Genomic DNA, 57671 nt, shown 5'->3' on the forward strand with positions numbered 1-57671 from the left:
TTGTTGATAAAATCGGCCATCCGGCGAGGTATAAACTCGGAATTTTTCTTTTTATTTTTCTTATCATCAAAAACGACAATACCTTTAGCATTGCAGATATCCTTATTGATATGCCCTCTGATATCACCCAAATATCCGATCGTTTTTAATTTGTCAGCATGTTGGAGTTGCTCATCACTGATATCGATATTGTCCCCCAATAGAAGCATCCCTACATCTTTCACATACTTTTCTTCGAAGGTATCTTTTGTGCGGATAGAAAAACCGTCTCTTTTTAAGATATGAGCCGCTATTTCTGGTACATCACCCACGATCAAACAAAGGATACGGTTTTTAGGATAGGATATTGCACGGGGCAGATCATTTACATATAAGAACTCATCAAAACTAGGTGTGATGAAGTCTGCTTTCTCAGTGACACTTTTACGTTGGATATTCTCTGTAAATGCAAAGAATTTTTCAATTAATCCCGATTCTTTCAGTTGAAAATCTGAATAACCGTCACCAATGCCAAATAGTCTTCCTTCAATATTTAACTGTTTTAATAATTGCACTTTTCCACCTTCATTTGATAATGGATTCTCTTCATCAAAACCGATGATATTACCTTCTTCATCAAATCTGAATGTATTGGCATAGATATTTTCAGTCTTGATATGATATGGTGTAACAACAGGAGTAATAAACTCCTTAAAACCTCCTGAAACAATCCATGCGGTGTCGGCGTGTTTCTTGAAAAATTCACGATTTCGGGAAAAAGAGGTTGAAACCTTTTTCTTAAGATGTGAAACAAGTTTATCCAGATGAGATTTGTTGGCATTTAAAAGTTTGACGCGACCAGCCAAAGCCTCACGGAAAGATAGTTTACCCTCCATGGCAAGATTGGTGTACCGCTCAATTTCGTGATAGATAGATTCGCGATCCGGATGGTTCTCAAGGGAGATCCGTGCAAGTTCATCAAGTGCCTCTACTTGCGTAAATGTACTATCGAAATCAATGATGTAATAGTTTTTCATCTTGTTATTTTTTTATGAAACGATCGTGAGCAATAGCGCTGAATGCAGATCTCCGATATCGGTAGGTTTCCGACGGTTTCAAGGTTTGGTTGTTTGTTATGTTATAGTTTTACTGTTTGTTATATAAATCTGCAATTTCCTTTAGCGTTTGTTCCAAAGGTCGATAACTGTGGTTTAGAAGTTCCTGGATTTTAGCGTTGGAATACTGCAATTTGGCACTTGACGCTGCCGCTGTTTCCTTTGTCAATGTCGTATCCGATTTTTTAAATACGGAAAGCATGCTGGAAACAGTAGAGGCAATTTGGAGTAAGGTTTCAGAAACTTCGATTGTCGGTTCAGGCCTATTCATTAATACACTTGCCACGCTCAGCAGATCCTTGTTGCTTATATTGAGATGATTGATGATATAGCGCTCAGCCGTGATATCATCTCTTCCCATTAATTGAATCATGATTGCAGCAACATCTTCAACGTCAACAACGCCGACACTTCCTTTCGGATAAAATCGTAGACCTTTATTGATCATCGAAAAAATAGCGCCAGAGCCTTTCTCGTTTGCCGAAGCACCTAAAATTACTGAGGGGTTGACAATAACTGCACTTAAACCTTCGGTAATGCCACGCCAGACCTCCATCTCCGCCTGATATTTTGATAACGAATAGTTCGATGTCAATGAATTGTGTTCCCAATGGTCTTTCTCGGATACCGGAAGGTTGTCTCGATTTGTCCCTAAAGCTGCGATCGAGCTGACATGAAGTAGGCGAATACCCTTTTCAAGGCAAAGATTGACCAGATTTGTCGTTCCTTCCACGTTCACTTTAAAGAGTGCCTTAGCGTCTTTCTTTTGGTAGGAAACCAATGCTGCACAATGGAATACTTTAGTAACCCCATCAAGAGCATCTTCTAATTCAAAATAATTGTTGATATCAGCGTCGATCCATTGGACCAACGAAGACGATAACAACGAGGCCGGAATAGTCGATTGAGCTCTTTTGATGGCAATGACGTCAATTCCTTGGTCTATCAACTGTCTGATTAGTGTAGACCCTAAAAAACCTGTTCCTCCAGTTATTAATATCACTTGATAAAGATACTGTTAAAAATAATGTTTTCAAAAGTTAGTTAATAAATGGATATTTGTGTGAATTGCATCCTGAAAACCTTCATGCTTTCGCGGGTATCAAACGCCATGAAAGCCAAGGTAGATTCTTTCAGTCCAATTAAAACAGTCGTTTTCAGAACAAATAGGAAATTTTACAAATTATAGCTTATGTCATCACTGTCCGTATTCTTTAGCCCGATTTCAATTACAGGTTTTGCTCCTGAGCATGGGTTCTTGAGTTCTCAACTAGGGAACATTATTCAAGCCTATGAAATAGATTTTCCGAGCTGGGAAGTGGATAAACAGCCTCAATTGGCTATTGTCGGTGTGGAGGAAGACCGTGCATCCATGAATAATAACGGAACGGATAAGGCGCCGGATGCAGTACGAAAACATCTCTATGCGCTATATCAGGGCGATTATAAGATGAATATCGTTGATTTGGGAAATATCAAAGCCGGTAATACAATTCAAGATACCTATATCGCTTTAAAATCTGTCGTAGAAGAACTGGTCAAAGAAAATATTCTTCCGATTATCATTGGTGGTGGACAGGACCTTACCTATGCACAATATTTGGGGTATCAAAACTTAGAGCGAAAGATAGAGCTGGCAATTATAGATGCTCGTTTTGACCTTGATGAGGAAAATGCTGAAAATGTAAGCCTGAATTCCCGATCTTATGTGAACCATATTATCTTGCACCAGCCGGACTATTTATTCAATTTAAATGCCATAGCCTATCAAACCTATCTCGTAAGTAAAGAGTCTATCAATATGTATGATAAACTATTTTTTAATGCAACACGAGTCGGTATGATTGCCGGTAAAATGGACCAATCAGAGCCTTTGATCCGAGCAGCGGATTTAATTAGTTTTGACATAGGAGCCATTCGGGCCTCTGAAGCACCTGGAAATGCCAATGCAATGCCCAATGGCTTATTTGGCGATGAAGCTTGTCAACTCGCCCGCTATGCCGGGATGTCGGATAAATGTTCTTCCATCGGTTTTTATGAATTCAATCCAACATTTGATCCAATGGAGCAGACGGCTATGTTGGTCTCCCAAATGATCTGGTGCTTTATTGATGGTTACTATAACCGCAAACAAGATACGCCACTGTACCCCAAATCATCTTATATCATTTATCGCACGACACTGGAAAATGAAGAGCATGAATTGGTCTTTGTGAAAAGTAAAAAATCAGACCGCTGGTGGATTCAAGTGCCTTATTTTGGATCTAAATCAGTCAATGAACGCTATTACCTCGTGCCTTGCCGTTATGAAGACTACCAATTGGCTGTTTCAGGTGAAATGCCCGATCTATGGTGGAAAACACACCAAAAGTTACAATAATGTACCACTAAGTGGGGCATTGGTATTACGCCTTACCATAGAGAAGTGTGTAATACATCGTGCAAACTGATAACAGATTGGAGTTATCTGTTTTTTAGTCGTGCCGATTCATTAAGATTGAGACGTTATAGGTTTAGTTAAATGCAGTGATGGCAAAATAGACCTGCTCAGGTAAGCATACACCATCTTCAGAAAATACAAATCATGGAAATATTTTTCTTTGCGGGAATCGTATTGTTATTGGTCATTTTGATCGTATTGGTACTAAAAAAGAATACCGATACCAGTACCGGTCCCGCGTACAATAAAGAGGTTGAAACACTAAAAATTGAACTTGCTAGATCGCAACAGCGGGAACAAAGTTTGCTGGAAGAACGTCTTATGCTAAAAAATGAATTGGATAAGGAACGGGAGAATCTTCTGGTCGCAGAGCGGTCTTTAGAGAGTACACGTTCTTTTTATGAGGCGCAGCTCGATAAATTTCAGGAACAGAAGAATGAAATCGCAGAGATTAAACGACAATTCAACAATGAGTTTCAGGTTATTGCCAATAAAATATTGGAAGAGAAGACACAAAAGTTTACAGAGACCAATCATCGTTCCCTGGGCTTGATCTTGGATCCATTGAAGGAAAAAATCAAATTGTTTGAAGAGAAAGTCGATAAAAATTACAATCAAGAGGCCGCGGAAAGAAATTCTTTAAAGGGAGTTGTCCTTCAGCTGGTCGAACAGAGTCTTAAAATTAAAGACGAAGCCAATAGCTTAACCAAGGCATTAAAAGGGGATACCAAAAAGCAGGGCAATTGGGGCGAGGTAATTTTAGAGCGGGTTTTGGAGCGTTCGGGACTTATGCGCGATCGCGAATTTAGATTACAGGTCTCTCTGATGGATGCCGAAGGAAGAAGAATGCAACCCGACGCGATTATCGACCTTCCTGAAGATAAACATCTGATTGTAGATTCAAAAGTTTCGCTGATTGCCTACGAACGTTGGGTCAATGCTGAGACGGATGAGGACCGCGCAATTTTCGCAAAACAACATGTACAGTCTGTGGAAAATCACGTGAAAGAACTTTCCGCAAAAAACTATCACGAGTTATATGGTATAGAATCGCCAGAATTTGTATTGCTGTTTATGCCGATCGAATCTGCATTGAGTATGTCCGTCGCTGAAAAACCGGATCTATTCAGCGATGCTTGGGATCGTAAGGTTGTCATCGTTAGCCCTTCGACATTGTTGGCGACATTGCGTACTATCGCTAGTATCTGGAAGCAGGAACGTCAGACCAGGAATGTAATTGAAATAGCGAAAGAAGCGGGGAGCCTTTACGATAAGTTTGTGAGCTTTCTGAACGATATGGAACAGGTGCAAAATCAATTGGAGCGCGCATTAAAAAGCCATGAAGATGCAACTAAAAAGCTCTCTACAGGCGCTGGGAACGTGATCGGAAAAGTGGAGAAATTAAAACGTTTAGGAGCCAAAGCAAATAAACAGATCGATTCCAAATTTTTAGATGCGGAAGATTAACAAAAACGGGCTTGCCGAAAGGTAAGCCCGTTTATAATTTTTAACCGTGCAAAGCAAAGCCTGTTCTACTAACTTATGCTAGAGGTTCTACTAAAGCTCTTTCATCCGTTTATTGATGGAAACATCCACATACGTATCCTTTAAACGATCTACAGCCTCTTTTTGAACAGTGACATTGCTGTCTGATTCGTAATCATGAATAGTCCTTTGGTTTTGGACTTCGTTGTCATAAGGATCCTTTCCTGCCAAGAGCTTGACGATTACCGGAAGACATTCGAGGAAGACAAAAAGCAGCGCAATAAAAAACACAGCATTTGCATTGGATTCGTTGACCTTTCCATTGGCATCGTACCTTAGATTGCCCAGCGCAGAGTTGCGGTCTGCAAAACCAGCGACATTGACAGCGCTGTCCAACGAAGCGTTGGATAAGACTTTTTGGTCCAATATCCCTTCAAATTTCTGTTTCTGACGTATTGCGTTTTGTTGGGTCGTTATCTTGTTCCGTAAAGTGTCCAAATAGCCCTCTTTTTTCTTCAGCTCTTCTTCTTTCATTTTGGCATAAGGGCCATACCCCATGACACCGGATGTTTCAGTTGTTTTGTTCCCGAATATCTCGTAATTCAATTTTGTACGATCATTTTTAATACTGGCTTCTAATGAATCACGTTCGACCGTAATCGCTTTTAAAAGCGAAACTTCATTGGCATATTTCTTATTGAACGTACTGTTGAGCGTGTCGATTTTAGCGCGTTGATCTGCGAGAAAACGTACACGGAGGTTTTCTCGAATCTCTTTATCGAAGATTTTTAACTCCAACGGCCTAGAGATAACCAAACCAATCAAAATTGCCAATAAAATTCGAGGAAGAGCCTGCAGAAGCTGCATAAGGCCACTTTTTGATTTATTTATACTGAGTACAATATAGCGATCCATATTGAATATCGCTAAACCCCAAATGATGCCAAATACAATGGCCAAAAGCCAGTCAAATGCCCCACCACTAAATACGAAATACATGGCATAGCCACCCGAAAGACTGGCAAACAATCCCGTAAAAAAAATAGTAGCACCTATGGCTGTGTACTTACTATGCTCTTCCGGATATTTTTCAAGAGTTTCTTGATGTACCCCCGCACATCTCCAAAAGAAACGGTTAATATCGCTCATTAAAATATTTTTATCCAAATTGACAGATTATTTTTAACAAGGTTTATGAATAAGTTTTTGTTTTACAATACGATGACTGTTTTCATGTTCCTCTGCAACCCCTCTCCAACAAGGCCGACCATTTGCCTAATTTTATTATCTTTGAAAAAAAAATCAGGAATAATCAGATAATATGAAGAAAAGACAACTTTTGCCATTTTTTGCGATAGTGGCAACTGCATTTGTTGGTTGTGAGGAAAAAAAAGTGATGACAGATAATCCTCTTTTATTGGCTTACGAAACCCCATTTAATGTACCGCCTTTTGACAAGATCAAAACAGAGCATTTTAGGCCAGCTTTTGATGAAGCGATAAAAGTACACAATTTGGAAATTGACACGATAGTCAACAATTCGGATAAAGCAACATTTCAAAATACGATAGTCGCTCTAGAAAATGCAGGTGGATTATTGAATAATGTATCTACTGTATTTTATAATCTAAATAGTGCCAATACAAATGACAGTATTCAGGCGATAGCAAAAGATTTGGCTCCCATCTTATCGAGTCATTCTGATGAAATTTCGATGAATACCAAACTATTTGACCGTATCAAAACAGTTTGGAGCAGTCGAAATACACTTGGATTAGACGAACAGGACAATAAACTGTTGGAGGAAACCTATAAGAGTTTTGTACGTTCCGGAGCGAATTTAAAGGATGCTGATAAGGAAAAAATGAAAAAAATTAATGCTGAGCTTTCAACATTAACAACGCAATTCGGACAAAATTTGCTTGCTGAAACCAATGCTTATACACTGGTCGTTGATTCTGCGAGCCAATTGGAAGGCTTGCCTGAATCGTTGAAAACGGCAGCAGCTGAAGAAGCCGTAGCAAAAGGAAAGAAGGATAAGTGGGTGTTTACTTTACAGAATCCTTCCATTATGCCCTTTCTTCAATATGCAAAAAATCGTGAACTGAGAAAGCAACTTTGGGAGGCTTATCAGCTACGCGGTAATCAAGATAACACCAACGATAACAAGGCGATCATTCAAAAAATTGTAAACCTTCGCCTTCAAAAAGCAAAATTATTAGGTTATTCTTCACATGCGGCCTATGTCCTAGAGGAATCAATGGCGAAGAATCCGACCAATGTCTATGCACTGTTAAATAAACTTTGGACTCCAGCTCTCGCTAAAGCAAAAGGTGAAGAAGCAGATATAGCAAAGGAAATAAAGGCTGAAGGAGGTAATTTTGCTGTGGCCCCTTACGATTGGAGATATTATACAGAAATTATTCGCAAAAAACGTTTCGCATTGAATGAGGACGAAATTAAACCTTATTTGAGTCTTCCTGCAGTTCGTGAAGGTGCGTTTGCTGTAGCTAATAAATTATATGGTTTGACGTTCGTAGCCTTAAACAATGTACCAACTTACCATAAAGATGTGGAAGTGTATGAAGTTAAAGACAAAGACGGTTCTCATTTAGGTCTGCTATATGCCGATTTCTTCCCTCGAGAGTCAAAACGAGGGGGAGCCTGGATGACTTCTTACCGTAACCAGTCGACAAAAGATGGCAAACGTGTTGCTCCAGTAATTTCCATTGTATGCAATTTCACAAAACCAGTGGGAAAAAATCCTGCCTTGTTGACATTTGATGAAGCGACTACTTTGTTCCATGAGTTTGGACATGCTCTGCATGGTCTTCTTTCCAATGTGAGATACCGCTCTATGGCCGGAACTTCTGTACCACGTGACTTTGTTGAACTACCTTCACAAGTGATGGAAAATTGGGCAGCAGATCCAGAGGTGTTAAGAACATATGCTAAGCATTATAAGACCAAAGAAGCAATGCCAGATTCATTGATTCAAAAAATGGAAAAGGCCGGTACCTTTGATCAAGGATTTGCAACGGTTGAATACCTTTCTGCCGCGTTGTTAGACATGGATTATCATGCTACCACAAAAGAAATTTCAAAAGACATTAATGGCTTTGAAAAAACAGCAATGAAAAAAATAGGTATTATTGATGCTATTATTCCGCGCTATAGAAGTACATATTTTCAACATATCTTCGCTGGTGGATATTCTGCAGGTTATTATGCCTATATCTGGTCAGAAGTATTGGATTCAGATGCCTTCGCAGCTTTCAAGGAAAAATCATTGTACGATCAAGTAACAGCGGATTCTTTCCGAAAAAATATCCTTGAAAAAGGAGGTACTGATGATCCTGCTAAAATGTACCGTACGTTTAGAGGTGCAGATCCAGATCCAAAATATCTATTGAAAAAGAGAGGTTTAAATTAATGCTCTCTAATTAAAAAAAGGCGATATAGAAATATATCGCCTTTTTTTTGTTCAGGTACTTGTTATTCTAAAAACTATTCTTACATTTGAATATTATTTATAATGAGTCTAAATAAATGTAGATAGTATGTGTGACACAAAAATTCTAAGCCAAAGAGGAGATACCCATATTAGTGTTTGCCATAAGTGTCAAACATATTATATCTGGCAACAAAGTTTTGTACTGACATTTACGAGGAATAAATTCTTCGATTTCTTGAATATTACGAAAAGTAATGGTGATGAGCTCTTTTTTAGCACATTCCCAGATGGTGAATTTCGGTTGATTATGAAAACACCTTATCCAGATATCGTATTTTCATTTGATGAAGAACAATGGCAGAATTTCAGGGATGCACTCCAAGAATCTTATTACATGAATGAGTTTTATGGAATGCTGAATAATTAAGATAAAAAGTCCTGTTGCATCGCTTGTGTTTCATCTCTCTTTCCTTACGCGTTGACAACAGGCACAAACAAAACCCTCAGTTATAGTCGTATACACTTATGCGACTATATGCTGAGGGTTCTTTTTATCTATATATTGATTACTCGCCTATCGCGTAATATTTAAAATCAAGGTCTTCAAGTTCCTTACGGTTCAATAGTTTACGGCCATCGAACACAAATGCAGGTTTTTTCATATGCTCCTTAATTTTGGCCCAATCATAATGCTTAAATTCATCCCATTCAGTCAATACTGCAATTGCATGTGCATCATTGCAAGCCTCATAGGCGGTATTGACAACCTTTACCAAAGCTCGGTTTTCTTCCGAAGAGCGCGTATTCAGATAATCTAGGTCGGCATAGATGCGTTCAGCAGACACTTTGGGGTCATAGACCGTGATTTCAGCTTGTTCACTCAATAGATAATCTGCAACATAAATCGCTGCAGATTCACGCGTATCATTGGTGTCTTTTTTGAATGCCCAGCCTAAAAATGCAATCTTTTTGCCCGATACAGTATTATACAATGTTTGGATAATGTTATCTGCAAATCGCTGTTTTTGATAATCATTCATCAAAATCACTTGATCCCAATACTCGGCGACCTCTGTGAGACCGTAGCTTCGTGCGATATAAACCAGATTGAGGATATCTTTTTGAAAACAAGAGCCACCAAAACCTACAGAAGCTTTCAGAAATTTGGATCCAATCCTAGAGTCCATACCAATCGCCTTGGAAACTTCATCTACGTTTGCCCCTGTTTTCTCGCATAGTGCTGAGATGGAGTTAATGGAGGAGACACGTTGTGCTAAAAAGGCATTTGCTGTTAGTTTTGAAAGTTCAGATGACCAAAGGTTTGTTGTGAGAATCTTGTCGCGACTTACCCAATGGGCATAGATGTCGACCAATGCGGCGATAGCTTCATCATTCTCTCCGCCTATAAGCACACGGTCTGGATTGATTAAATCCTGTATTGCTGTGCCTTCAGCCAAAAATTCAGGATTGGAAAGAATATGGAAATTAACACCATTACCCGTGTTATCAAGGATACTTTTTAAAGCTGCCGCAGTGCGAACGGGTAAAGTCGATTTTTCAACAACAATTTTGTCGTTTTTGGCAACCGCTGCGATCTGCCGTGCACAAAGTTCAATATACTTTAAGTCTGCAGCCATTCCCTTGCCTTTTCCGTAATTCTTAGTCGGTGTATTGACCGAAATAAAAATCATGTCGGCCTCGTCGATAGCTTTTTCGATATCGGTTGAGAAAAACAAATTACGATTACGCGCTTCTGCAACAATCTCTTGTAAGCCTGGTTCGTATACAGGAAGGTTGTCTAGATTCTCATCATTCCAAGCCGCGATACGGGCGGCATTGACGTCGACGATCGTAATCTCAATATGTGGACATTGCTTTGCAACAACTGACATGGTAGGTCCACCGACATAACCAGCACCGATACAGCATATTTTCTTGATTGTTTTGCTCATTTTGATTATCTTAATCAGCTATAAATTGAAGAACAAACTTAGATAAATTGCTTTTGATATGCAATACAAAGCACAGCATATCAAAACAATTTATTTAGGCGAACTGGCTCATCCATTGTTTTTCCTTCTATTTGTTTCATTGCCCTTCTGCAATGCCATTAAAGAAGCCATTTCGTAGTGGAGATGCAAAAGATTTATTCTAATTTTACATTAAAAAAGAAACGGTTTGATAAAGCAGGAAGTTATTGATAAAGTACTGGAAACAGCACGGATAGAAGAGGTGGTGGGGGACTTCGTTGATTTAAAGAAACGGGGAACTTCTCTGATTGGAAATTGTCCTTTTCACCATGAAAAGACGCCTTCCTTCCACGTTTCAGTTGCAAAGGGTATTTATAAGTGTTTTGGTTGTGGTGTTGGTGGAGATTCCCTTAAATTCGTCATGGAACTGGAAAAGTTCTCTTACCCGGAAGCGATCCGTTATTTAGCCGATAAATATTCGATTCAAATTGAAGAAATCGAGCGTTCTCCTGCCCAGCTTGCTGCGCAGGATAAACGGGAAAGTCTATATGTCCTAAGTGCTTGGGCCAGTAAATTCTTTGCCGAACAACTCTGGAAAACTGAAATGGGTCAGGTCATCGGACTCAACTATTTCAAGGAGCGTGGCTACCGAGAAGATATCATCAAAAAATTTGAATTGGGCTATTCGCCTGAAGAATGGACTGCATTGGTCGATAAAGCACAGGTAGCTGGTTTTCACCCAGATTATTTGGCTGCAAGTGGTTTGGCTATTGAACGTGATGATAAATCTTTATATGATCGTTTCCGTGGCCGGGTCATGTTTCCGATTCATAACCTGACAGGGCGTGTAATTGGCTTTGGTGGTCGGACACTAAAGACGGATAAAAAGGTCGCCAAATATGTAAACTCTCCCGAAAGCGAAATCTACCATAAATCCGATGTGCTGTATGGATTGAATTTTGCCAAAAAAGCAATTATGGAAGAGGATAATTGCTACTTGGTAGAGGGCTATGCCGATGTTCTTTCGGTACATCAAGCTGGAGTCGAAAATGTTGTTTCCTCCTCGGGAACGTCTTTGACAACAGGTCAGATCAAGCTTATTTCCAGATTCACAAAGAATGTGACCATACTTTATGATGGGGATGAAGCAGGGATCAAAGCCTCCCTACGCGGTACAGATATGCTGCTCGAAGAAGGCTTAAACGTTAAAGTGCTGCTTTTTCCCGACGGTAATGACCCCGACTCTTATGTTCAAAAGTTTGGTGCCACGGCTTTTAAAGATTATGTCAAATCCAATCAGCAGGACTTTATTTTCTACAAAACGAATATTCTGCTTCGCGATGCCAATAACGATCCAATAAAAAGGGCTTCGGTAATCCGTGATGTCGTCGAGAGTATTGCATTGATTCCCGATGAAATTAAGGTTTCTGTTTTTATCCGGGAATGTAGCAGCCTTTTGGATATAGAAGAACGCATTTTATTGGCAGAACTCAACAAGATTAGGCTCAATAGGGCAAAGAAGGCGGATAAGGATGCTGCTCGTAAACCTCAGAGCCCACCGCCTAATGCAGGGATGCCACCTTTTGGGATGGATGGTCCACCTCCGGATTTCTTCATGACAGATGATGAAAGAGGGGGAGTAGCTCCTATGGCGAATGTCGAACAACCGGTACAACTGACTTCGGAAATTCTTCAGGAACGAGAGATTGTCCGTATTCTAATCAACTATGGGGATTATCTGGCAACCTGGGAAGGTGATGGGGATATTCCCGTTGCAGGACTGCTACTGGGAAATATCAGCGACATAGAATTTAAGGATAAAGCTGCGGCCTATATTTTAAAAGTCTATAGAGATGCTGCAGAAAACTACGAAATTCCAGATGCCAAGCAATTTTATTCGAATTCGGATACAACCATATCCGATTTGGCGATTAATAGTGTTGCCAGCAAATATTCACTCAGCGAAAATTGGAATGACGATAAGCGTAAAATTTATGTAACGCAAGAATATGAGCATTTAAAACAACTTGTTGTTACAGCGATCTATCGGATTAAGAAACGTAAGATTGAGGCGGAAATGCATCATATTCGTGAAGAAATGAAACATGAACAAGATGTGGCAAACCTAGACGTCCTTATTTTTAAATATCAGAAACTTAAAGAAGCCGAACGGCTCTTGGGAGGCTTTCTGGGAAATACGATTGTTAAGTAATACTTGATATGGCCAAGCATCTTGAAACGGGCGAATGGGGTGAGCAAATGGCCATGGAATACCTCGTGGAGCAAGGCTATAAAATAGTGTTAAGAAATTGGCGATTTAAGAATTTAGAAGTAGATTTGATTGTCGTGGACAGGGATACCTTGGTATTCGTTGAAGTAAAAACACGGTCGGGAACGGATTTCGGCGAACCCTACGAATTTGTAGATCGCAAAAAACAGCGACTACTGATTCGTGCAGCACAGGCTTATATCCTTAAAACAGGTTATGTCGGTGAAGTCAGATTTGATGTTGTCGCAATAACAAGATCCCCCAAAACAGTACTCAACCATATCAAAGATGCGTTTTGGGATAGCTAAGGATACGTACTTATAAATAATTATACATAGATGAGAAAAATCACTTATTTTATGGCAATTGCAGCGCTAGCTTTTGCTTCTTGTAAGTCAAAAAAATCAAGTTTGGAATTTGCTTCCCCTGGAGCAAATCAAGCTGTTTTAAAAGGTGCTCAAGTCCAGTTGAAATTGAAATTTGAATCAGTATCAATGGACTCTGTCGCTTATTTTGTCGATGATAAACATGTGGGGTCATCAACTGATACTACGGCAATTACGGTAGATACCAAAGACATGGCCTATGGTACACGTAATATTTCCGCCTTGGTATACAATGCTGGAAAACCCGATTCTGTTTCAAGTACATTTTATGTTGTACCTGAAAATGCGAAGAACTATGGTTTTGAGGTTGTCAACAAATACCCGCACGATACGACAGCTTTTACACAAGGGCTACAGTTTGCTGATGGTATTCTCTACGAATCTAATGGCCGTTATGGTGAGTCAAACTTGAGAAAGGTCGACCTAAAAACAGGTAAAGTACTCAAGGAAATCAAATTTGATGAAAAGACTTTTGCCGAAGGAATGACATTGGTAGGTAATAAGTTATTTATGTTAACGTGGCAACAAGGAGAAGGATATGTCTTTGATAAAAACTCTTTTGTAAAAGAAAGTTCCTTTAAATATGAAAATAGTAAAGAAGGTTGGGGCTTGACCTACGACGGGCAGCATTTGATAAAATCTGATGGATCCAATAAATTGTTCTTTTTAGATGCAACGACCGGTAAGGAGCTAAATGCTATCGGAGTTTACGATGAAGCTGGACCAGTGGATGAACTTAATGAACTGGAATATATAGACGGCAAAGTCTACGCAAATGTCTATCAAAAAGATGTTATTGTTATAATCAATCCGCAAACGGGAGCGGTCGAAGGACGGATTAATCTTGTGGGTATCTATGAGCATACCTCCGCTTATGACAATGAATTGAATGGAATTGCTTACGACCAAGCTGGAAAGCGTCTCTTTATAACAGGGAAGTTATGGAATACATTATTCGAGATCAAGACAGTTGAAAAATAAACGAACTTCAGATCTTGATCCTTCTTTGTGAGGGCGACAGTATTGCACATTCGAATAAAATGGAAACCTTGTCAGAATTATCTGACAAGGTTTTTTATTGCGCCCCATTCTTCTTTGAAGTATGGATGTTATTGTATGAAGTTTTCAATTCCATCTTTTTTATAATGGCGGCCCGGGGCTGAGACAGATCGCTTTTAAAACTGTATCGGAAGCTTTTAAAACTGCATGGAGAGAAACATTATGACGAGCAGATCTCTCGTCAGGTGCGCCTCAATTAATGAAGAACAAGAGAGTTGCCCTATATTAGTAAATAGTAGCTGAATGTATGCTATTATTGATGACTGATTTCGCTATAGCGGACAGCCATAAAAGGGAGCTAGAAATCTTTTTTAACCAATAGAAACAAAATATTTGAAGCAAAAAAAAGGAATGAAGTTTGAAACTTCATTCCTTTCTTTATATTGATTTTATTTCGATTAATAAATCGGAGTAAACATCCAAGTATCGTCAAAACGAGATGAACCATTAAGTCCAGTAGTGATGTAACCGTTGTTTCCTACAGCGAAACCAACAGCATCTTGGCGTGCTGAACCAGCGAAAGCGCCGTTGTCATTTGTCCAGTAGTCACCAGAAATATTATATTTCCATGTGCTGTTGATTACTGCATTTTTGTAACCACCAACAACGAATGGAGTACCATTGATTGCGAAAGCAGAAGCATTTGAACGAGTCAAATCGTAAGTATATGAATCATCTGCTCTATTTAGATCGTTCAATTTAGTCCATTTGCTACCATCAAATTTATAGAAATCTTTTGGGTAAGAACCATTAGAGATACCACCACCTACATAGGCTACATTATTGACAACAAAAGAGAAAGCTGCTTTTCTTTTCGCTGAAAATGGAGCATCACTGATTGCTTGCCAAGTATTAGCAGCTGGATCATATTTGTAGAACTCATTTGTATTTGTTGTTCCACCATTAACTACAGTTTCACCTGTTCCAACATAAGCCGCACCGTTTAAAGTGAAAGCTACTGCATTAGACAAAGCGATAGGAAGTGGAGCAATGCTTGACCAAGCACCTTTTCCGCTGTTAGCTGTAGGATCAAATTTGTAGAAATCTGTTAGGTTGTTTGTTCCGTCATTTCCACCACCAACATAACCGATATTACCAATGGAAAAACCGATGGCACCGTTTCTCTCAACACCTGTGAAAGGCGCTTTTTCAGCCCAAGTATCTGATGCTGCATCATACGCATACGTGTCTTTCACACGGAAAGGCTTACCACCAGCATTACTTGCTAGACCAGTAGTGACATATGCAACATTATTTATCAAAAAGCTAGCAGCAGATGAAGTTTGTGGGCCTTTAAAAGCAGCTTTTGCAAACCATTCGTCTGATTTGGTTGAGCTGTCGTCACTTTTTTTACAAGAAGAGAAAGTTGTAACTGTAAATACAAAAGCTAATAAAACGAGTAGCCAATTTTTCTTGTTCATAAATTATTGAAATTTAGTATAAAGGATGTTTAATTTAATTTTCGGATCATTCTCATTATCTTTTGCCAATATTAACCTATTTCCAGTTGAAAACAAACCCGATGTCGGTAAAGATAGATATAATGAAGTATTATTGTATGCTGTTGTTTTAATTTTTGTTAAATATTCAATCAGATTGAATGTATATGTTCCATTCGAACCAAAATCATTTCCACGCACTAATGTTGCTTGTTGTGTTGTTGTCGAATAAGGTGAAGTTACCAAACTAATCGGATTTCCATTATTACTTGCCACCATTAAGACCAAACTCTGAGGCTGATCAAAAATCGAGGAAGCTCCGTTAGGGACTTCAATGACAAGTTCAGCCTTATTAATCGCAATTGATGGATTATTAACCAATTCTAATAACGTTGGGAATTCAATTTTTGCTACAACACCCGTTGAGCCTTCTAAAAACACATTTCCATCAGTTTGTTGACTCGCAATTTGAGGATTTTTTAAGCTCATAGGCGCAAACTTTGTTGCAGAGCGATCCGCTTCAATCTGATTGTACTGATAGGCCTTGTTATCAATGGAAAAATATTGCTTACCAACAGATTTCGTTCCTTCATTATTCAGGAATGAATAGTGAACTTGTAGAAATACGGTGTCTTTAAAACCGATCAAAGCCGTGTTTCCGTTGTCAGGAACAAGTGCCAATCCTTTGAAATACTCCTGAAAGCTTGTGCTGTTCTGAATCCGGTTGTCATTATTTTTGATCATCGTAAACAGCTCATTGCTAATGGTACTGTTGAATCTAAAGAATAATGAATCTGCTGATTGTATACGTGGTTTAAAGGATAGTTCTGCCAGTGGCGTATTTTCATAGGCAAACTTTTGCTTACTGAAGATTGCCGCTGAAGTGACAAAAACAGGACGTTCATCAACTGGTTTGGTTAAATCAATCTGTGTTTGCGTAATTTCTTCCGTAACACGGTGTACCGATATCTTTTGTACTTTCGTTGTGTCACCGTAAGAGTATTTGTTAGGTGTTAATACCAAGGTCACAGAATCCAAGGTAGCGTCATCTGGAATAGAAGCATTACTTATCGTTCCTACTCCAAGGCGCATATAAGCGGTAGACTTCATACTACCCGTAACAGCATCGCTGTTCTTTCCAACGAGCATTGTTCCAGTAGAGGAAGTCGGAATATCGTCCAATTGATAAGTCGAAACTTTGGCGGAAACCGTATCAATTGGTACTAAACCGATTGTTTCATCTCTTGAACTATCCAATGAGAGCGAAATGTCTTTATTACAACCAACAAAAGCGGCCAATGTAAAAAGTGGAAGTAAAAGTTGAATACTACGTCTCTTAAAGTCTTTAATCATATTAATTTTTGAATAGTGCAAAAGTAATCAATGCGAACTGTTAATCAGTGTTATATTTTGTTAAATATGGTTAATTACCACAGCGATTGCAAATCTAGTAATTTAAATTTGTTTTAGTTATGGGTAGAAGATTTAAATTACTGATCAGTTTGATCGTTTTAATAGGGGCAGGAATTACTGTTGTACTGGGGATTTGGCTTTATGGAAGTTATACAAATCGTCGCGACCTGTTTCTTTCTACCGCTGAGCGTTCGCTCTTCAATGCGGTCCAGGAGGCATACCAAGCGCGAAATGGTGATCGGCAGTTAGATGGGCCAGAAGCGGACCGGAATCGCCTCCTCCAAGATGTAAAACGGGAGCTCTCGGCTTTAGTGCCCGCTGCTGAATTGGATAAGGCTTTACAACGTGTAAATACCGAACGGCCTAAAACAGAGCGATTTGATCGCGAGATCCACAACAGACGGGAGAAAATGTTTCCCAAAGACCGGGAAGGGCAAGGCGCAATTATACCGCCCTTTCTGTTCCGCGACTTTGAGATGAACAAAGCCAACCTGGAGTTAATTGAAAGAAAGTTTAAAGAATCCCTGAACAATAAGAGCATTTCAGTACCATTTGAAATGGCTATTGTCACGATTCCACACGATCAAATCAAAGATGCGCGCCGCAAGTACCGCGAAGCAAATCTTGCTTGGACGAGACCCATGATGGTTAACCCATTAAAAAATGAATTTCTTGTGATCAAGTTTCAGGAGGATTGGAAGTATCTGCTGTATAGCTTAAGCTGGCAGCTGCTCATCTCACTGCTCTTGATTGGACTGCTGCTCGGGACGTTCTTCTATTTGATGAAAACCATTCTCAACCAAAATAAGATGGCCGAGCTGCGTAAGAACTTCGTTGATAACATGACACATGAACTCAAAACACCGGTATCTACAGTCATGGCAGCCATAGAAGCGATACAGTTGTATGGTGTACAGGATGATAGGGAAAAGATGAATCGCTATCTGAATATCTCCAAAAAAGAACTGGAACATCTATCCAATATGATTGAAAAAGTGCTTCAAATGGATATCGATGCAACAAGGGGCATTGTTTTGCAACGTACTGACTTCGATCTTGTCGCCATGGTGAAGGGAGCCATTGAAGTTGCTCAGCTGAATAAAATTAAGCGAGTGGACTTTAAGCTTATTGCTGTTCCAAGTGAAATAAGGATCAATGGTGATGAAGCCCATCTAAAGAATGTGATCAATAATTTGTTGGAAAATGCGATAAAATACGCTGGACAGCAGGTTTATATTGAAGTGGAAGTAAAGGAAATGAAAGAAAATGTCCATATTCGTATTACAGATAATGGTAAGGGAATTCCTTCAGAATACCATAATCAGATTTTTGATATGTTCTTTCGGGTTCCTTCGGGTAATCTGCACGATGTAAAGGGCTTTGGTTTGGGGCTTGCTTATGTCAAGCAGGTGGTAAAGAGGCACGATGGCAAGATTACCGTCGATAGTGAACTGGAAAAAGGAAGTACCTTTAATATCCGATTACCGTACGAATAAACAGCATTGTTTATTTTTCTGAGCGGAAATAGGGCTTTTTATAGCGCAGTAAATAGGCTGATTTATCCGAAAGATGTCTTTGAAACAAGGCCGAAATATATTTTGATTGAATGACAACCCTATGATTGAAATTTTATATGTAGAAGACGAGCCAAGTCTCGGAATGATCGTTGCCGATAGCCTGGAAGCTAATGGATTTCATGTTACCCATTGCAGTAATGGTCACGAAGCTTTGGAAGCATTTACAGCGGCTCGGCCAGATATTTTGGTCGTCGATGTCATGATGCCCGTCATGGATGGCTTTACATTGGCAACAAAAATACGCGAATCAGATACGCAGGTGCCCATTATCTTCTTGACAGCCAAAGTGCAGACAGAGGATGTTGTGAGGGGATTTCGTTTGGGCGGGGACGATTATGTCAAAAAGCCGTTTAAGATTGAAGAGCTCGTTGTGCGGATAGAATCCTTGTTGAAAAATAGTCCTAAGATGTTATTCGGCCAAAAGCTGATGATAGGAGACTATAGCCTCGATAGCTTAAAACATCAGTTGACTTATCAGGGTGAGGTACTTAAGCTGTCTTTCCGCGAAAGTGAACTGCTGCGGAAACTGTATGAACAAAAAGATAAAGTCATACCGCGGGAGGATATCATGCGAGCCTATTGGAGCCATGATAAGTATTTCACGGGACGGAGTCTGGATGTGTTCATCAGCCGTATCCGGAAATACCTCAGTCAGGATGATCGCATCAAGATTATCAATGTCAGAGGAGTGGGCTACATGCTTACCGTCGATTGAGAGGTGTTCCACGTGGATTGGCGATGATGGTGCATATTAACGACGGGTTTTCATTTCTCCTTTTCCGCCAAGTCCCCGGATATGGTAGGTAAAACTTAATATGGCATAGCGCGTTATGGCGTTGGATTGCGAAACTCGTACCCAAAGATCATTGACCTGCTGATTAATGTTTTTATTGTCATTAAATAGATCAAATACCGTGAGATTGATTTCGGCATTCCTACGCTTGAACAATTTCTTGCCTATAGAGACGTTCCATAACAAACTTGTTGTACTTGGTGAATTCAGAATGCTGCCATTGTAAAGGTAGTTGAATGTTGAATTGAGCGTCCATGTTTTTAACAAGGTCAATGCAATGGAATTGCCAATGGTATGTTTATAGACCGAATAATTCGATTTCTCGCTTGCGGAGTTCTTGGAAAAGGCGATGTTTCCATTGTAATCCAATCCGATGATGATATCCTTGCTAAATGCCGTGTTTACACCGACCCGTTGACTTAGGCCGTAGGTTTGCGCATTGACCTTTTCGAGATTCAATAAGGTGTAATTCTGGTTGAAATAGAGGTTATTGTTTAGGTTGAAATTAAGTTTCAATGGTTCAAAGCGGTATCCAAGGCTATTTTGCCATTTCAGGTTATAGACACCATTGAAATTTTCAGGCCTGATGTATTGCCCCCCCGGCCCGAGTATAACATCCGCTGTGATCGTAAAGGCTGAATCTGTGGTGAAAATGGTATTGGAGATTTTATGCTCAATAAAATCTACTGTAAAGTCTGAGGTAAAACTTCTGCCCGAACCTTTATTGATTGATCTAAATTGTACCACAAGGTTGTGGTCATATTCTTGCTTTAGATCCGGATTCCCCGAGCTAATGCGTAGTGGATTTTGATTGTCTATAAAATCCTGTAATTGATCGATAGAAGGAGTGTTCGTCTTTGCATTATACCGAAACTCAACCCGCGTGTCTTTATTGAAATTATACTGGAAGTTTAGATTGGGCAGCAAACTATTGAAGTGGCTTTTTGTGGTCAGTGTATTGGGAAACAATTTATCATTGACCTGGGAAGCCGTCTGATAATCTAAGCCAATCTGAAATCTTATACTGTCTTTTTTGTTAAATAAGTAGGATACTCCACCGCTATGGTAAACAAAATCATTACGAAATTCATTGGAAAGACGGTTTTTTAATTCACCTAGCTGACCTGTTTCGACCAGAAATTCATAGGTCTTGCGGTCCGAGTAGCGCGCCGTATTCCGAAAAGTATAATTCCCTTGCAGCCGTGAATACGTACCGAACATCTCGGTATAAGCTATCTTTGAGCGAAAACCATTATTATCACCAATGGAGTAATTCCTGTTGTTGACGGTATCGACCCGGTTAAATAGCCCGTCTTTATAATAGGAATTCAGTGCAAAATTTTCAGCATGGCTCTTGTTGCTGTTAAATGAACCATTGAAATTAAAACTGATCGTGCGCCCCGGTTTGTTGAGTCTCCGCATGTAAGTGAGGTCTCCTCCCCAGTTGAAATTTTCTCCAAAACTGTTGTTCCTACGATCAGAGCTATTAAGTATTTCTGTAAGATTTAATAACGTATTGCCTGTAGAACTTGTATTCCTGTCATTATTCTGATAGGAAAAATTAGGTTGAAAGTCAAGTTTCTGAATAGAATCTATCTTCCAGTTTGCGCGGATAGAGAGTGCATGATTGTTGCTGTAAGTGCTGTTTAATTGATCCTGATTGTTGATTTGGTTGGCCCGGTTGCCTGCCGTATATTCTGTTTTACTTTGGCTAAGGATATTATTTTCCGTGTAGTTGTACGTGTAATTCGCATTGAAATCCATTCGGTCATCGAAAAAACGATCCAAATAGTTGAACCCGGCGTTGAAGCGAGTTGTCACTCCCTGTCCGGTACGTCCTCTTGTGTTTCCACGTGGAGCAAAGCCGTTGGGCTGATTGACATTGTTGGTATTGATGTCGATAGCATACTGACGTTTGGGATTCATTTTGGTCACCTGGGTATTTATAGCATATTTCTGGTCGGGACCCACTCCACCAGAGAGCTTGCCAAAATATGATTTTCTTTTCTCGGGCTTGGTGACGATATTGATCACTTTCATACGTTTTCCATCGTCAAAACCACTAAATTTGGCCTGCTCAGTTTTGTCATCGATAATCTGGATCTTAGCAATCACATCGGCCGGAAGGTTTTTTAAGGCAACCTTCGGATCGGTGCTAAAAAACTCCCTACCGTCAATAATAATCTTATTGACAGGTTCTCCCTGTGCTTTTACATTGCCATCGTCATCAATTTCAACACCGGGAATCTGTTTGACCAATTCGTCAGCATCTGCAAAATCCTGTGTGACATATTTCTTGGTGTCAAATTCAAGTGTATCCCCTTTAACCTGTATACTGCTCGAAGAAATGTTAATTTCATCCAGTACAATTTCGGCATTAGTGAGTTTAAACGTTAGATCGATCGTTTGGCCGATTAGTTTTACACGCCGAAGATCCATGCTGTAGCCCATCGGCTGTGTGCTGACCAGATAATCTCCATTGGGAAGTGTGCTACTGCTGAACCTGCCCAAAATATCTGTAGGAACCTGTACTTTACTGGAATCTTTTACCGCGATAATGGTGATGCTTGCACCTCTGATAGGCTGCGAAGTCGTATTATCGAGCAACTTGCCCGTAATATACTGTTGGGCTTGCCCGTTTGTACCCAATAATAAGCAGATAGAAAAGATCAAAATGGTCCAAAGTTTGGTCTTCATCGGTCGAGGTACAAATGTGTTTTAATGTATTGTTGACGGTTATATAATTTTATTTCCCAAAAATATGGCACTATTTGTTACGAATTATTATCATTTTAGTTACAATAACCCCAAGTGAATGGAAAGATTAGATATATTTGCAGTAGAATTATAAAATCAACTGAACAAATCTGTATAACGATCTAGTGATATACGGATATAGATTAAAAAAATAAAAGATGAAAGAAAGTGTTTTGAGTAGAAAAGAGCGTATTATGAAAGAAGCATTGTTGCTTTTTTCAGATCAAGGCTATACGAATACCTCTACCAAAACGATTGCCCAAAATGCAGGAGTCTCCGAAGCATTAATCTTTAAACATTTTGGGAATAAAGACGCACTGTTGGTTTATTTGATTAAATCAGGTTATCGTAAGGTCCTTACACATCACCGTGGTATGATGACCTATCGTGAACCAAAGGAATTTCTGCGCACGATGATAAACCTCCCGGGCAAGTTGGTCAGTGCAGAACCCATATTCTGGAGATTGCAGGAGCGTTTGTCTCATCACCCGTTTTCCAAACAGCAGCATGAACAATTTATGAAACCTGTTCAGCCTATTATTCATCGTGCTTTTAAAGAGCTGGGCTATGAGAGTCCTGAGTTTGAGACAGAATTCTTATTGCTGATCATAGATACCCTATGGAAAAAAGAGGCCATTGGAGAACTCGAAAATACCATGGAGTTGACACTCTTTCTCGAGAAAAAGTATCATCTGATTTAGAGTTCATGCTTAAATTATTCTATTTCCTGCAACCTGTTTCGGTCTTAATGTATCGCTGCTCATGAAAATAAATGTGGCCTGGTAGACACGTTATAGGTCGCAAAATAATCTGTTCATAGTGGATACCAACTTCGGCGATAAGACGTTATTTCTGCGAAGATAAAACGGTACTTAGTCGTATTTTCTTCGGTTGCAACCGAAGCAGCACCGAAGGAGCTCCGAACAAGTACCGAAGAAGCACCGAACAAACATTGAAAGAGTCCCTGGCTTGCTACCCCGGTTTACCTCGTGTCTTATACTGAAATAGGTTTACATTTACCGAACAGATTACTATATAGATTTTACATCCTATTTTTTCTACTGGATTTGGTTGTCATTGTCCGTTTTCTGACTGTTATCGGTTGTCCTTTCCCTAACCACAGTTTCCCTAGTTTTGCTGCGGAACTTTTTTGACTCAGCGTTACGTCTTTGAAACATTTTGGGAACTTTTTGGTTCTGCAATTGCTGATGTGCCTGCTGGGGAGACATCATATTGCAGGACATATGTGGCCTAAAATGATTGTATATATTGACTGCCTTGACCAGCTGTGCAAGTGCCGTTTTGTAGTCTGGAAAGGTCTCAGCCATGCGATATTCGCTTTTTAGGATGCCATTTAGCCTTTCTGCCACGGCATTGTCGTACGGGCTTCCGGATTGTGTCATGCTTATTGTAATCCTATTTTCCTGCAATATAGTGACATAATTTGTACTGCAATACTGGATGCCGCGATCGGAGTGGTGGGTCAGATCGCTCTGTGGATACATTCTATGTGATATTGCCATCCTGAGCGCTGATATACAGGCCTGTGCTGTTGGCCTGTGCGTAAGTTTGTAGCCCACGATCTTTCGGGAATAGGCATCTGTGACCAGGCACAGGTAGATCCATTTGTCCCGGATGCGGATGTAGGTGATGTCACTTACCCATATCTGTTCGGGACGCAGGGCCTGCCTGCGCTGCACAATGTCGGGCCACTTTTTGAAACGGTGGTCGGACTGGGTGGTGATGGCATACCTGCGTTTGCATTTGACCAAAAGGTCATTTTCGCGCAACAGTCTGAAGAAAGCGTCCCTTCCCAGTCCAACCATCGCACTACCCATTTCTTTGACCAATATGCTGCGGAGTTTAAGGGTACCCATGCGATGGGAGTCCTTCCGAATTTCACGTACCCGCGCCAGCACAAGCCCGCTGCGAACGGAATATTCCTGCTCTCTGCCCATATATTTATAGTAGGATTGCCTTGTTCTGCCAAATAGTCCACAAAGTCTGGAGACCGAAACATTCTGGTAACACGACTTCATTTCTTGGACGATTTGGCCCCAGACTTTTTTACAAAATCAGCCCCATGGAGCTCCTCCGCTTTTTTGATCAACATCTCCAGGGCAGTAATTTTGAGGTTCGCCTGGAAGAGTTCATCCCTGAGATCCTGCTCATTTTTCACCCCAGTGTCTTCTGGCTCAACAGTCTGGGAAACTTCCAGCTCCAGATTGTTTTCCCACTGCTGGTACCATTTCATAAAATACCGCGGAGTGGCTTCCCCCGGAAGATTGTACTTCTGGGCAAGTTGCGAATAACTCAGCTTGCCGGCAAGGTATTCTCTGGAAACGAGGATCTTGAAGCTATCACTGTAAACTTGCTGTCCCCCTGATTTACGTTTTGTCATACGCTTTTTCATAATATTAAATTTAAGATTTTAATATTCGGTTTTTGTAAACCTTTTTCAGGAATGGACATCGCTTGATGTAAAACAATAGATCTCTCGGGTCTCAAGTTTATTTTCTCAAATATACAAGTCTTCAGTACCCCTTGTGCGTTGTATTGAAATGCTGTTTTGTGCATGTTTATATGAAATTGTTGCAAAAACAATTTCATATTGTCCAAAATAATAACGTTCTTAGTAGTTCTATTTTAAATACATTATACAAACTAATTTATGTTCAAAAAACTCGGTCTGGGAATATTGGCATTAGTCGGCACAATTTCTTTTTTGAAAGCTCAGGACAAAAAAGATTTTGTGAAATACATCAACTCGCAGCATGAATGGGTCGATGCGGTATTCAATACCTTGACGCCAAAAGAAAAAGTCGCTCAGTTATTTTTGGTTAGAGCACACACCAATCTAGGGCAGAAGTATATTGACTCGGTAGCTCAGGTGATACAGGACGAACATTTGGGTGGTCTAGTTGTTTTTCAGGGCGGTCCCGTACGTCATGTCGATATGTTCAATCGCTATCAATCCCTGTCCAAAGTACCTTTGATGATGACTTTTGATGGCGAGTGGGGATTAGGTATGCGTATGCCGGATTCAACATTGTCCTTTCCTTATCAGATGACTTTAGGAGCCGTCCAAGATAATCAGTTGATCTATCGCATGGGACGTGAGGTTGCCTTAGATTTCCAACGTATAGGTATGCATTTCAATTTTGCACCCGATGTGGATATCAACAATAACCCTAAAAATCCGGTTATTGGTATCCGCTCCTTTGGTGATAATAAATATAATGTAACCCAGAAAGCAAAAGCGTATATGGACGGTATGGTGGATGGCGGTATATTAGCTTCCATTAAACACTTTCCGGGTCATGGAGATACAGATGTGGATTCTCATTATGATTTGCCACAACTTCCTTTTGACAAAAAACGCTTAGATACCCTGGAAATGTATCCGTTCAAAGAACTTATCAAAGCTGGAGCACCTGCTGTTATGGTGGCGCACATGAATATCCCGAGTTTGGACGATACACCTAATATGCCATCTTCCATCTCTAAAAAGGTCGTTACGGACCTTTTACGTAACGAACTTGGCTTTAAAGGGCTAGCAGTCACCGATGCAATGGATATGAAAGGCGTAAAGAAGTTTTTCCCAAATGGAGAAGCCGACGTACAGGCGATTATCGCAGGACATGACTTACTTGAAGTATCGGAGAATAGCAAACGTGCGATCGACTTGATCCTAAAAGCCATTGAAGAGGGACGCATAGCACAGGCAGATATTGATGCGCGTGTTAAAAGAGTGCTGGCCGCCAAATTATGGCTTGGTTTAGATAAATATCAGGCCACAGCACAACAGAATCTATACAATGATTTACATCGTGCCTCAGCGGTTCAGCTCATTGACGAACTGTCAAATGCAGCGATCACAGCATTAAATTCTACCGAAAAAATAAAATCATTCAAAAAGGATTTACCTACCGCTATTATCAATATCGGAATTACGGCTAATCAGACTTTCCAGAATGAATTAGCGAGTGCGCTGACCAATGAAACACAGTATTTCGTCACAGACAGCATGAGTAAGGATGATATTAAACGTATTACCAAAGAAATCAAGAAAAATAAACAATTTATTATCGCCGTGCATGACACGAGACTTCGTCCACGTCCGACCATGGTATTGAATAAAGATGTTCAGAGCTTGATGAAGAAATTTGCGAAAAAATCGATCTTGACCTTATTTACCAATGCCTATGCTTTGGATGGTTTTGAGGCGACGAAAAAAGCAAAGACAATTTTGCTGGCTTATCAAAATGATGCCTTCATGCAGAAAGCAGCAGTAAAAACGATTTTGGGGCAAAATACGCCGAAAGGAAAACTTCCGGTTACGATCAACAAAAAATTTAAATACGGACAGGGGAAATAACGTATTATAAAATCACACAAACAGGATGCCTCTTCCGAAAATGGTCCCATTGCATTAGCAAAGCCATTTAGGAAGAGGCATTTTTTTGTCAAATTCTAAATTTCTTCGTTAGCACTCCTGCTATCTGATGGCTTACTTTCATTTTTCATGCGATCAATAGCTGTAACGACATATTTGTACTGTTGATGCTGCTTGATATCGTCATCCGTATATTGAAGCTTATCGCCATCAAAGATGATAAAGATGATTTTTCCAGGATCCTTAATGTTCACTTTTTCATCGAGATTGAACCGATAGACCACGTAGCCATAAGCAGACTCCCCATCAGTGGCCAAATCTGGTTTTTGCCAAAATAAGGTGTTCATTTTACCATTGGCCGAATTTTTAACCAGAAGACCGAAAGGTGCATTGGGTGGGATACTATCTAACCACGGCATTGTAGGGGGTAAAGCTGGTGTACGATACAGGTCATTTCGCATGGAATCCTGCAGTCCAACAAGATTGTCCGTGAGTGATTTGGAACTGAAATAAATACTTCCTTCCACGTCGTGCTCCTCTCTTAAGTGGCGTACCTGTCTGGGAATTTGGCTGCGGTCTGTCCAGCCTATTTTATTTTCTGTAACACGATAAGCCCCATGCCCCACATAAAAGTGACGGCCATAGGTGTGTTTCTGCCACCAGTCAACTAAGATCTCATATGCTGCAGCACGATTTTTGAAAGGAAAGTAGATCTGGGGATTGATGTAGTCTATCCAGCCTTCCTGCATCCATTTTACACCATCAGCATATAGTTCACGGTAAGCACTCAGCCCACGGGTATCTGAGCCAGCAGAATTATTTTCTTTGTTGTCCCATACGCCACAGGGGCTAATGCCATATTTTACATAAGGTTTTATCTTTTTGATGGCAACACCAAGATCGTGTACCAGTACGTTGACATTGTTGCGTCGCCAGTCGTCAATTTTCTCGATCCCGTTGTTATATTGACCAAAGGTAATCTGATCCGGTACCGGTGTATTTCTGCTATCAGGATAGGGGTAAAAGTAATCATCGAAATGAATACCATCTACATCGTAGTTTTTGACTACATCCATAATCACATCAATGATATATTTACGCACTTCCGGAATACCTGGGTTGAAAAGCTTCTTGCCAGCATAGGTGAAGAACCATTCTGGGTGGCGCTTGGTAATATGGTCATCCGAAAAATGGGCCGGATTTAATGTTGTTGATGCGCGATACGGATTGAACCAGGCATGTAGCTCCATCCCTCTTTTGTGGGCCTCGGTGATCGCAAATTCCAGGGGGTCATAAAATGGTGACGGAGGCAGGCCTTGTTTTCCGGTCAGGTATCTACTCCAGGGTTCTCTGCCCTTTGCATAGAAAGCATCGGCAGCAGGACGCACCTGCAAAATAATCGCATTCAGCCCCGCGCTGCGGTGTTGGTCCAGTAAATCAATAAACTCCTGTTTTTGCAGTGCGACATTATTGCCCGCTTTGACAGAGGGCCAGTCTATATTACCTATGGTTGCAACCCACACTCCACGAAACTCCCGCTTAGGTAGTTGTTGGGAATACGTTCTAATCGAAAATAAACAGATAACAATGGTAAAAAAAGAATATAAATATGTTTTTCCCGTCATTCTATAAATTATAGCCAACAAAGATAGGGAAGCATTTCTTACTTTTTCCCTAAAAAATGTAAGATGTTTGTTGGATACTTGTTAAAAGAACCTGAGCTTGGTTTTCAAATTGATAATAATGCAAATACAGGTAACATTGTACTTTATTTGTACTAATTTAGTTGCGGTTTTCACAAAAGCAATAGCTTGATCAGCTAACCGCAATAAAAAAGATTATGAGCAAAGAACAAATATCCGTTTTTGACATGTTTAAGATTGGTATCGGCCCCTCGAGTTCGCATACCTTAGGACCTTGGCGTGCAGCCCAGCAATTTACCGCTGTGCTCAAGTCAAAAGGCCTATTGCATGAAGTCGAACAAGTCAAAATTCTGCTATATGGTTCTTTGGCGAAAACCGGTGCCGGGCACGGTACTGATATTGCTGTTCTACTGGGGCTAAGTGGAGATGATCCGGTTACCTTTGATGTCAATAGAGTGACACCCAAAGTCGAACATATCAAGGCGGTCGGTGAACTGGAAGTCGCTGGCGAACGGACGATTCCTTTTTCTTACCAGGAAGACCTCCTGTTTCTATATGCCGAAAGCTTACCTTTTCATCCCAATGCCGTTACCTTTCAGGCCTTCCTATCCAGTGGTAGGGCGATTACCGAAACTTATTATTCTATAGGTGGCGGTTTTGTGGTCCAAGAAAATGATACGGAAAGCGTCCTGTCTGAAGTAGATCTTCCATTCCCTGTGGATACTGCACACGAACTCTTGCATTGGACGATGAAAACAGGGCTGAAAATCTCTGAGCTGGTCCTTGAAAATGAATGTGCATGGCGTGAAGAAAGTGAAACCGTAGCAGGCGTATTGAATATTTATAAAACAATACACGAATGTATCTACCGGGGCTGTCATACAGGCGGAACATTACCTGGGGGCTTAAATGTTGAACGTAGAGCAGCCAAACTAAATAAGAAATTAATGCAGGGACGCAGTTATCAAGATTACGAGTCCTGGATAGCGGCCATTCGTGAGGGCGGCCAAAACTTCCAATATATTCTTGATTGGGTAAGTTGTTTTGCACTTGCCGTAAATGAAGAAAACGCCTCTTTCGGACGCGTGGTTACAGCGCCTACCAATGGAGCTTCGGGCGTTATCCCGGCTGTATTGCAATATTATATTACTTTCCACGACGGAATGCGTGAGAACAAAATTATCCAATTTATTCTTACAGCATCTGAAATCGGTTCGATCTTTAAGAAAAATGCAACGATCTCTGCTGCAATGGGTGGCTGTCAAGCGGAGATTGGCGTTTCCTCAGCGATGGCTGCCGGAGCGCTGACAGAAGTGTTGGGTGGATCGCAGCGTCAGGTTCTGATGGCTGCCGAGATTGCGATGGAACATCATCTTGGATTAACATGTGATCCAATTGGTGGATTGGTTCAGATTCCATGTATTGAGCGTAATACTATGGGAGCCATTAAGGCAATTACTGCTGCGCAGTTAGCACTGCAATCGAACCCAGATAAGGCAAAAGTGAGCCTGGATACTGTGGTTAAGACGATGTGGGAGACCGCTTTGGATATGAATGCTAAATATAAAGAAACAGCAGACGGTGGACTTGCCGTCAATATTCCATTGAGTTTGCCAGAATGTTAATGACTGTCTGAGTTTTCTCGTTTTTCGTATCTTTGACGCGGTAAAATAGATATATTCTTATAAATAGCGTAAACGAATGAAATATTGTGCAATCGCCTCCGGAAGTAATGGAAACTGTTATTATGTGGCTAAAGATGATTCTGCTATTTTGATAGATGCTGGAATCAACAGCAAACATATACACCTTCGGATGTACAATCTGGGGCTTTTACCGACTCAGATCAAAGCAATTTTCATTACCCATGAACATTCTGATCATATCAGAGGCCTATCAGTATTTGCCAAAAAATATAATCTACCGGTTTATATCACCAAGGGGAGTTACGATGGTACCCGATTGCATCTTCCATCCCATTTGGTCCATATAATCTCTCCGGACGAAGTCGTTGAAATTGGAGGTCTCAAGGTGTATGGTATTCCCAAATATCACGATGCCAAAGAACCCTGTAGTTTCCTTGTTTCAGATGGAACATACAATATCGGGGTATTGACGGATATAGGACGGCCTTGTGAAAATGTACAGCATGTTATTCAGCATTCGGATGTATTGCTTCTGGAATCAAATTATGATGAGGAAATGTTGCGTACAGGACGCTATTCGTATTTTCTGAAAAACCGGATCAGCAGTGGTTGGGGACATCTTTCAAATCGTGTTGCCGTCGAACTGTTTAACGCTTATAAAACCGATCGCCTTAAACATCTTATCTTAACTCACCTCTCCGGTGAGAATAATACGGTCGATCTGGTGCAGCAAACTTTCGAACCACACTGCGAACGTATCCAGCTTCATGTAGCAACACGCTATCAGGAAACAGAATTATTCGACCTGAAAGTTGTGCTAGAGAATCATGTAACAGCTTTTTCAATTCCTTCTGCACTCTCTTCCTAGTTTAAAATGCTCTTTTTGTTCGTTTTATGTCTTCAACTAAAGCGTAAGAATACTGTAAAATAAAAAAATTAGTTGATTTAAAAAGATTTCCTATTATATTTGCTTTGTTTTTAATCAGTCTAAATAACTCATAGTATGCTTACTTGGACAAAGAGAAACAAAAACACCATGTAATAGACGGCAATCTATCACATGGCGTAAATCTACATACAGCGGCAACTGAATGTAGGTGACTGAAACAGCACGCTGTGTCAGTTACTCCCGATATACGATATGGAAGAACTTGCAAGATAACGAATTTTATTGTTTTATTCGTTGTAGAGCTCGCTTAAACCAGCAAATTCTCCCATAATAAGTTGAAGAAAACTAAACATCAATCAACATATTATGAAAATTTTAATTTCATTTTTTACATTTCTTGCGGTATTACTGTGTAGTCATACCAGTCATGCACATGCCCTTTGGATTGAATCATCTTCTTATGGGACGTTAAACCAATCCCATGAAGTCAAGGTATATTACGGTGAGTTTGCAACGAATGAAAGAGATCAGATCGACAAATGGTACTCCGACGTGAAGGACTTCTCATTAATGTTGCATGCCCCTGGAAAGGAGCCTGTCAAGATTCAGTTGACGAATAAAGGTGATCACTTTAGCGGTTCATTTCAACCTACAGCAGCAGGAACCTATTTCCTGTCAATAGTTAAAGCACCTAAAGATCTCGGCGGCAAAACGAAGTATGAATTTTCTTCCTTAGTACCTGTTGTCGTAGGAAAGTCTACAACACTTGATTATACGGCCGTAAAAAGCCCATTGCAGATTGAGTTGCTTGGTGCGGCTAACGCAAAAAAAGGACAAAGCGTACAAGCAAAGATCACCAGCTTTGGCAAAGTTGTGCCTCAGGCCAAAGTTTCTGTTTTTTCGGCTACTGGTTGGGGAAAAGAGTTTGTTGCGGACGAGAATGGTATCCTGACATTTGATGCAATTTGGTCGGGGCCATACGTTTTGGAAGCAAGTACGTTTGCTGAGACAGCAGGTGAACATGAAGGAAAACCCTATGCTTCGGCATGGCAGGGAAGTACAACTTTTATTACCATCAAATAACTGCAGATACAGCGCAGACAAAATAGTAAAGGGTCCATCTGAAACGATGGAAACACCAATGGATCCTTGCAAAAAAAGAATATCTACTATAAAAAACATCTACCACACTACATTCATGAATAAAACTTTATCCTTTCTGGCTATTCCTATGATTAGTTCGGTTTTCTCTGTTGCACAGGCACAGACGAACAAAATAATTGAGGGAATTCTTATCAATGAAAAATCTGAACCGATCACAGGGGCGACAGTAAAATTAACCAATACGGGTACGACCACCAGTACCGATAATGAGGGGCATTTCGCTTTTCATAAGCTTTCATCCAAAACTTATCATATCGAGATTAAAGCGATTGGTTATAGTAAGCATACAATGGAGGTGAATGCAAAAGATGAGGTGACAAACCTTGGGCCCATCATCGTAAAAGACCAATCGCAGGCCATCGACGAAGTTGCGGTTTATGGTAAATACTATGAGCATTATAAGTTTGACAGTATCTCCGGATCGTTACGTCTTAAAACACCAATCTTAGAGTTACCTCAAAATATACAGGTTATTTCTGCTGATTTAATGGCCGATCAGCAAGTTTTTGATATTGTGGATGGTATTACGCGTAATATTAGCGGGGCTACACGTCAAGGCCATTGGGACAACCAATATGCCAATATACGTATGCGTGGCTCTAAGATCCCAGCATTCCGTAACGGGATGAATATCGAAGCTTCTTGGGGACCTACAGCCGAAGATGCGAGTATGATCGAGCGGATCGAGTTTGTAAAGGGGCCTGCGGGTTTTATGCTTGCAAACGGTGAACCTGGCGGGTTTTATAATGTCGTAACTAAAAAACCGACAGGAAATACCAAGGGATCTGTGACGCTGAATACAGGTAGTTTTAGTACGTATCGTGCTGCTCTTGATTTAGATGGTAAATTGCGGAAAGATGGAAAGCTACTCTATCGTTTGAATGTGGCTGGCCAACAAAAAGACTTTTTTACAAAATATAATTACAGTAACCGGCTTGTCATAGCACCGGTTGTGACCTACAAAGTGGATTCTTTGACGAGTTTAACATTTGAATATACCTACCAAGGATCTTCGTACCTGGCAAATGGTAATTATACTTTTTCACCAAAAGGTTTTGCCGATCCAGGTATTGCCAATGATTTCTTCTATGCAGATCCTTCCATGGAACCTGGTAAGCTAAGAGACCATAGTGCTTATATCTACTTGGACCACAGGCTGAATGAAAACTGGAAATTGCATGCTCAGATGGCTTATTTTAATTTTGATATGCAAGCGACGAGTACCTGGTTGAATTATATGAAAGCCAATGGCGATATGCCACGTTATTATAGTATCGGTGATGAGCATGGCGAAAATAGTTTCGGTCAGATTTCTTTAAATGGGGAAGAATATACTGGAAGCGTTCGTCATAGAATTTTAGTGGGGGCAGATTATGGTAATAAGAAATTTTGGGGTGATTTTAGAACAATCTTAGATTCTATTCCTTCGGCTCCGCTTAATGTCTATGATCCTAAATATGGTATCCCAGGAAGTGTATTCCCTACATTGGATCGTTCACAGAGTGTAAAGGTGCGTGCAGGAGGAAGCAACTATGTGACTTCGACAAACTACATGTCATTCTATGCACATGATGAGTTGGCATTCTTGGACGAGAAATTGCGTTTGTCTCTTGGCTTACGATATACAATTAACGAGACGATAGGTAAAACGGCAGCCGCAGACAGAACTGATAAAGCATTTACTCCGCGGGTAGGGTTGAGTTATTCTATCGACAAGTCCATGAGTGTGTATGGATTATTTGATCAATCGTTTGTTCCTGTCGCTGGTACGGATTGGGAAGGAAATACGTTCAAACCGATCCGTGGAAATGATTTGGAAGCCGGAATTAAGAAGGAGTGGATGGGTGGAAAATGGATATCCACATTAAGTGCATATACCATTGCACGTAAAAATGCGCTGGTAGCTGACCCCGATCCTAGCCATGTCGTTAACGGTGTATCTTTCCAGACCCAATTGGGAGAGACTAGAAGTAAAGGTATCGAATTCGATGTCACTGGTGAAATAATTAGGGGCTTGAATGTTAATGCAAATTATGCATTGACAGATTCTAAGATCTCAAAAGATACGAAAGAAGAAAATATAGGTAATATCACGCCTAATACTGCAAAACATACTGCTAACGCATTTGTTTCTTATCGTATTCAGGATGGAAAGGCTCGTGGGCTTGGCTTTATGGGGAGTGTTCAAGGGATGTTTGACCGTGCCGTAGGAACAACGAAAGAGAGTAATTTTAAGAATTATTTACGTACGGACGCGGGTATTAGTTTTCAAAAAGGAAAGTATAACATCTCTGTTGTGATCAATAATGTTTTGGACAATCGGAAATTGTTAACTGCTGGATCGATCTCCAAAGCGAGTGCAGCTGTTCAGAAGTTAGGAGGTGTGGATTATTATTCCTATATCGTAGAAGCTAGACGTAATTTCCGTATGGGAATTACCTATAAATTTTAACGGCCCGATATAGATAAATTATAGAATCGATGTATAGTACACTACTAGTCGTTATACTCTTTGGAGCATACCTTTTTTACAACACGAGCAAAAAGGTGAAATTTGGCCCTAGGCCACAATGGCTGGAAAAACTGTGCGCACAAACTAAGTTTGTGCGCACTTTGAGTATATTACTACTACTCTTTCCATTTGGCACTGTTCTCTATATGCAAGGATTTGGCGCGGGCTTTTTTGCATTTTTCGCCTATTTCATGTGCATGATGTGTCTTGTTGTCCTATTGAATCCTTATCGCTATATCAAATTATACCCAATTGTGGGATTGTATGTATTTAGCCTTTGTGTTGAATTATTGATTTCCTAACCGATAAAATATGCCTGCTAATAAAAAATACCTCAGTACGCCCTTTCAGCGCTTCTTGAAAATTACAGCCGGATTTATCGGTGGTTATGTTGTCATGATCTCTTTCCACGTCTTGGTCACACATGTTTTTGAGAAAAAGGATGTTGTTGTCACGGCTTGCTTCACGGGCTATCTCCTATGGGCAGTACTGCTCTTGTTGGCCTTCCTTGCAAAGAACGGATGGAAAATATGGGGACTATATTTACTCTTGGCTGCAGTTTTTTCGCTGCCTTATTTTTTCAACATGTAATTGGCCATGAATAACCGAAATTATAATATCTATTTCAATACGCATACCATTAGTGGCATTATTATTTGCGCCATCCTGTATGTAATATTTTTTGCGGGATCATTTGCATTTTTTAGGGATGAAATTGCTGCCTGGCAGAATAATACATCCTATAAGACCTATCGCGAAGATCATCAAAACTTTGATCGTTTGCTCGATTCACTCCAAGGACAAACAAATTTGCATGGACGCGATATCACTTTTTATATGCACCGGGAAGGGACCTCAGCCTATGTGGGCTTGAGTGCATCTAACGATAGCATCCTCAACAAAGAAAATCTAGCAAAGGTAACGCCTGAACAGAAAGCAGCAAAACAGAAGGGCCGCAGAAGAGGTGGCGATGATGATTCAAAGAACTTTACCTATAATTTTGCAAATAAGAAGTCAGGTGATTATACGCAGAATTACGATATGGGCGAATTTCTGTTTCGCTTACACTTCATGGCTCAGCTCAATCAGGTGCCAATTCGCGTAGGTATAGCCCCCTTTGGTTATCTTATTGCTGGAATTACCGCTTTTATTTTCCTATTTGCTCTTATTACAGGATTATTGTTGCATTGGGACAAGATCGTCTCAAATTTCTTCGTGTTCCGACCCTTCAGTAAATGGAAAACGGTATGGACCGACATGCATACGGCATTGGGTGTTATTGGTTTTCCGTTTCAATTTATCTTTGCGGTAACAGGTACGTTTTTGATCATTAATTCTGTCCTGGCTTTGCCGCTGAGTAAGTTGTTGTATGATGGTGATCAACAAAAAATGTATCAGGAGATGGGGGTTAGTGCCGAGACCGATTTTCCTTATACCTACAAACCTTTAAAAGCAGACATTAAGATCGCTCCATTTTTGGATCTGGCAAAATATAAATGGCCTGAATCCGATTTTCAGCGCATTACGATCAAAAACTATGCAGATTCCAATATGCATGTTGTCATGGAGCTGGAGCCGCAGTTTAATAAGAGCTTTGCTGGATCGGGTATATTGTCTGTGAGAGCGGCCGACAATAAGGTGGTTGCCGAAAAATCCCCGATCAGTGAAGCTACTTATGCCGATGGTGTCCGCAGCCTTTTATATCGCCTGCATTATGGAGATTATGGCGGTTATCCGCTTAAGATGGTATACTTTATTTTAGGTGTTATGGGCTGTTTAGTCATTATCTCTGGTATATTAATCTGGCTGGTAGCACGTGACAAAAACAACGTAATTCCACGAAAGCGAAAATTCAATTTCTGGGCGGCCAATATCTTCACGGCAATATGTCTGACGATGCTGCCTGTCACAGCATTGACTTTTATTGCCATTAAATTGAGCCCAGAGGTTAATCAGGATTTTATTTACCGTGTGTATTTCTATAGTTGGCTTGTACTTTCACTGTATTATATTATACGGAGAAGCATTCGACGCACCAATCGCGAAACATTGCTGGTTGGAAGCATATTGGCATTTTTTATTCCACTAGTCAATGGTTTTATAACTGGTAACTGGATCTGGGATACATTTCGCAATGGACAGCGTGATATTTTTGTGGTAGACTTTTTATGGCTTATGATCGGTATCATCGGTATAATCGCCTATAACAAGACTAAAAAATTCTTTGAGACTATTCGTTAACAAAGATTCTTTTCTCTCTGCGAAGTAAGTACACTTCGTTTTTTAATTCCAAGGGCGCTCACAAGGTGCCCTTGGAACGTTTATAGGGTAAGGCTTGGGAAAAATCTTTGATGCCATGTTGATCCTTGATGGAAAAGTGGTAATTTTTCCAAAGAAGGTCCCAATGATATTCCTCCTTTCGTTCAGGCCGATGATGTTGATGAAATAGACTGGGATTGATTTACTTGGAGTATGGCTTTCTTAGCGTACAGCTTTGAAAAATCGCCCAAGGCGCATCAGATCCTGTGCAGTCTTTTCGTTCCAGTCCACGGCATAGTTGAGCCGAATACAGTTCTTAAACTGATCATGCTGCGTAAACATCCTTCCTGGAGCAAAACTCAACTTTTGCCTAAGGGCATAATCGTAGAGCAGGGTCGAGTCTATTTTAGGGTCCATCTCTAGCCAAAGTACAAACCCACCCTCAGGCTGTGACATTTTTGTGTTTTCCGGAAAATGGGCCTCAATGCTGTTTCTGAAATTGATATAATTGCTGTACAGTTTTTTTCTGAAGCTATTGAGGTGATGGTCGTACCTGCCGATCTGTAAGAATTTGGAAACCGCCTCTTGATAAATTGCAGGCTGCGAAATCGTCTGTATGAGTTTTTGTTTTAGGATTTTATCCTTGTATTGCCCGGGCTCAACCCATCCGAGCCGAAAACTTGGCGCCAATACTTTGGTAAATGATCCACACCACATCACCAGTCCCTCTTCATCAAAATATTTGCATGGCTTGGGCCGTGACGAACCGAAATAGATGTTTCCATACAGATCGTCTTCAATCAATGGGATATGGTGATGGGCGAGCAGTTTGACCAGCTCCTTTTTATGCTCATCGGGCATGAGCGCGCCCAGTGGATTGCTAAAGTTGGTAACGAAGCAACAGACATCAATTTTATGAATAACTTTTTTCAGGGCATCTAATTCAATTCCCGTAATAGGATGGGTCGGAATCTCGATGGTTCTGAGTCCCAGTAGTTGAAAGGCCTGAATAAAACCAAAATAAAGGGGGCTTTCCACCGCGATGGTGTCGCCGGGTTTAGTGACAGCCCGAAGGCAGCTGTAGATCGCATTCATGGCACCCGATGTGATAATAAGATCCTCGTCACTTATTTTTCCTTCAAGTACCAATGACCATTTGGCAATTTCTTTCCGCAAGCTTGGACTTCCCTGTACCTGTCCGTATTGATCACCGTAATCATGCAGTTCATGAACCGACTCTATAATGCATCTATTGAGTTTCTGAATCGGAAGTAATGATGCGCTGGGTAAACCCAGTGAAAAGCGTGTAATTTCCTTGTCTTCCAGGGAGTGAAAAACTTTATCGATCAATGCTGCAGGATCTTGTTTCTTTTCGTCGATTTTAAACGTGGAAATAGAAGGAATAGCCATCCGACGAAGCCCCGACCGACTAACGAAATAGCCTGATTTTGGTCGTGACTCAATGAGAGATCTACTCTCTAATTCCATATAGGCGCTTTTTGCTGTATTTAAACTTACATTGTATAGCTTCTGAGCGCTCCGGACAGAGGGCAAACGATCTCCATAGACCAAAGAGCCATTTTTGATCTGGCTCTCAACAATATTGGCTATTTTCTTATATAACAGTTGCTGCTCCATGCTTATGCTAATTTACTGTTTCTGTTTTGATTTAACCAGTTGTTATATCGATGGATTCCTTTTCTGAGCAATTCTTCCGAACCAAATAGGTCAATCAACTGGTGCTCGAAGAAGGATTGTGCTTTTTCCGTGAATACTTTGGAGAGCGTGTCCGAAATAGGAGCTTCGTAGGTAATTTCGATCGATAACAGATTTTTTTTGCAGATTGTTACGGACGAAAAAGCTGTTAATTGATTACATTGATCGAGTGCCATAAAAGGCATGCCTATCGAGTCTGTATCCAGTTGTTTTTTGTTGAGTATTTCTTTGATAAGCGCTAAATCAGAAAGATCCACTTGTCTGATCAGATACGGTTGATTTGCAGTTGTCGCCATAAGAATAAATCTTTTTGCTAATTTAAGAAGGGTACAGGATGCTGTTTAGGTACAGACTGCAGTTAAAATAAGGGTACAGAAAAAAATAAGATGACCATGAGTTTTTTTAATTTCCATTTGAGATCTTTACACTAGGAAAAGGATATCTCTGGATCCATAAATTATGAACTCGTATGCATAGCTTGTTTCCTTTATTTATCGCGATGATCGCGATCATCGTATTGATCGAAATGTGGGCCACCAAACTACGGATGTGTATTCACCAAAAGTAATGCTTTTTGGTGAGTTTGTTCACCGAAAAGCATTACTTTTGGTGAACGCTTAAAACATAACAGTTATAGCCGGCATTTTGTTAATAAGTACTTTTGGCGAACAAAACAGCAGCAAGAAATTGATTACGTAGAAGAAGCGGATGGTAAAATAACTGGCTACGAATTTAAATGGAATCCTAAGGCGAAAGCAAAAATACCATCAAATTTTGTAGAAGCATATAGTGCAGATGTTCAGGTAATATCAAGGGATAATTTTAGAACGTTTATTGGTCTTTGATAGCATTTGAATCATGGTGCTCAGGCTTCTGTTTTAATCTCTTTTATTCAACTTGTTCGAGCAGCTGTTGGCTGTAAATTTTCTCAAAATAGATTTCCATCTCATTGTTGCATTTTTCGATAAATGTTTTTGTGCGTTGTTGCAATTCTATGATTGTTAGTGGATCTCCTTTGTAATTTGCATTATATCTAAATTCCTGCTGTGCTTCCGTAATATTCTTAAAAGCGGCGAAATGTTCCTCATGGTCAAGGCAGAATGTTGCGTAGGCATCAGGGACTATCAATTTGCAGAGTGTCATTAGAAAAGTCAGGTTGACACGTTGCGGTTTGTATTGGATGACGGAATTGATTACCCCGAGACAAGCCTGCTCCAACGCTTGCGATAGCATATAATATGAGGCCTCGATGCTTATTGACGACCAGTCTTCCTCGTAGGGTAAATATAATGTGCGCGCATTATTATAGCGCGTCTTCCATTGTTGATGTACATAATCCAGATTAAGCTGTGGGGCAACGATGCTTTCCAGATCGATATTTGCTATTGATGGATTCTGAAACCAGATGTCACCGGCTTTCAGGAGCGAAAGAAAAAAGGGATGACCTTTTGAAAGCTGTTTGCTGAAAGTGGTGGTGTTTTCAGGGGCGAGCGTAAGCGATACATTGTTGGGGAGCAAATCCGTTATGAGCTGCGTTAGATTATTGATCTCGGCGCTTAAAATATCATAAGCAACAAAAATATAGTAGGCATGCGTGATACAATCATTTTTTGCCCTTCGGAGCGCATTCTGATAGTTGTGATGATCAGAATCATAACCGAAACATACTACCAGCGCAGGAGTGCAATAGTGCTCTATAGCGTTTAAAATGAGGTCTCGATAATTGGCGTTACAATAGTTTTGTTTGTATATTTCATTGTTATTTTTGCAATTTTCGACTTCGTTGTTAGCAGCTGGGACTGGGTTAAGTTTTGACTTAATTTCTTTGAATAAAAGATTGGAATAATCGTAGATCCAGTTTAATGTATTGATAGCAATCTGATAGGCTGTTTCTAAAACATCTTCATCGATAAAATAGTCAAAGTGATATCGATAGTCAATGTAAGCCTTGTTGATTTTCTCCAAAGCTTGTTTGTCTTCGTTTTTATCAGCTAGTGTGCTGAGGCGATCGTCGAAAGCTTTAAGATAGTTTATATGGTTTTTTAGCGAATGAGACTTTTTATCCTCAACGACGAGGATATTTTCTGCTGTTCGAAATGCAAGTTCTAACGCTTGGTGTAGCATGAATGCTGCGTGCGCATAATTTTTATGCTCGAAATAGAAATTGTAGCCATCTATAAAAGATCGAATCTTGCCCTTTTCCTTATCGATATATGTCCGTGTTTTTTCGATGACTTCGTCACTTTTATTATTTGGTAAGACAAGGGGTATATCTTGCACAGGATTCTGATAAATGCGGTTGTCAGGTTGGCAAATAAGATAGGCTCGGCCTAAACCTTGATTTATTTTTTGTTGTATTTCGTGGGTGAAGTTCACATTGATATACACATTGGGATAGGAACCAACGGTTTTGTTTATCAGACTGTTTGCATCGGAAAATCGAATTCCGGCATTTGACGTAAGATTGACTTGTAACATCTGATACTTTTTACCATCGTGGTCAAAAGTCCATTGGTAAATTTCATCGACGGCAACAGCACGAAGTATTGCTTCGATAATAGGGTTAATATCGGTGTTCATAATAAATTGGTTTGGTGTTGTGGTTATTTATCTATTTTTCCTTCATTTAGATGTATGGTTTTCAAAACAATTGGGAGATCTGAGAGTATTTCTTGAAGAGGTATGAGATCTTCTGAATAACTTAAAAAAGTGCAACTAAAACTTGGGTCCAAGTAGGAAAAGAGAAGTTCGTCTATAGCGGTATACCAGTCTCTGTGACTTTGGTAGCTAAACATTTTCGTTAAAAAATCGGGAGGATATACTCCTAGACGATAATTACAGGAGCAGTCAATCTCGTCGCTATGGTTTGGAAGAACATATTTTTTATTCTTTCTTCTTAATCCGGATTTGTTAAATATCAGCCAAGCAAGATCGATCGCTTTACCGAGTTCTAGATAAGCATGCGTTGAGTTAAAATCCTTACAGCGGATCTCTTTGCATAAACACATGTTGATAAAATGCAAGAAGTTTTTACTGCAAGTTTTTTTATCCTCTGAAAATTTTTTGAGGGTCAACAAGTGATTATTGAATTGGCCTTTACGGAGGTATCTAAATTCTCTCCATGTTATTTTTCTGCTTTTCTTTTTCATCTTCTTAAGTTATTTGATTATCAATTGTTTTTTTTGATTCAGTTATTTATACTACACCAGAGAGGCGCTGTTGAGCTGAAACTTTGTGAGTACCTTCGTGGACGCACAAACTAGGTCTTTATTAAGCGCTGTTTTAAGCAATATTCAACGAGCCTAATGCCATTTATTAATTCCCCTCGTAATTACTCATGCATAGTTTATTTTTCAGCTGTATTCATGAATTCGTTGCATTTTGGTTGAATAAATTATGCGGATTTCATTGATCTTTGGTGCTTTAAAAGCGTTAGTTTATTGTTTCTAAGTTGCTATTTCGCTTACGGGGATTTCTGATATGTGTGAGTTTTGGCTGTCTTCAATATCATTGCTGTTTTCCTGCACTTCTTTTTGAGCATATTTTTTATCAATACTTTCTTCTATGATTTGCCGTAATTTAGTTTTCTCTTTGGTAGACTGATGAGGTTCATCATTTATAGCTTTTACATAGCATGGAACATTTAAGGATATTCCTTCATCTTCATAGATATAATGTAGGGCGAATGCGAGTCGCATCAGCAATTCTCGTATGGCCATAATTTGATCGCCAAAATATTCGTAGTTACCTGAGTCGGATACCGTTAGATAGTGCATGATATCATCCATTGTTTCATACCATTTTTGAAGAGATTGATATGAGAAAAACTTACTGATGGTGTCAGAAGGATCTATATGTCCGTTGGTCGTATATTCCAGTTTAAATAGATAATTGTGGTAGTCTTCTTTTGTCGAAAAGAAATTCAATGGCGTTTCTTGTATAGAGAGTTGACATTGATGAAAAATTACAAAAGCCACTTCAATCTGTTTGATCATTTGTTTGCAATGATATCCGTTTTCAGCAAAATTGTGATCTGCCATTTCGGGGACAGTTGCTGCGTTGACAAAAAGCTGAATATGATTCACCCAGTAAATAATATTTGTTCCATAGCGATAGAAATCCCTGATATAGATCATTGGATTTTTGACTATATCCTTGCTTAAATAGCGAAAATGTTTCGCTTTTAGTTTCTTTTGCGTATTTTTCATCAGATTATATGTTTTAAAGTTGATGAAACTGCTGCGTAGGGCTAATAACGATCCGTGCACCTGATCTAAAGCCTTATCGGTTTCATTTGTAAGTTTTTTTGGTTAATGTTGTGTTTATAATTATCAATAGTTAAGCTAATTTAAACACTAATTTTCGATTAAACAAATTTTATATTGATAATTATTGATTATGAGTTCTTTTTTAACGAGAATTAAAGTTATTGCAGATAGAGAAGGACTGAGCGTAACAGCCTTTGAAACTGCCGTTGGAGCCAGTAGAGGCGTATTTACACGTGCCTTAACCAACAATACAGATGTACAGGCGAAATGGTTAATTAGTATTGTTGAAAAATATCCTGCATATTCTTCCGATTGGTTGTTAAAAGGCGAAGGCGAGATGCTAAAGCCTATTCTTGCGCAGGAAGAGGAGCGGGAAGGCTATCTGACAAATGAAATTGAAGGCGTTACTAATGCCGTTGTCAGTTCACTAAAACAGGTTATATCGTCACAAAATATCACAATTAAATCTCAAGAGAAGACAATTATTTCGTTGGAGCGATTATTGTCGATTCAAGAGCAGGAAATAAAATCGTTAAGAAATAAATAAACAGCCAACATTTAAAAAAAAGCTATAGGTGAATGTAAAGGAACGTGTGCTGCTTATTGCTGAAACCAAAGGGATCAGCAAAACCGAATTTTTCAAAGATGTGCAACTTTCCTATGCAAACTTTAAGGGAGGGCAGAAAAATACTGCACTCAGCTCCGATGCCATGGTTGCTATACTGTCTAAACATCCCGACATTAGTCCGGCCTGGTTACTCATGGGGGAAGGAACTATGATGCGGAAGGATGAGAGGAATGTGGTAAGTGCTCCACCTGCCGAAACAGCTCCTTCTACTGCCGAAGGCCTCGGAATTTATAGGCAGCTGGTCAATGCCTTAGAGCAAACAGTCAAGGCACAGGAAAAAACAATCCAGTCATTAGAAGGACAGGTGAGTTTATTGCAACGCAAATAGCCATATCGCGTAGTTTAGAAACCAAATAATCTCCTCTCCAAAAAATACCTGATTCCGGTGATTTCATTGGCCTCCTTTTTGTTTTAATTTCGTTATTGTAACGGTGCATGTTTGACCGGCAGCCAGAAAAAGTTTCTGTTGCATTTATAGATGTCTCGTTCCCTGCGGTTGATCGCAATGGAACGACCACTAGTCCTTTATTCAAAGAATTAATTTTATGTCGAAAAAAGTATTTGTTATATGCTGTCTGCTTTTAGCTTGTTTTGTGCATCAGGCAGTAGCACAGGCTGCGGGTCAGCGCCCAATGTATACCTCAACATGGGGGCACCTTTACCGTGAAGCAGGAAACAGTAAAGACCTCTTGGGGGTTTTTCCGACCGAGGCTCCTGTCTACCTGCTAGATTCCACCAATACACAGTATAAGGTGCAGGTGAGTAATGGGGATATCGGCTATATTGACCGTCAGCCCCTCAAAAGTGCAATGTTCGGAAAAAGATCTGCCGGCGAGCCAAAACAATATTTCTATCGCGGAACAACAGATGCCCAATGCCCACATTTCTATGTGCAGGTGTCGCAATTGCGCGTGCGTAAGGCTCCTAATACAACAAGTACCGCTGTGCGTAGGGCAGGGCTCAATGAAATGGTATGTATCGATTATGTGCCGCTCTACACAGATGGATGGGTCTACATCGGAGACCACTTTCATGAAAGTCCGGAGTATATTCAGATGAAATTTTTGGGGTCAGAACTAACGTATGACAAGGTGCTAAGAGAATATCTGGCCATAAAAGGAAAGGACCAGGAGAAAGAGCTGGCAGCAGTTGGCCGCCTGCGTGAGATCGGTTGGACCAAGTATCCCAAATTAAAACAGGCCCTTACTTATTGGAAGGAATCTTATGCTCAAGCGGGAATAGTAGATCCCAAAGTTGATATAGACTTTGAATTACTCTTGGCCAATAAATTCCAAAATGAGCTCCAGTCCGAAGTTTATGCCAAGAAACTGAAAGCGCTGAATTTCCATTTCGAATGGAAAGGAGTGTCGTTATCTGACGGCAAAATTACGGATGCTCAGATGAAGCAACTCGCTTTACAACGGGTTTCCGAAATCCCGGATATGCCCGAATGTGGCTGGGAGCCGCGGTATTACTATAAAACACCGAATATGATCGTAGCTTTCGAAGAAAACTATAAAGGGAAAGTGGTCGGTTCGATATATAAGCTATTTTTTAGTGATGGCGAAACCATTGTCATGGGCAACGAGCGAATGGATGCCAATTACGCAGAAAAAGACTTTGTAAACCACTTTGGTGAACTGCTTTCGGCAGATTGGATTTCAACGCCACATACGTACTATATTCAAAATGGCGATGCCGGGTTATTTATTTTCAAATTTGTCGAAGGAAAACTGGCCAGCTATGAGTGCATGTATTATTGTTAATGCTCCGAAATTGTGTAGGGGTTAAGTATAGACTTCCAAGCGTTTGAAATGTCCTTCCTTTGTGATGTTAGCAAGGATTTTATTAACGAGCATGAACAGGGATGCTCAAAAAATAAGGCCCTTTGAAGGGGAATTAAAACTCCGCTTTCAAAGGGCCTTTGGATGTTATTGAAATCTTAAATTAGACTACTTGCATTTCAAAGAGTTTTGCAATATGTCCTTTCAATTTTTCTTTCACGTCTTCCATATCGACTTCTTTGCCAAGTTCCCGCTTTAAAGACGTTACATCCTTATCGTCGATACCGCAAGGAATGATGTTGCCAAAATAGTCGAGGTCTGTGTTGACATTGAATGCAAAACCATGCATGGTCACCCAGCGTGAAGCGCGAACCCCCATCGCACAGATTTTGCGTGCGGTCGGTTTATCGGGCTCTATCCATACACCGGTAAACCCGGGATATCTCCCGGCTTCGATACCGAAATCAGCACAGGTTAGTATGATGGCCTCTTCCAGTGTACGCAGATAAAGATGTATATCGGTAAAGAAGTTGTCGAGATCCAGGATCGGGTAACCGACAATCTGTCCCGGACCGTGATAGGTAATGTCGCCACCCCGGTTGATCTTGTAGAATTTGGCCTCTTTCTCTTCGAGCCCTTTTTCATCTAACAGCAAGTATTCTTCGTGCCCGCTTTTCCCCAAGGTATAAACATGGGGATGTGCTGTAAAGATCAAGTAATTCGGGGTACTGGTTGCTGTCGCGTTGACCCTATTGTCGTGCTTAATGTCCAATACTCCCTTAAAGATGGATTCTTGTCTGTCCCAGGCTTCTTGGTAATCGACAAGACCCCAATCTTGAAACTGCACCTTTTTGTTCATTTCGTGTTTTTTTAAGCTGTGAATGGACATAAGGTCCATTCACAGCATTGTTTGTCAAAATTAATACAATAAGTTATTGTATGGATAACGTTCATTGTGCATCTTCACAATGATATCGTAAAGTTTTTGTTTGAACTCTTCGATATTCGTTTTATTTGTTGCTGACAGAAAGATTGCGGGATCTGAATTTTTTGCCATCCAGGAATTACGGAAATCATCCAACGTTACCTCGATCTCCTCGCCATCGTGTCCTTCTTCGACGGCTGGTTTATAAAGGTCAATTTTGTTAAATACCGTAATCACCGGTTTGTCCAGCGCTTTAAGGTCCTTCAATGTTTCGTTTACCGCCTGGATATGATCTTCAAAATTCGGATGGGAGATGTCGACCACGTGGATCAGGACATCGGCTTCCCGAACTTCATCCAATGTGGATTTGAAACATTCCACCAAGTGATGCGGCAGTTTGCGGATAAAACCAACGGTATCTGAAAGCAAAAAAGGAAGGTTGTCGATAACAACTTTACGTACTGTCGTATCTAATGTCGCGAAAAGTTTATTCTCGATCAATACATCAGACTTGGAGATCATATTCATGATCGTCGATTTTCCGACATTGGTATAACCTACCAAAGCTACACGGATCATCTCACCACGGTTTTTTCGTTGTGTCTCGTTTTGCTTGTCGATTGCTTTTAGGCGTTCTTTGAACAAGGAAATTTTGTCCAGAATGATCCGTCTATCGGTCTCGATCTGTGACTCACCCGGACCGCGCATACCAATACCCCCGCGCTGACGTTCCAAGTGGGTCCACATACGGGTCAAACGAGGTAAAAGGTATTGCAGCTGTGCCAATTCCACCTGTGTCTTCGCCTGTGCTGTTTTGGCATGACGGGCAAAGATGTCCAGGATGAGATTGGAGCGGTCCAATATCTTGCGTTTCAGTTCTTTTTCAATGTTGCGCAACTGCGAAGGTGAAAGCTCATCGTCGAAAACAACGATGTCGATTTCCTCGGCTTCGACGTATGCTTTTATTTCTTCCAGCTTTCCACTACCGACAAATGTAGCGCGATCTGGGAAGCCCAGTTTCTGTGTAAACATACCTTTGGTCTCGCCACCGGCAGTCTGTACAAGAAATTCAAGTTCCTCCAAGTATTCCTTTGCTTTTGTCTCCGTCACACTTGGCGTGATGACACTCACCAAGACGGCTGTTTCGGGTTTTATAGCTGTATCGTGTATTTTAAATCTGGCCATTTTGTACTATTAAGTCTTTCAAGTGAAGTCGGCAGGTCATTAAGCTTTACACTGTATGCTATTGCCTACCTCTTGTTATACGTTCACTTTTTAATTATTTTCAATGAGCTCGCAAGCCCGGTTTTTGGATGCCGATTATGACATAATTCTCCATTAACCAATAAATTTCCTGTGATTTGCTTACCAGGGCAACTCAAAATATGTAAGCGTTCGGTCGCCATCTTTTGCCTAGTAAAAGAAGGGATATTTTTCTATATCATGTTCATAATGATGCAAAAGTAAATAAATTTGGTTTTATTTACAAAAAAGATAAATTGTCTTCAAGCGCTAATTAAAAACAATTCGCATCCTATTTATGTTGAAGAGCGGCCTTTAGATTCCAACGCGCTCTGTTTATTCCCTTAAACACGTTGTCGATTGATTTGCTGACCCCGTTTTTTATTTCGAAAATGACATGCGGTTAAGAAATCTTATCCCAGGCAATGCCATCGGATTTTCTTGCCAGGAAGCTTCGCAGCAGATGATTCTTTTCACTTTGTAGTGTTGGGTCTTCTTTGAAGATAGCAATGACGGTGTTACGGCATTCGGTAAGCAATGCCTGATCTGTCGCTAGGTTCGCCATCTTGAGGTCAAGTACACCCGACTGTTGCGTGCCTGATATGTCGCCCGGACCACGTAGCTGTAGGTCGACTTCCGCAATCTCAAACCCGTCATTGGTACGCACCATTGTATCCAGCCTTAATCGTCCTTCTTTGCTCAGCTTATTGCCCGACATCAGGATACAGAAAGACTGTTCGGCACCACGGCCTACGCGGCCACGCAATTGGTGCAGCTGGGATAATCCAAAACGTTCGGAATTTTCAATGACCATGACCGAGGCATTGGGAACATTAACTCCAACCTCGATAACGGTGGTGGCAACCATAATCTGCGTTTCATGTTTGACAAATCGTTGCATCTCAAAGTCTTTATCTTTTACGGGCATCTTGCCGTGAACAATACTGATCTTGTATTGTGGTAGTGGAAATTCGCGTTGCAAGTTCTCAAGGCCTGCTTCTAAATAAATCAGATCCAGTTTTTCGCTTTCCTTGATAAGGGGATATACCAAGTAGACCTGCCTGCCTTTGGCGATCTCCTCGCGCATAAAACCAAACATCCGCAAACGCGAACTTTCAAAAAAGTGAACAGTCTTGATTGGTTTACGCCCAGCAGGTAATTCGTCTATCACGGAGATGTCCAAGTCGCCGTACATGGTCATCGCTAGTGTGCGTGGAATAGGTGTGGCTGTCATGACTAACATATGCGGTGGAATGACATTCTTCCGCCAAAGTTTGGCCCGTTGTTCTACGCCAAAGCGATGCTGTTCGTCAATAACAACGAAGCCCAGGTTTTTGAACTGCACCTTATCCTCGATCAGGGCATGGGTGCCAATTAAAATATCCAGGCTGCCATCTTCCAGTGCCTGGTGGATCAAGCGACGTTCCTTCGTGCTTGTGGAGCCTGTAAGTAGCTTGATATTGACGATGTCATCGCCCACGAGCTGCTTGAGTCCATGATAATGCTGTGTCGCCAGGATTTCTGTTGGTGCCATCATGCAGGCCTGAAATCCATTGTCGACAGCGAGCAGCATACTCATGAGGGCAACAACTGTTTTGCCGGAGCCAACATCGCCCTGCACCAGACGGTTCATCTGCGCGCCTGTATTGGTATCGATACGGATTTCCTTCACAACGCGCTTCTGTGCACCTGTCAACGGGAACGGAAGGCGCTCATTAAAGAATGTGTTGAATTTTTCACCGACTTTATTGAAGCGCTGGCCTCTAAACTTCTGAGTATTGAGCTGTTTGTTGTTGAGCAGCTTGAGTTGTATAAAGAATAGTTCTTCAAACTTGATGCGTTTGATGGCTTGATTAAGCTCCTTTTGATCGCTTGGAAAATGTATGGATGCGAAAGCCTGCTGTCGCGATATCAGGCCATGTTTAGTGAGAACATCCTGAGGAAGGGATTCGCCTATAGTGCGAAATACGGTTTCCAATGCAGTCTGTTGTAAGCGTTGGATTCCTTTGGTATCCAGATTGAACTTTTTGAGTTTCTCTGTTGATGAATAAACCGGCTGTAAACTCATATTGCCGATCTGTTTTACCTGCGGATTATACAGATCCATTTCGGGATGGGTAATGGATAGCTGACCATTGAATTCGCTTGGCTTGCCATAAATAATATAGGCCGAACCAACTTTCAATGATTTTTGAAGCCATGGAATAGACTGAAACCAGACAAGCTCCATGGAGCCGGTTTCATCTTTGAAAGAACCGACAAGACGTTTCGTTCTCTTCTCGCCCACGAGCTGTAAAGAAACCAGACGGCCCAGAACCTGTGCAGCCATCATATCAGGATGAAGTTTCCGGATTTTATGAAACTCCGTACGGTCGATATAACGGAAAGGATACTGTGTCAATAGATCGCCAATGGTAAACACCTGTAGCTCTTTTTTGAGTACATCTGCTTTTTGTGGACCTACACCTTTGAGGTATTCTATGGGGGTAATTAAACTTAATTCAGCCATTCTTCTTGAATGGCTAAATTACGAAAATTTATGCTTTTGTGGAGCCGTTTATTGGCTTGGTATAACTATTTTGAAGCAGGTTCTTCATAGTTAATGTCTGCTTTTCCTTCTTTACAGATCACGCTCAATGGTTTGCGATAAGGTATACAATTTATTCGGGGAGCCATCATAGGCTGGTATATTTCCATCAGTTTGTTGTTGTCATTGATCATATTCTGCAAGGTTGTTTTATCAACGGATTTGTGGTAGGGAAGATAACTTGTCCCACATACTGTCCGTATTTCTATCATTTCCCATTCTGTAGCATCACTGCATGCTTTGGGGCTGGCGAAGGCAATTATTTTACTGTATTTTTCATTGGAAAGCGACTCAAGTTCCTTTTCTGTTTTGTCCTTGTAGGGGTTTTCTAAATGTGATTCTGATTTACAGACAACAAATAGCATGCTGCAGGCTAAGAGGGTGGTCATACCCAAAATGGAAAGATTTTTCATAATATTCTTCTTGGTTTTTTAACTAAACGGGTAATTTTTGATCTCTGCTACAGGAGGTCTCTATTAAGTTTTTGTTAAGCGAACTTGGAGTATGTCGCAGTAGCCGTGAGAAGAGAAGAGAAGAGAAGAGAAGAGAAGAGAAGAGAAGAGAAGAGAAGAGAAGAGAAGAGAAGAGAAGAGAAGAGAAGAGACTTGGTTAAAGCTGGAGGATAGATATTAATTGCATAAAAACAGGGCTGTCCAATCGTTTTGGACAGCCCCGTTTAAGATTTATTTCGGATCATTTCTCGATTAGAAATTACCCTTATTTACATCCCACCAAAGTCTGGTACCGCCGTTGTCAGGTCCGCCCAACAAGGAGATTGCAGATTGTACTTCGGCTGCATTTGTATTGTATTCATTTTGTGGGAACGGTAAACGGCGGATCTGTATTTTAGTATCGATCAGTCCACCGCTATTGTTGACAACAACTGGGAATAGACGTGGATATCCTGTACGGCGGAATTCACTCCAAGCCTCTTGTCCTTCAGGGAAGATCGCCAACCATTTTTGTGTGATAATACGTTCCAATTTTTCTTCGTTGGTAGCGCCCTCATTCCATTTGATTGTAAGAGCACTTGGTGATTCTGCATTATTCTTCGCATTGAACGGATCCTCGTAAGCTGCTGCCTTACTTGTATTATCATTGAGGTAAGTGCTTAAACCAGAAGTTACACCCCATTGCGTAAAGGAAGTTTCCACTCCTTTTTCATAAAGTGATTGCGCTGTTCCGCCAGCATTGTTCCAACCTCTCAATGCCGCTTCGGCACGTAGGAAGTAAACCTCAGCAGCAGTCATTAATATCGGTGCTGTTGTCGCTACGAAAGTAGGCGTTGTACCTTCGGTATTCAAAGCGGATAGTTTTTGGTATTTATCCTTTTCGATACCATCAGCACCCGTACGGATTCCAATGTATTTACCGGCGAAAGCTGTTGTGGTTGCATCTTTAATGACAGGTGCCATGTATTTGGAGATACGCGGGTCATTCAGTCCTGTCATATAAGACGAAAGCGTCGCATTGATACGGGTATCGGCCCAGTTTTTGGAAATAAACCAAAGTGGATTGCTGTAGGTTCCATCTGCAGGTACAGTGATCTTGAAGTTTTCGCTATTGCTTTCCAAGACACCACCATTTGCCGGATCCAATGCTTTCTCAGCCTGTGTTTTCGCTAACGTCGCATCGATTTTGACCAAACGCATCGCTAAACGAAGGCGCAATGAATTGGCAATTTTCAACCAATTTTTAAATCTGACCTGATTATCTGTATTCGGAAATACAAGATCGATCTGGTCAATTTTAGCAGCCATTGGACTATCTGCTTTGTACGATTTCAATGCGGTTACAGCCTCATCAAGCTCTTTGAAGAAAGCAGCATATACATCGGATTGTTTGTCGTATGGAACGGTGTTGGAGGTGCCGACTTTACTATATGGAATAGGGCCATAAATATCTGTCACCCGACTGGCCGCTTCTACTTTGATCACCAAAGCCGAGCCCCATAGTGCTGGATATGTTTCTGCAAGCCCATTGCTTTTTAGCTTTTCAATAGATTTAATGACATTCAGATAGAGTACTTTAAATGGTTCTCCATTCCATCCGTTCACCATGGCATAATTCAGGTTGTTCTGTCCACTATTAAAAGGCGTAGGAGACATGAAGAAACCTGAAAATACATCCGCGTTCAGATTCTGTTGTACTTGATAAGAGTTGGGATCGCCTGCGCCTGAGAAATTGTAGATAGACATCTGTGCATTTCGCAAGAAAATGACAAGATCTTGGCCATCACCTTTTAAATCCTCATCCGTAACGCCAATGTTATTTTTGTTATAGTCCTCAAAATTCTTGGTGCAACTACTTAAGGTGCCGCCAAGCATTAAAAAAGCGAGTGAGAACTTGGATATGTTTTTTATGTTAAATTTCATCTTTTAATCGTTTGTATTTTAAGACTATATAAAATACCCTCGCCATGTTTACCGATATAGGTATTTTTTAGCGGTGGATATTTCATTGTTGGCCGTTTAGAAAGTTGCATTTAGTGTAAGACCGTAGTTACGCGTTGCCGGCATCATAAAGATATCCACCCCACTTAAGGAATTACCTGTAGACATGGTTACTTCAGGATCGAAAGGAGCCTTTTTCGAGATATAGAATAGGTTTCTTCCTACAGCATTTACGCGAAGTTTTTTGAAGAAACTGTCTTTAATATTGAAGTCATAACCGAAAGTCAATTCACGCAACCGCACCACCGTTCCGTCGTAAATATATTGACTGCTAACAGGGCCCATACCAGCTGTGGAAGTGTACCATTTTTCTGCATCGACTGTTGTTACGGCTTTACCGCTTGGTGTAACCCCATTGATACTAACGCCGCCATTGGCACGAGCGTCGCCACTGACTTTTGAAACACCGTAACCATCAAGCAATGCTTGTGTCACCGACATGACCTGATAATCAAATTTACCATCGATCAGGAAGCTTAAGTTGAAATTTTTATAATTGAAACTGTTGTTCCAGCCCATTTGCCAGATCGGGTTGGAATTCCCAAGTTTGGTAAATGTATTATTCTTTTGTGGAATACCATCTTCAGAAATGATAATTCTTCCCTGACCATCACGTACAAAATCCTGACCATAGATATCGCCGAATGAACCACCGACTTTCAGTTTGGAAGCAAAGTTATTGCGGCTTTCACCTGTTAGCGTGAATTCAGTGATCTCGTCTGCAAGTTTTACGATTTTGTTTTTATTGTACGTAAAGTTGACACTGGTCGTCCATTTGAAATCATCATTTTTGATCGCATCCAACGATACCAATGCTTCTACCCCTTGATTCTGAATGTCTCCGGCATTAACCGCATACATGTTGTTGAGGGATGCATTTCCAGCTGCAATTTTGAAAAATTGATTGGTGGTGTTTGTTTTGTAATAAGTAACGTCAACATTCAAACGGTTATTCCACATACGCCATTCTGTACCAATCTCCAAGGAAGCTGTTTTCTCTGGCTTTAATTCTTTCAAGAAAGCAATATCATTTACCGTTAATACCGCATAAGGGTCTACCCGGTTGGTAAGCAATGTGGTGTAAGGCGGAAGGTCGTTTCCGACTTTTGCGTAGGAACCGCGGATTTTGGCCATATTGACAAATTCGGGTAGATTGAGCTTGTCATTTAGTACAATACCCAGACCTACAGAAGGGTAGAAGAAAGACGGTGTACCGGTATAGGCAAGGGTACTTGACCAGTCATTTCTAGCTGTTAAGTCCAGATAAACCCAGTTATCGTACGCTAAGTTAGCCGATGCGAATAGCGACTGTAGCTGTCTCCGGTTTGCGGATAATGTAGACGTAACAGGCGTTGTGGTATTTTGGATAAAGAACTGATTTGGAATTTTCAGCCCATTTTTACCGCTGTTAAAATCAGTACCTTCTGTTTTCCAATCGGTGATACTTGTACCAACCAATCCGGTGATCTGTAGCTTATCACCAATATTAAAGTTCATATTGGCGATCAAATCACCATATTGTTGCGTAATGGTCGTGTTGGTATAGCTATAAGCACCGTTTTCGCGTGCTAAGATGTGTTGCGTGCCGGCATAAGCTTTTCTATCCCATACCTCGCTGGTGCGGTCGACACTACCACGGGCCTGTACGCTGATCCAAGGTGCGATTTTATATTTCGCACTACCGTTTAATAACAGGCGATTGCGTGTAGACCGGGTTGAGTTACGGTTCATAATCCACCAGGGATTCTGTTGCGTAGTTTCGTCGTCCGAAAGTGTAAACCAGTTTTGGTCGTAAAGATTACGGCCTGTGTTAAACGTTTCGTAGTTTTTATAATCCGCGATATTTAAGCTTCGAGGTAATAAGTAGGTTCCAACTAATGGACTGTAATAAAAACCCGAAGTCGGTGCATTATCCAATTTTTGCGTAATGTAATTAGCACTTCCTTCAACGGTCAACTTATTATCAAAGAATGAAGCACTTTCTTTGAGATTGAAGTTGTGACGCATCAGGTCATTTTCTGGAAGAACACCTTTCGCAAGGGTATTGGCATAAGAGAAGTACGTTTGATTTTTTTCGTTACCTCCGGATAGTGTCAATGAATTGGTAAAGTTGCTACCTGTACGGAAAAATTCCCCTACATTATCATAGTTGGCACCATTGGTTTTATCGCCCCAGCTAAATACACTGGTATTACTGTTTTTACCGCCTGAACCTTGACCGTATTGGTTTTGGAATTCAGGTGTCGAGACAGCCTGTTCTATTTGTGCACTTGATGAGAAGTTGATCGTTGTGCGGCCTTGCTTGCCTGATTTTGTTGTAATCAGGATAACGCCATTGGCGGCCTGGCTACCGTATAATGCGGCTGCGGAAGCGCCCTTTAATACAGAGATGTTTTCTATATCCTCTGGATTGATCAATGAAATCGGGTCTCCACCATCGCGCTGTCCACCGAATACATCGTCTGGCTGGTTTGCTAAAGTCTGGTTGTTGATCGGAACCCCATCGACAACATAAAGGACTTGGTTATTACCGGAAGCCGATTTGTTGCCGCGCAAAATAACTTTTGCTGAACCACCTGGTCCAGAAGAGCTGGAAGCAATGTTAACACCGGCAACTTTACCGTTTAAATTATTCGCCAAGTTGGTGCTTTTAACTTTGTTTAATTCGTCACCACTGACCTGTTGCGTAGAGTATGTTAATGATTTTTGTGCACGGCTAATACCCAAAGCAGTAACGACCACACTTTCCAGTTGCTGTGTCTGTTCGTCCAGACTTACCGTCACTGTCGTTTCGCCGGGACCAAGTGTTACCGTTTTGTTTTCGTAACCGACTGTACTGATGTTCAGTATGCGATTCTTGTCATCCACATTGATCTGAAATGCGCCTTTGATATCCGTAGAACTTGCATTGGAAGTACCTAATACTTTGATTGTGGCACCTGGAATAGGAGCTTTGGTTTTTGCGTCTATAACCGTTCCTTTTACCTGGTTGGTTTGCGCGTGCAATAAAGATGCTGAAAAAAGCATTGTTGGAACAATACCTAACACCCTTAATGTAGAGTATAATTTGTTATTCATATAGTATATGTGTTATATTCAGTTTTTTATATACATATTTTCATAACGGTGAAATTTTTAATGAAATGGGCTAATTCCATTTAGCATTTTGGTTAGAAGAGAAGATATTGAATAATCGGGGGGCAAAATAAGTGATTATTTGTAATAGTGTATATGCTATTCAATACCTAAGTTATAGGAAGAAAGAGCGGTGTGATTTCCCTTAATAAAGATCTAATTTACTATAGTTGAGCAAAAATCAAAAATTTTATGAAACAAAAATGATACATATAATGCGATTTTAATAGTTAATGTATTGATATTGTTATGTGTTTTGTCATTTTTTTAAGTAGCGATTTTGGTACTGTCTTTCACCATCAGAAAGATATAAGCGGTTTAATTTCAACCGTGTACTTGATTTAAGAGCGATTTTAAAATAAAAAATGAGCTATTGTTTTGCATGCGGCTTCTATGTGGAAACATTCCCTTTGATGTTTTTGATATTAAAAAGGATAATTGCGACAAGTATGATTCCGTAAGCAATATATTTTATTGGAGAAACGGATTCTCGAAAATAGGTTGCGGCTAAAGTAAATGCGATCAGCGGATTAATATAGAGCAGAACGCCAGTCGTTGTTGATGAAATGCCAATGAGTGCATACATGCTCAGGAAAAGGGGGATAATTGTGAATAGCGATGCGATGAGTATTATGGTGCCCCAAAATATGGGTTCTGCCGGAATTGCATGATGATTGTAGATTAGTTTGGGGATCACAACCAATGCACATATACTGAGTTGGATCACCAATTGATTGAGTTTATCGAAACCCGTAGATACCCGTTGTACGATCAGATAAAAAGCGTAACAGGTGGCAATGGTAATAGCCCAGAGGACATCATGTAACGAACCTTTTGCAAGCAGACAAACGCTGCCAAAGGCAATAAAAAGCGCTGTTTTTTGCTGGTTCGTTAGCTCCTCCTTGAGCATGAGGTAGGCACCCGCCGCAGTGATCAGGGGGCAGGTCAGGTAAGCCAATGCCGCAGACTGAATGCTAATATGGTTGACCGCATAAATATAGGTAAACCAGTTTCCAAAGATGAACGCCGACGCGAGTAGGGTAAGGCAGGTCTGGCGGAGCTTGCCCGCCCGAGGCAGAAGTTGGAACTTCCGAATATCAGCTTGCATGGTTTTTCTTCGAAACAGCAACAGGTATATCCAGAGGATCAGGAGCGCCGTTATTATTCTAAAATACAGAATATCTTCGGCCGGATAGCCGCGTATCCAGCGTACAGGGATAGACATAAATCCCCAGATAAAAGGGGCCAAAAAAGCCGCGAAAAGATATTTTCCGCGGCTTGCTGTTTCGTTGTTATTTTCCACGGATTAATCTTTCCAGGCAATGACCGAAATTTCGACATTTACATTCTTAGGAAGGGTTTTTACCGCAACACACTCACGTGCTGGTTGCGCTTCCTTAAAATATTCGGCATAGACTTCATTGACTAAGGTAAAATTGCCCATATCACTTAAGAAAATCGAAGCTTTGACAACATCTTCAAAAGTATATCCCGCATTGGTCAAGATAGCTTCTACATTTTTCAGTACCTGATGCGCTTCGTCTTTCACACCCGATGAAATTAATTCCATTGTTTCGGGAACCAGAGGAATTTGTCCAGAGACATATAATGTATTACCGGCTTTGATTGCCTGGTTATATGGTCCTATTGCAGCAGGAGCTTTGTCGGTATTTAAAATTTCTTTTTTTGACATGGATAACAGTGTTTAGGAAGTAAAAAATATTTTGTAGATCAGGCCCAATAAAAAAACAATAATGGCCGTTGCATTAATAATATGCATAGCTTTTATGCTGCCATTTGTGGGGCGATCGGCGTTACGCTTTCTAAAGAAGTACATGGAACTAAGTTACAACAGTAAATTAGAAAGTGAAAATGAAAAGATCAAAAACTTTGAACGGATTTCTTGTAGACTACAAAACAAAATCTTATGCAAGTGACAGGTTTTTTTTGAATTTTAGTAACTTGGCAATGAAATAGAATTTATATGAATAATAAGATAGCATTAATTGGTGGCAAAATATACACTGGTGAGTCGATTTTGGAGCAAAGAGCATTGCTGATCAGCGAAGGTAAAATTGTAGCGATTGTCCATGATGATGAGGTGCCTGCAGATTATACCAGTTATCCAGTCGGCGGGTCTAATATTTGTGCTGGGCTGATTGACCTTCAATTGTATGGTGACGGATCGGACTTGTATTCTGCCGAACGTAGTGTAGCCTCTTTGGAACGCATCGCTGAGGGTTTGGTCCGTAAAGGCACAACTTCTTTTATGATGACCTTAGCGACCA

At 40.6% G+C, this 57671-nt stretch carries 47 protein-coding genes (2 of these 47 cut by a window edge); 23 read left to right on the top strand and 24 right to left on the bottom strand.

The annotated features are described in order from the left end of the window. Positions 1-1016, bottom strand: partial view of an HAD-IB family phosphatase gene (locus L1283_RS07495; RefSeq protein ID WP_088163251.1) — the 5' portion only. 277 nt of this gene lie to the left of the window's left edge; the window shows 1016 of its 1293 coding nt (coding positions 1-1016); it begins with the start codon at positions 1014-1016; its stop codon lies off the left edge, out of view. A gap of 109 nt (positions 1017-1125) precedes the next feature. Further along, complete coding sequence (locus tag L1283_RS07500; RefSeq protein ID WP_088163250.1) at positions 1126-2097, bottom strand: NAD-dependent epimerase/dehydratase family protein; 972 nt, start codon at positions 2095-2097, stop codon at positions 1126-1128. 189 nt (positions 2098-2286) lie between these two features. On the opposite strand from L1283_RS07500, the gene L1283_RS07505 reads away from it, so the two are divergent. Next, the gene (locus tag L1283_RS07505) at positions 2287-3474 is read left to right on the top strand and encodes a formimidoylglutamase (RefSeq protein ID WP_120335149.1); all 1188 of its coding nucleotides are present in this window, start codon (positions 2287-2289) and stop codon (positions 3472-3474) included. 204 nt (positions 3475-3678) lie between these two features. Next, positions 3679-5001, top strand: a complete 1323-nt coding sequence (gene rmuC / locus L1283_RS07510) for a DNA recombination protein RmuC (protein ID WP_145330332.1) — start codon at positions 3679-3681, stop codon at positions 4999-5001. Positions 5002-5091: 90 nt separating this feature from the next. Here the strand turns inward: rmuC and L1283_RS07515 are convergent, their stop codons facing one another. Then, positions 5092-6168, bottom strand: a complete 1077-nt coding sequence (locus L1283_RS07515) for a DUF4407 domain-containing protein (protein WP_429625988.1) — start codon at positions 6166-6168, stop codon at positions 5092-5094. Between the two features lie 172 nt (positions 6169-6340). Here L1283_RS07515 and L1283_RS07520 point away from each other — a divergent pair, with 172 nt between their 5' ends. Continuing rightward, positions 6341-8452: a M3 family metallopeptidase gene (locus L1283_RS07520; protein ID WP_120335146.1), complete on the top strand. Its 2112-nt coding sequence runs from the start codon at positions 6341-6343 to the stop codon at positions 8450-8452. Between the two features lie 256 nt (positions 8453-8708). Beyond that, the gene (locus L1283_RS07525; protein ID WP_228280105.1) at positions 8709-8900 is read left to right on the top strand and encodes a hypothetical protein; all 192 of its coding nucleotides are present in this window, start codon (positions 8709-8711) and stop codon (positions 8898-8900) included. A gap of 139 nt (positions 8901-9039) precedes the next feature. Here L1283_RS07525 and L1283_RS07530 read toward each other — a convergent pair whose 3' ends face one another. Further along, positions 9040-10425, bottom strand: coding sequence for a nucleotide sugar dehydrogenase (locus tag L1283_RS07530; protein ID WP_201667054.1), 1386 nt, complete (start codon positions 10423-10425; stop codon positions 9040-9042). 226 nt (positions 10426-10651) lie between these two features. Between L1283_RS07530 and dnaG the strand changes: the two genes are divergently transcribed. Genes dnaG through L1283_RS07545 form a run of 3 tightly spaced genes read left to right on the top strand, consistent with a single transcriptional unit; the run spans position 10652 to position 14079 of the window. After that, entirely contained in the window at positions 10652-12655 is a 2004-nt protein-coding gene (gene dnaG, locus L1283_RS07535; protein WP_286734317.1) for a DNA primase, read from the top strand. Positions 12656-12663: 8 nt separating this feature from the next. Continuing rightward, a complete protein-coding gene (locus L1283_RS07540; protein ID WP_145330336.1) occupies positions 12664-13020 on the top strand; it encodes a YraN family protein in 357 nt (118 codons plus the stop codon). Positions 13021-13050: 30 nt separating this feature from the next. Next, complete coding sequence (locus tag L1283_RS07545; protein WP_075994525.1) at positions 13051-14079, top strand: glutaminyl-peptide cyclotransferase; 1029 nt, start codon at positions 13051-13053, stop codon at positions 14077-14079. A 476-nt stretch (positions 14080-14555) separates the two neighbouring features. Here L1283_RS07545 and L1283_RS07550 read toward each other — a convergent pair whose 3' ends face one another. Next, the gene (locus L1283_RS07550; protein WP_120335141.1) at positions 14556-15578 is read right to left on the bottom strand and encodes a Kelch repeat-containing protein; all 1023 of its coding nucleotides are present in this window, start codon (positions 15576-15578) and stop codon (positions 14556-14558) included. Positions 15579-15581: 3 nt separating this feature from the next. Continuing rightward, positions 15582-16949 carry a DUF4270 family protein gene (locus L1283_RS07555; RefSeq protein WP_088163248.1) on the bottom strand — a complete coding sequence of 456 codons (1368 nt, stop codon included), beginning with the start codon at positions 16947-16949 and terminating at the stop codon, positions 15582-15584. Positions 16950-17068: 119 nt separating this feature from the next. On the opposite strand from L1283_RS07555, the gene L1283_RS07560 reads away from it, so the two are divergent. Continuing rightward, on the top strand, positions 17069-18505 hold the full coding sequence (locus L1283_RS07560) for a sensor histidine kinase (protein WP_088163247.1): 1437 nt from the start codon (positions 17069-17071) through the stop codon (positions 18503-18505). 121 nt (positions 18506-18626) lie between these two features. Further along, positions 18627-19301 carry a response regulator transcription factor gene (locus tag L1283_RS07565; protein ID WP_075994521.1) on the top strand — a complete coding sequence of 225 codons (675 nt, stop codon included), beginning with the start codon at positions 18627-18629 and terminating at the stop codon, positions 19299-19301. A 36-nt stretch (positions 19302-19337) separates the two neighbouring features. Here the strand turns inward: L1283_RS07565 and L1283_RS07570 are convergent, their stop codons facing one another. Then, positions 19338-22076: an outer membrane beta-barrel protein gene (locus L1283_RS07570; protein ID WP_088163246.1), complete on the bottom strand. Its 2739-nt coding sequence runs from the start codon at positions 22074-22076 to the stop codon at positions 19338-19340. A gap of 218 nt (positions 22077-22294) precedes the next feature. Between L1283_RS07570 and L1283_RS07575 the strand changes: the two genes are divergently transcribed. Beyond that, on the top strand, positions 22295-22837 hold the full coding sequence (locus tag L1283_RS07575; protein ID WP_075994519.1) for a TetR/AcrR family transcriptional regulator: 543 nt from the start codon (positions 22295-22297) through the stop codon (positions 22835-22837). Positions 22838-23194: 357 nt separating this feature from the next. On the opposite strand, the gene L1283_RS07580 is transcribed toward L1283_RS07575, so the two are convergent. Next, on the bottom strand, positions 23195-24175 hold the full coding sequence (locus tag L1283_RS07580) for an IS3 family transposase (protein WP_182983485.1): 981 nt from the start codon (positions 24173-24175) through the stop codon (positions 23195-23197). Further along, on the bottom strand, positions 24172-24549 hold the full coding sequence (locus L1283_RS07585) for a hypothetical protein (RefSeq protein ID WP_075993755.1): 378 nt from the start codon (positions 24547-24549) through the stop codon (positions 24172-24174). Before L1283_RS07585 ends, L1283_RS07580 begins: the two co-directional genes overlap by 4 nt. Positions 24550-24807: 258 nt before the next feature. Here L1283_RS07585 and L1283_RS07590 point away from each other — a divergent pair, with 258 nt between their 5' ends. After that, a complete protein-coding gene (locus tag L1283_RS07590; RefSeq protein ID WP_248932701.1) occupies positions 24808-26514 on the top strand; it encodes a glycoside hydrolase family 3 protein in 1707 nt (568 codons plus the stop codon). Between the two features lie 95 nt (positions 26515-26609). Here the strand turns inward: L1283_RS07590 and L1283_RS07595 are convergent, their stop codons facing one another. Continuing rightward, positions 26610-28157 (bottom strand): glycoside hydrolase family 10 protein, encoded by a 1548-nt coding sequence (locus L1283_RS07595; protein ID WP_429625989.1) that lies wholly within the window; start codon positions 28155-28157, stop codon positions 26610-26612. 215 nt (positions 28158-28372) lie between these two features. Between L1283_RS07595 and L1283_RS07600 the strand changes: the two genes are divergently transcribed. The 7 genes from L1283_RS07600 (at position 28373) to L1283_RS07630 (ending at position 36627) form a co-directional block, all read left to right on the top strand. After that, positions 28373-29800 carry an L-serine ammonia-lyase gene (locus L1283_RS07600; RefSeq protein WP_075994516.1) on the top strand — a complete coding sequence of 476 codons (1428 nt, stop codon included), beginning with the start codon at positions 28373-28375 and terminating at the stop codon, positions 29798-29800. A 76-nt stretch (positions 29801-29876) separates the two neighbouring features. After that, complete coding sequence (locus L1283_RS07605) at positions 29877-30689, top strand: MBL fold metallo-hydrolase (protein WP_075994515.1); 813 nt, start codon at positions 29877-29879, stop codon at positions 30687-30689. Between the two features lie 387 nt (positions 30690-31076). Next, on the top strand, positions 31077-31793 hold the full coding sequence (locus tag L1283_RS07610; RefSeq protein ID WP_088163242.1) for a DUF4198 domain-containing protein: 717 nt from the start codon (positions 31077-31079) through the stop codon (positions 31791-31793). Positions 31794-31908: 115 nt separating this feature from the next. Beyond that, positions 31909-34326 (top strand): TonB-dependent siderophore receptor, encoded by a 2418-nt coding sequence (locus L1283_RS07615; RefSeq protein ID WP_088163241.1) that lies wholly within the window; start codon positions 31909-31911, stop codon positions 34324-34326. 29 nt (positions 34327-34355) lie between these two features. Continuing rightward, complete coding sequence (locus tag L1283_RS07620; protein WP_088163240.1) at positions 34356-34688, top strand: hypothetical protein; 333 nt, start codon at positions 34356-34358, stop codon at positions 34686-34688. Positions 34689-34698: 10 nt separating this feature from the next. Next, positions 34699-34977, top strand: coding sequence for a hypothetical protein (locus L1283_RS07625; protein WP_088163239.1), 279 nt, complete (start codon positions 34699-34701; stop codon positions 34975-34977). Between the two features lie 6 nt (positions 34978-34983). Then, positions 34984-36627: a PepSY-associated TM helix domain-containing protein gene (locus L1283_RS07630; RefSeq protein WP_088163238.1), complete on the top strand. Its 1644-nt coding sequence runs from the start codon at positions 34984-34986 to the stop codon at positions 36625-36627. 240 nt (positions 36628-36867) lie between these two features. On the opposite strand, the gene L1283_RS07635 is transcribed toward L1283_RS07630, so the two are convergent. Both L1283_RS07635 and L1283_RS07640 read right to left on the bottom strand, forming a co-directional pair. Beyond that, complete coding sequence (locus L1283_RS07635; protein WP_088163237.1) at positions 36868-38283, bottom strand: PLP-dependent aminotransferase family protein; 1416 nt, start codon at positions 38281-38283, stop codon at positions 36868-36870. A gap of 2 nt (positions 38284-38285) precedes the next feature. Beyond that, positions 38286-38657, bottom strand: a complete 372-nt coding sequence (locus L1283_RS07640) for a hypothetical protein (protein WP_088163236.1) — start codon at positions 38655-38657, stop codon at positions 38286-38288. Between the two features lie 303 nt (positions 38658-38960). Between L1283_RS07640 and L1283_RS07645 the strand changes: the two genes are divergently transcribed. Then, entirely contained in the window at positions 38961-39206 is a 246-nt protein-coding gene (locus L1283_RS07645) for a DUF4143 domain-containing protein (protein ID WP_088163809.1), read from the top strand. Between the two features lie 43 nt (positions 39207-39249). On the opposite strand, the gene L1283_RS07650 is transcribed toward L1283_RS07645, so the two are convergent. From L1283_RS07650 to L1283_RS07660, 3 genes are all read right to left on the bottom strand, one after another. Continuing rightward, positions 39250-40941: a HEPN domain-containing protein gene (locus L1283_RS07650; RefSeq protein WP_088163235.1), complete on the bottom strand. Its 1692-nt coding sequence runs from the start codon at positions 40939-40941 to the stop codon at positions 39250-39252. A gap of 23 nt (positions 40942-40964) precedes the next feature. Beyond that, the gene (locus L1283_RS07655) at positions 40965-41510 is read right to left on the bottom strand and encodes a hypothetical protein (RefSeq protein ID WP_088163234.1); all 546 of its coding nucleotides are present in this window, start codon (positions 41508-41510) and stop codon (positions 40965-40967) included. A gap of 297 nt (positions 41511-41807) precedes the next feature. After that, complete coding sequence (locus tag L1283_RS07660) at positions 41808-42569, bottom strand: hypothetical protein (protein WP_088163233.1); 762 nt, start codon at positions 42567-42569, stop codon at positions 41808-41810. A 190-nt stretch (positions 42570-42759) separates the two neighbouring features. Here L1283_RS07660 and L1283_RS07665 point away from each other — a divergent pair, with 190 nt between their 5' ends. The 3 genes from L1283_RS07665 to L1283_RS07675 all read left to right on the top strand — a co-directional run bounded on the left by L1283_RS07665 (position 42760) and on the right by L1283_RS07675 (position 45023). Then, complete coding sequence (locus L1283_RS07665; protein ID WP_429625990.1) at positions 42760-43176, top strand: hypothetical protein; 417 nt, start codon at positions 42760-42762, stop codon at positions 43174-43176. Positions 43177-43204: 28 nt separating this feature from the next. Then, positions 43205-43585, top strand: a complete 381-nt coding sequence (locus L1283_RS07670) for a hypothetical protein (RefSeq protein WP_075994501.1) — start codon at positions 43205-43207, stop codon at positions 43583-43585. 217 nt (positions 43586-43802) lie between these two features. Further along, entirely contained in the window at positions 43803-45023 is a 1221-nt protein-coding gene (locus L1283_RS07675) for a hypothetical protein (protein ID WP_429625991.1), read from the top strand. 181 nt (positions 45024-45204) lie between these two features. On the opposite strand, the gene lipB is transcribed toward L1283_RS07675, so the two are convergent. From lipB to L1283_RS07720, 9 genes are all read right to left on the bottom strand, one after another. Further along, positions 45205-45900: a lipoyl(octanoyl) transferase LipB gene (gene lipB, locus L1283_RS07680; RefSeq protein WP_088163807.1), complete on the bottom strand. Its 696-nt coding sequence runs from the start codon at positions 45898-45900 to the stop codon at positions 45205-45207. A 60-nt stretch (positions 45901-45960) separates the two neighbouring features. After that, complete coding sequence (gene hflX / locus L1283_RS07685) at positions 45961-47151, bottom strand: GTPase HflX (RefSeq protein ID WP_075994499.1); 1191 nt, start codon at positions 47149-47151, stop codon at positions 45961-45963. A gap of 460 nt (positions 47152-47611) precedes the next feature. Next, positions 47612-49717 carry an ATP-dependent DNA helicase RecG gene (gene recG, locus L1283_RS07690; RefSeq protein ID WP_088163230.1) on the bottom strand — a complete coding sequence of 702 codons (2106 nt, stop codon included), beginning with the start codon at positions 49715-49717 and terminating at the stop codon, positions 47612-47614. Between the two features lie 65 nt (positions 49718-49782). Next, positions 49783-50208 carry a hypothetical protein gene (locus L1283_RS07695; RefSeq protein WP_088163229.1) on the bottom strand — a complete coding sequence of 142 codons (426 nt, stop codon included), beginning with the start codon at positions 50206-50208 and terminating at the stop codon, positions 49783-49785. A gap of 291 nt (positions 50209-50499) precedes the next feature. Beyond that, positions 50500-52170, bottom strand: coding sequence for a RagB/SusD family nutrient uptake outer membrane protein (locus L1283_RS07700; protein ID WP_248932685.1), 1671 nt, complete (start codon positions 52168-52170; stop codon positions 50500-50502). A 96-nt stretch (positions 52171-52266) separates the two neighbouring features. Beyond that, positions 52267-55326: a SusC/RagA family TonB-linked outer membrane protein gene (locus L1283_RS07705; RefSeq protein WP_341831113.1), complete on the bottom strand. Its 3060-nt coding sequence runs from the start codon at positions 55324-55326 to the stop codon at positions 52267-52269. A 448-nt stretch (positions 55327-55774) separates the two neighbouring features. Beyond that, positions 55775-56686 carry an EamA family transporter gene (locus tag L1283_RS07710; protein WP_429625992.1) on the bottom strand — a complete coding sequence of 304 codons (912 nt, stop codon included), beginning with the start codon at positions 56684-56686 and terminating at the stop codon, positions 55775-55777. 3 nt (positions 56687-56689) lie between these two features. Beyond that, positions 56690-57076, bottom strand: coding sequence for a RidA family protein (locus L1283_RS07715; protein ID WP_159333461.1), 387 nt, complete (start codon positions 57074-57076; stop codon positions 56690-56692). 12 nt (positions 57077-57088) lie between these two features. Then, positions 57089-57220, bottom strand: coding sequence for a DUF6728 family protein (locus L1283_RS07720; protein WP_312128511.1), 132 nt, complete (start codon positions 57218-57220; stop codon positions 57089-57091). A gap of 147 nt (positions 57221-57367) precedes the next feature. Between L1283_RS07720 and nagA the strand changes: the two genes are divergently transcribed. Then, a protein-coding gene (gene nagA / locus L1283_RS07725; RefSeq protein ID WP_429625993.1) for an N-acetylglucosamine-6-phosphate deacetylase crosses the window boundary here: on the top strand, positions 57368-57671 show its beginning. 806 nt of this gene lie beyond the right edge of the window; only the first 304 of its 1110 coding nucleotides appear in the window; it begins with the start codon at positions 57368-57370; its stop codon lies beyond the right edge, outside the window.

Source organism: Sphingobacterium sp. HSC-15S19 (assembly GCF_050433745.1).
GTDB classification, from domain to species: Bacteria; Bacteroidota; Bacteroidia; order Sphingobacteriales; family Sphingobacteriaceae; genus Sphingobacterium; species Sphingobacterium siyangense.

Excerpts from the sequence above, each read along its gene's own strand:
- recG (WP_088163230.1), bottom strand. The coding sequence starts at position 49,717 with ATGGCTGAATTAAGTTTAATTACCCCCATAGAATACCTCAAAGGTGTA.
- L1283_RS07625 (WP_088163239.1), top strand. The coding sequence starts at position 34,699 with ATGCCTGCTAATAAAAAATACCTCAGTACGCCCTTTCAGCGCTTCTTG.
- L1283_RS07610 (WP_088163242.1), top strand. The coding sequence starts at position 31,077 with ATGAAAATTTTAATTTCATTTTTTACATTTCTTGCGGTATTACTGTGT.
- L1283_RS07655 (WP_088163234.1), bottom strand. The coding sequence starts at position 41,510 with ATGAAAAAGAAAAGCAGAAAAATAACATGGAGAGAATTTAGATACCTC.
- L1283_RS07660 (WP_088163233.1), bottom strand. The coding sequence starts at position 42,569 with ATGAAAAATACGCAAAAGAAACTAAAAGCGAAACATTTTCGCTATTTA.
- hflX (WP_075994499.1), bottom strand. The coding sequence starts at position 47,151 with ATGGCCAGATTTAAAATACACGATACAGCTATAAAACCCGAAACAGCC.
- L1283_RS07545 (WP_075994525.1), top strand. The coding sequence starts at position 13,051 with ATGAGAAAAATCACTTATTTTATGGCAATTGCAGCGCTAGCTTTTGCT.
- L1283_RS07505 (WP_120335149.1), top strand. The coding sequence starts at position 2,287 with ATGTCATCACTGTCCGTATTCTTTAGCCCGATTTCAATTACAGGTTTT.
- L1283_RS07630 (WP_088163238.1), top strand. The coding sequence starts at position 34,984 with ATGAATAACCGAAATTATAATATCTATTTCAATACGCATACCATTAGT.
- L1283_RS07570 (WP_088163246.1), bottom strand. The coding sequence starts at position 22,076 with ATGAAGACCAAACTTTGGACCATTTTGATCTTTTCTATCTGCTTATTA.
- L1283_RS07715 (WP_159333461.1), bottom strand. The coding sequence starts at position 57,076 with ATGTCAAAAAAAGAAATTTTAAATACCGACAAAGCTCCTGCTGCAATA.
- L1283_RS07590 (WP_248932701.1), top strand. The coding sequence starts at position 24,808 with ATGTTCAAAAAACTCGGTCTGGGAATATTGGCATTAGTCGGCACAATT.
- L1283_RS07650 (WP_088163235.1), bottom strand. The coding sequence starts at position 40,941 with ATGAACACCGATATTAACCCTATTATCGAAGCAATACTTCGTGCTGTT.
- L1283_RS07720 (WP_312128511.1), bottom strand. The coding sequence starts at position 57,220 with ATGTACTTCTTTAGAAAGCGTAACGCCGATCGCCCCACAAATGGCAGC.
- L1283_RS07585 (WP_075993755.1), bottom strand. The coding sequence starts at position 24,549 with ATGAAAAAGCGTATGACAAAACGTAAATCAGGGGGACAGCAAGTTTAC.
- L1283_RS07560 (WP_088163247.1), top strand. The coding sequence starts at position 17,069 with ATGGGTAGAAGATTTAAATTACTGATCAGTTTGATCGTTTTAATAGGG.
- L1283_RS07695 (WP_088163229.1), bottom strand. The coding sequence starts at position 50,208 with ATGAAAAATCTTTCCATTTTGGGTATGACCACCCTCTTAGCCTGCAGC.
- L1283_RS07575 (WP_075994519.1), top strand. The coding sequence starts at position 22,295 with ATGAAAGAAAGTGTTTTGAGTAGAAAAGAGCGTATTATGAAAGAAGCA.
- lipB (WP_088163807.1), bottom strand. The coding sequence starts at position 45,900 with ATGAACAAAAAGGTGCAGTTTCAAGATTGGGGTCTTGTCGATTACCAA.
- L1283_RS07635 (WP_088163237.1), bottom strand. The coding sequence starts at position 38,283 with ATGGAGCAGCAACTGTTATATAAGAAAATAGCCAATATTGTTGAGAGC.
- L1283_RS07530 (WP_201667054.1), bottom strand. The coding sequence starts at position 10,425 with ATGAGCAAAACAATCAAGAAAATATGCTGTATCGGTGCTGGTTATGTC.
- L1283_RS07520 (WP_120335146.1), top strand. The coding sequence starts at position 6,341 with ATGAAGAAAAGACAACTTTTGCCATTTTTTGCGATAGTGGCAACTGCA.
- L1283_RS07580 (WP_182983485.1), bottom strand. The coding sequence starts at position 24,175 with ATGAAGTCGTGTTACCAGAATGTTTCGGTCTCCAGACTTTGTGGACTA.
- L1283_RS07620 (WP_088163240.1), top strand. The coding sequence starts at position 34,356 with ATGTATAGTACACTACTAGTCGTTATACTCTTTGGAGCATACCTTTTT.
- L1283_RS07665 (WP_429625990.1), top strand. The coding sequence starts at position 42,760 with ATGAGTTCTTTTTTAACGAGAATTAAAGTTATTGCAGATAGAGAAGGA.
- L1283_RS07705 (WP_341831113.1), bottom strand. The coding sequence starts at position 55,326 with ATGAATAACAAATTATACTCTACATTAAGGGTGTTAGGTATTGTTCCA.
- L1283_RS07605 (WP_075994515.1), top strand. The coding sequence starts at position 29,877 with ATGAAATATTGTGCAATCGCCTCCGGAAGTAATGGAAACTGTTATTAT.
- L1283_RS07550 (WP_120335141.1), bottom strand. The coding sequence starts at position 15,578 with ATGAACAAGAAAAATTGGCTACTCGTTTTATTAGCTTTTGTATTTACA.
- L1283_RS07615 (WP_088163241.1), top strand. The coding sequence starts at position 31,909 with ATGAATAAAACTTTATCCTTTCTGGCTATTCCTATGATTAGTTCGGTT.
- L1283_RS07675 (WP_429625991.1), top strand. The coding sequence starts at position 43,803 with ATGTCGAAAAAAGTATTTGTTATATGCTGTCTGCTTTTAGCTTGTTTT.
- L1283_RS07595 (WP_429625989.1), bottom strand. The coding sequence starts at position 28,157 with ATGACGGGAAAAACATATTTATATTCTTTTTTTACCATTGTTATCTGT.
- L1283_RS07640 (WP_088163236.1), bottom strand. The coding sequence starts at position 38,657 with ATGGCGACAACTGCAAATCAACCGTATCTGATCAGACAAGTGGATCTT.
- rmuC (WP_145330332.1), top strand. The coding sequence starts at position 3,679 with ATGGAAATATTTTTCTTTGCGGGAATCGTATTGTTATTGGTCATTTTG.
- L1283_RS07555 (WP_088163248.1), bottom strand. The coding sequence starts at position 16,949 with ATGATTAAAGACTTTAAGAGACGTAGTATTCAACTTTTACTTCCACTT.
- L1283_RS07515 (WP_429625988.1), bottom strand. The coding sequence starts at position 6,168 with ATGAGCGATATTAACCGTTTCTTTTGGAGATGTGCGGGGGTACATCAA.
- L1283_RS07600 (WP_075994516.1), top strand. The coding sequence starts at position 28,373 with ATGAGCAAAGAACAAATATCCGTTTTTGACATGTTTAAGATTGGTATC.
- L1283_RS07540 (WP_145330336.1), top strand. The coding sequence starts at position 12,664 with ATGGCCAAGCATCTTGAAACGGGCGAATGGGGTGAGCAAATGGCCATG.
- L1283_RS07565 (WP_075994521.1), top strand. The coding sequence starts at position 18,627 with ATGATTGAAATTTTATATGTAGAAGACGAGCCAAGTCTCGGAATGATC.
- L1283_RS07700 (WP_248932685.1), bottom strand. The coding sequence starts at position 52,170 with ATGAAATTTAACATAAAAAACATATCCAAGTTCTCACTCGCTTTTTTA.